Annotated in this window: 50 protein-coding genes (1 of these 50 only partly in view); 14 read left to right on the plus strand and 36 right to left on the minus strand. The window is 52.2% G+C overall.

Annotation, left to right across the window (positions count from 1 at the left end; genetic code table 11):
• Positions 1 to 75: 75 nt before the first annotated feature.
• From GEI7105_RS38190 to GEI7105_RS0103870, 3 genes are all read right to left on the minus strand, one after another.
• Entirely contained in the window at positions 76 to 213 is a 138-nt protein-coding gene (locus tag GEI7105_RS38190; RefSeq protein ID WP_158413153.1) for a hypothetical protein, read from the minus strand.
• Positions 214 to 301: 88 nt separating this feature from the next.
• A complete protein-coding gene (locus tag GEI7105_RS0103865) occupies positions 302 to 1,816 on the minus strand; it encodes a M16 family metallopeptidase (RefSeq protein WP_017659171.1) in 1,515 nt (504 codons plus the stop codon).
• 63 nt (positions 1,817 to 1,879) lie between these two features.
• The gene (locus GEI7105_RS0103870) at positions 1,880 to 3,445 is read right to left on the minus strand and encodes a M16 family metallopeptidase (RefSeq protein WP_017659172.1); all 1,566 of its coding nucleotides are present in this window, start codon (positions 3,443 to 3,445) and stop codon (positions 1,880 to 1,882) included.
• Positions 3,446 to 3,601: 156 nt separating this feature from the next.
• On the opposite strand from GEI7105_RS0103870, the gene GEI7105_RS0103875 reads away from it, so the two are divergent.
• Positions 3,602 to 4,225: a TetR/AcrR family transcriptional regulator gene (locus tag GEI7105_RS0103875; protein WP_017659173.1), complete on the plus strand. Its 624-nt coding sequence runs from the start codon at positions 3,602 to 3,604 to the stop codon at positions 4,223 to 4,225.
• 125 nt (positions 4,226 to 4,350) lie between these two features.
• Here GEI7105_RS0103875 and GEI7105_RS0103880 read toward each other — a convergent pair whose 3' ends face one another.
• From GEI7105_RS0103880 to ribE, 9 genes are all read right to left on the minus strand, one after another.
• Positions 4,351 to 5,517: an NAD(P)/FAD-dependent oxidoreductase gene (locus GEI7105_RS0103880; RefSeq protein ID WP_017659174.1), complete on the minus strand. Its 1,167-nt coding sequence runs from the start codon at positions 5,515 to 5,517 to the stop codon at positions 4,351 to 4,353.
• Positions 5,518 to 5,590: 73 nt separating this feature from the next.
• A complete protein-coding gene (locus GEI7105_RS0103885; protein ID WP_017659175.1) occupies positions 5,591 to 5,947 on the minus strand; it encodes a rhodanese-like domain-containing protein in 357 nt (118 codons plus the stop codon).
• Between the two features lie 295 nt (positions 5,948 to 6,242).
• Positions 6,243 to 6,848, minus strand: a complete 606-nt coding sequence (locus tag GEI7105_RS0103890; protein WP_017659176.1) for a 4Fe-4S single cluster domain-containing protein — start codon at positions 6,846 to 6,848, stop codon at positions 6,243 to 6,245.
• A gap of 441 nt (positions 6,849 to 7,289) precedes the next feature.
• Entirely contained in the window at positions 7,290 to 8,387 is a 1,098-nt protein-coding gene (psbA, locus tag GEI7105_RS0103895; protein WP_026097409.1) for a photosystem II reaction center subunit D1, read from the minus strand.
• Between the two features lie 585 nt (positions 8,388 to 8,972).
• The gene (psbA, locus tag GEI7105_RS0103905) at positions 8,973 to 10,052 is read right to left on the minus strand and encodes a photosystem II reaction center subunit D1 (RefSeq protein ID WP_017659179.1); all 1,080 of its coding nucleotides are present in this window, start codon (positions 10,050 to 10,052) and stop codon (positions 8,973 to 8,975) included.
• A gap of 189 nt (positions 10,053 to 10,241) precedes the next feature.
• Positions 10,242 to 10,970: a hypothetical protein gene (locus GEI7105_RS33085; RefSeq protein ID WP_017659180.1), complete on the minus strand. Its 729-nt coding sequence runs from the start codon at positions 10,968 to 10,970 to the stop codon at positions 10,242 to 10,244.
• 336 nt (positions 10,971 to 11,306) lie between these two features.
• Positions 11,307 to 12,254: a lysylphosphatidylglycerol synthase transmembrane domain-containing protein gene (locus GEI7105_RS0103915; RefSeq protein WP_017659181.1), complete on the minus strand. Its 948-nt coding sequence runs from the start codon at positions 12,252 to 12,254 to the stop codon at positions 11,307 to 11,309.
• 108 nt (positions 12,255 to 12,362) lie between these two features.
• On the minus strand, positions 12,363 to 12,860 hold the full coding sequence (locus GEI7105_RS0103920; RefSeq protein ID WP_017659182.1) for a hypothetical protein: 498 nt from the start codon (positions 12,858 to 12,860) through the stop codon (positions 12,363 to 12,365).
• 60 nt (positions 12,861 to 12,920) lie between these two features.
• Positions 12,921 to 13,622, minus strand: coding sequence for a riboflavin synthase (ribE, locus tag GEI7105_RS0103925; protein ID WP_017659183.1), 702 nt, complete (start codon positions 13,620 to 13,622; stop codon positions 12,921 to 12,923).
• 234 nt (positions 13,623 to 13,856) lie between these two features.
• On the opposite strand from ribE, the gene GEI7105_RS0103930 reads away from it, so the two are divergent.
• Entirely contained in the window at positions 13,857 to 14,366 is a 510-nt protein-coding gene (locus GEI7105_RS0103930) for a bifunctional nuclease family protein (RefSeq protein ID WP_026097410.1), read from the plus strand.
• Between the two features lie 105 nt (positions 14,367 to 14,471).
• Entirely contained in the window at positions 14,472 to 15,602 is a 1,131-nt protein-coding gene (locus tag GEI7105_RS0103935) for an aldo/keto reductase (RefSeq protein ID WP_017659185.1), read from the plus strand.
• Positions 15,603 to 15,786: 184 nt separating this feature from the next.
• Here the strand turns inward: GEI7105_RS0103935 and GEI7105_RS0103940 are convergent, their stop codons facing one another.
• The 3 genes from GEI7105_RS0103940 to GEI7105_RS40315 all read right to left on the minus strand — a co-directional run bounded on the left by GEI7105_RS0103940 (position 15,787) and on the right by GEI7105_RS40315 (position 19,024).
• Entirely contained in the window at positions 15,787 to 17,889 is a 2,103-nt protein-coding gene (locus GEI7105_RS0103940; RefSeq protein ID WP_017659186.1) for an NACHT domain-containing protein, read from the minus strand.
• Between the two features lie 201 nt (positions 17,890 to 18,090).
• Positions 18,091 to 18,873 carry a carbohydrate ABC transporter permease gene (locus GEI7105_RS0103945; protein ID WP_017659187.1) on the minus strand — a complete coding sequence of 261 codons (783 nt, stop codon included), beginning with the start codon at positions 18,871 to 18,873 and terminating at the stop codon, positions 18,091 to 18,093.
• Between the two features lie 28 nt (positions 18,874 to 18,901).
• A complete protein-coding gene (locus GEI7105_RS40315) occupies positions 18,902 to 19,024 on the minus strand; it encodes a hypothetical protein (protein ID WP_017659188.1) in 123 nt (40 codons plus the stop codon).
• 333 nt (positions 19,025 to 19,357) lie between these two features.
• Here GEI7105_RS40315 and GEI7105_RS0103950 point away from each other — a divergent pair, with 333 nt between their 5' ends.
• From GEI7105_RS0103950 to pgsA, 5 genes are all read left to right on the plus strand, one after another.
• Positions 19,358 to 20,056, plus strand: a complete 699-nt coding sequence (locus GEI7105_RS0103950; protein WP_017659189.1) for an aldehyde oxygenase (deformylating) — start codon at positions 19,358 to 19,360, stop codon at positions 20,054 to 20,056.
• A 196-nt stretch (positions 20,057 to 20,252) separates the two neighbouring features.
• The gene (locus GEI7105_RS0103955; RefSeq protein ID WP_017659190.1) at positions 20,253 to 21,284 is read left to right on the plus strand and encodes a long-chain acyl-[acyl-carrier-protein] reductase; all 1,032 of its coding nucleotides are present in this window, start codon (positions 20,253 to 20,255) and stop codon (positions 21,282 to 21,284) included.
• 57 nt (positions 21,285 to 21,341) lie between these two features.
• Entirely contained in the window at positions 21,342 to 22,301 is a 960-nt protein-coding gene (accA, locus tag GEI7105_RS0103960; protein WP_017659191.1) for an acetyl-CoA carboxylase carboxyl transferase subunit alpha, read from the plus strand.
• Positions 22,302 to 22,438: 137 nt separating this feature from the next.
• Positions 22,439 to 22,657, plus strand: coding sequence for a hypothetical protein (locus GEI7105_RS0103970; RefSeq protein ID WP_026097412.1), 219 nt, complete (start codon positions 22,439 to 22,441; stop codon positions 22,655 to 22,657).
• 247 nt (positions 22,658 to 22,904) lie between these two features.
• Complete coding sequence (gene pgsA / locus GEI7105_RS0103980) at positions 22,905 to 23,420, plus strand: CDP-diacylglycerol--glycerol-3-phosphate 3-phosphatidyltransferase (protein ID WP_026097413.1); 516 nt, start codon at positions 22,905 to 22,907, stop codon at positions 23,418 to 23,420.
• A gap of 6 nt (positions 23,421 to 23,426) precedes the next feature.
• Here pgsA and GEI7105_RS0103985 read toward each other — a convergent pair whose 3' ends face one another.
• On the minus strand, positions 23,427 to 25,364 hold the full coding sequence (locus GEI7105_RS0103985; protein ID WP_017659196.1) for a heavy metal translocating P-type ATPase: 1,938 nt from the start codon (positions 25,362 to 25,364) through the stop codon (positions 23,427 to 23,429).
• Between the two features lie 120 nt (positions 25,365 to 25,484).
• Between GEI7105_RS0103985 and GEI7105_RS0103990 the strand changes: the two genes are divergently transcribed.
• Entirely contained in the window at positions 25,485 to 26,600 is a 1,116-nt protein-coding gene (locus GEI7105_RS0103990; RefSeq protein WP_017659197.1) for a precorrin-8X methylmutase, read from the plus strand.
• Positions 26,601 to 26,646: 46 nt separating this feature from the next.
• On the opposite strand, the gene GEI7105_RS36655 is transcribed toward GEI7105_RS0103990, so the two are convergent.
• The 9 genes from GEI7105_RS36655 to GEI7105_RS28950 form a co-directional block, all read right to left on the minus strand.
• Positions 26,647 to 26,928 (minus strand): hypothetical protein, encoded by a 282-nt coding sequence (locus tag GEI7105_RS36655; RefSeq protein WP_144053657.1) that lies wholly within the window; start codon positions 26,926 to 26,928, stop codon positions 26,647 to 26,649.
• A gap of 229 nt (positions 26,929 to 27,157) precedes the next feature.
• Positions 27,158 to 29,575: a peroxidase family protein gene (locus GEI7105_RS28945; RefSeq protein ID WP_017659199.1), complete on the minus strand. Its 2,418-nt coding sequence runs from the start codon at positions 29,573 to 29,575 to the stop codon at positions 27,158 to 27,160.
• An 8-nt stretch (positions 29,576 to 29,583) separates the two neighbouring features.
• Positions 29,584 to 30,948 carry a hypothetical protein gene (locus GEI7105_RS0104005; protein WP_035492429.1) on the minus strand — a complete coding sequence of 455 codons (1,365 nt, stop codon included), beginning with the start codon at positions 30,946 to 30,948 and terminating at the stop codon, positions 29,584 to 29,586.
• 149 nt (positions 30,949 to 31,097) lie between these two features.
• The gene (locus GEI7105_RS0104010) at positions 31,098 to 31,301 is read right to left on the minus strand and encodes an antitoxin AF2212-like protein (protein WP_017659202.1); all 204 of its coding nucleotides are present in this window, start codon (positions 31,299 to 31,301) and stop codon (positions 31,098 to 31,100) included.
• A gap of 327 nt (positions 31,302 to 31,628) precedes the next feature.
• A complete protein-coding gene (locus GEI7105_RS0104015; protein ID WP_017659203.1) occupies positions 31,629 to 33,173 on the minus strand; it encodes a glycosyltransferase family 39 protein in 1,545 nt (514 codons plus the stop codon).
• Positions 33,160 to 34,674, minus strand: a complete 1,515-nt coding sequence (locus GEI7105_RS0104020) for a glycosyltransferase family 39 protein (RefSeq protein WP_158413154.1) — start codon at positions 34,672 to 34,674, stop codon at positions 33,160 to 33,162. The genes GEI7105_RS0104015 and GEI7105_RS0104020 overlap by 14 nt, the downstream gene beginning before the upstream one ends.
• Positions 34,675 to 34,776: 102 nt before the next feature.
• Positions 34,777 to 36,333 carry a glycosyltransferase family 39 protein gene (locus GEI7105_RS0104025; protein WP_035492672.1) on the minus strand — a complete coding sequence of 519 codons (1,557 nt, stop codon included), beginning with the start codon at positions 36,331 to 36,333 and terminating at the stop codon, positions 34,777 to 34,779.
• Positions 36,334 to 36,344: 11 nt separating this feature from the next.
• The gene (locus tag GEI7105_RS0104030; protein ID WP_017659206.1) at positions 36,345 to 38,135 is read right to left on the minus strand and encodes a hypothetical protein; all 1,791 of its coding nucleotides are present in this window, start codon (positions 38,133 to 38,135) and stop codon (positions 36,345 to 36,347) included.
• 3 nt (positions 38,136 to 38,138) lie between these two features.
• On the minus strand, positions 38,139 to 40,037 hold the full coding sequence (locus GEI7105_RS28950; RefSeq protein ID WP_017659207.1) for a hypothetical protein: 1,899 nt from the start codon (positions 40,035 to 40,037) through the stop codon (positions 38,139 to 38,141).
• Between the two features lie 230 nt (positions 40,038 to 40,267).
• Between GEI7105_RS28950 and GEI7105_RS38195 the strand changes: the two genes are divergently transcribed.
• Positions 40,268 to 42,337, plus strand: coding sequence for an ArnT family glycosyltransferase (locus GEI7105_RS38195; protein WP_017659209.1), 2,070 nt, complete (start codon positions 40,268 to 40,270; stop codon positions 42,335 to 42,337).
• Positions 42,338 to 42,413: 76 nt separating this feature from the next.
• Here the strand turns inward: GEI7105_RS38195 and GEI7105_RS0104050 are convergent, their stop codons facing one another.
• Entirely contained in the window at positions 42,414 to 43,370 is a 957-nt protein-coding gene (locus GEI7105_RS0104050) for an RNA polymerase sigma factor, RpoD/SigA family (protein WP_026097418.1), read from the minus strand.
• Between the two features lie 274 nt (positions 43,371 to 43,644).
• Here GEI7105_RS0104050 and GEI7105_RS40320 point away from each other — a divergent pair, with 274 nt between their 5' ends.
• Positions 43,645 to 43,767, plus strand: coding sequence for a hypothetical protein (locus GEI7105_RS40320; protein WP_281166970.1), 123 nt, complete (start codon positions 43,645 to 43,647; stop codon positions 43,765 to 43,767).
• A gap of 122 nt (positions 43,768 to 43,889) precedes the next feature.
• On the opposite strand, the gene GEI7105_RS0104055 is transcribed toward GEI7105_RS40320, so the two are convergent.
• Positions 43,890 to 44,972 carry an EAL domain-containing protein gene (locus GEI7105_RS0104055; protein WP_035492430.1) on the minus strand — a complete coding sequence of 361 codons (1,083 nt, stop codon included), beginning with the start codon at positions 44,970 to 44,972 and terminating at the stop codon, positions 43,890 to 43,892.
• Entirely contained in the window at positions 44,969 to 46,147 is a 1,179-nt protein-coding gene (locus GEI7105_RS0104060; RefSeq protein ID WP_158413155.1) for a response regulator, read from the minus strand. The genes GEI7105_RS0104055 and GEI7105_RS0104060 overlap by 4 nt, the downstream gene beginning before the upstream one ends.
• Before the next feature lie 330 nt (positions 46,148 to 46,477).
• On the opposite strand from GEI7105_RS0104060, the gene GEI7105_RS0104065 reads away from it, so the two are divergent.
• On the plus strand, positions 46,478 to 49,792 hold the full coding sequence (locus tag GEI7105_RS0104065) for a PAS domain S-box protein (RefSeq protein WP_017659213.1): 3,315 nt from the start codon (positions 46,478 to 46,480) through the stop codon (positions 49,790 to 49,792).
• 222 nt (positions 49,793 to 50,014) lie between these two features.
• Here GEI7105_RS0104065 and iscB read toward each other — a convergent pair whose 3' ends face one another.
• The gene (gene iscB, locus GEI7105_RS0104075; RefSeq protein ID WP_017659214.1) at positions 50,015 to 51,286 is read right to left on the minus strand and encodes an RNA-guided endonuclease IscB; all 1,272 of its coding nucleotides are present in this window, start codon (positions 51,284 to 51,286) and stop codon (positions 50,015 to 50,017) included.
• A gap of 869 nt (positions 51,287 to 52,155) precedes the next feature.
• Between iscB and GEI7105_RS0104085 the strand changes: the two genes are divergently transcribed.
• Positions 52,156 to 52,836 (plus strand): ATP-binding response regulator, encoded by a 681-nt coding sequence (locus GEI7105_RS0104085; RefSeq protein ID WP_017659216.1) that lies wholly within the window; start codon positions 52,156 to 52,158, stop codon positions 52,834 to 52,836.
• Here the strand turns inward: GEI7105_RS0104085 and menD are convergent.
• The 7 genes from menD to GEI7105_RS0104115 all read right to left on the minus strand — a co-directional run bounded on the left by menD (position 52,833) and on the right by GEI7105_RS0104115 (position 57,213).
• Positions 52,833 to 54,584 (minus strand): 2-succinyl-5-enolpyruvyl-6-hydroxy-3-cyclohexene-1-carboxylic-acid synthase, encoded by a 1,752-nt coding sequence (gene menD / locus GEI7105_RS0104090; RefSeq protein ID WP_017659217.1) that lies wholly within the window; start codon positions 54,582 to 54,584, stop codon positions 52,833 to 52,835. The genes GEI7105_RS0104085 and menD overlap by 4 nt on opposite strands.
• 18 nt (positions 54,585 to 54,602) lie before the next feature.
• Positions 54,603 to 54,833 carry a hypothetical protein gene (locus tag GEI7105_RS36660; RefSeq protein ID WP_144053659.1) on the minus strand — a complete coding sequence of 77 codons (231 nt, stop codon included), beginning with the start codon at positions 54,831 to 54,833 and terminating at the stop codon, positions 54,603 to 54,605.
• On the minus strand, positions 54,782 to 55,651 hold the full coding sequence (locus GEI7105_RS0104095) for a M56 family metallopeptidase (protein ID WP_017659218.1): 870 nt from the start codon (positions 55,649 to 55,651) through the stop codon (positions 54,782 to 54,784). The genes GEI7105_RS36660 and GEI7105_RS0104095 overlap by 52 nt, the downstream gene beginning before the upstream one ends.
• Complete coding sequence (locus GEI7105_RS0104100) at positions 55,651 to 56,073, minus strand: BlaI/MecI/CopY family transcriptional regulator (RefSeq protein ID WP_017659219.1); 423 nt, start codon at positions 56,071 to 56,073, stop codon at positions 55,651 to 55,653. The genes GEI7105_RS0104095 and GEI7105_RS0104100 overlap by 1 nt, the downstream gene beginning before the upstream one ends.
• 134 nt (positions 56,074 to 56,207) lie before the next feature.
• Positions 56,208 to 56,498 (minus strand): hypothetical protein, encoded by a 291-nt coding sequence (locus tag GEI7105_RS0104105; RefSeq protein WP_017659220.1) that lies wholly within the window; start codon positions 56,496 to 56,498, stop codon positions 56,208 to 56,210.
• 193 nt (positions 56,499 to 56,691) lie between these two features.
• Positions 56,692 to 56,865, minus strand: a complete 174-nt coding sequence (locus tag GEI7105_RS28960) for a CAB/ELIP/HLIP family chlorophyll-binding protein (protein WP_144053660.1) — start codon at positions 56,863 to 56,865, stop codon at positions 56,692 to 56,694.
• Between the two features lie 111 nt (positions 56,866 to 56,976).
• Positions 56,977 to 57,213 carry a TOBE domain-containing protein gene (locus tag GEI7105_RS0104115; RefSeq protein WP_017659222.1) on the minus strand — a complete coding sequence of 79 codons (237 nt, stop codon included), beginning with the start codon at positions 57,211 to 57,213 and terminating at the stop codon, positions 56,977 to 56,979.
• Positions 57,214 to 57,283: 70 nt separating this feature from the next.
• Here GEI7105_RS0104115 and ald point away from each other — a divergent pair, with 70 nt between their 5' ends.
• A protein-coding gene (gene ald, locus GEI7105_RS0104120) for an alanine dehydrogenase (RefSeq protein WP_017659223.1) crosses the window boundary here: on the plus strand, positions 57,284 to 57,671 show its 5' end (the start). The gene runs 701 nt beyond the window's last position; 388 of the gene's 1,089 nt are visible here — the first part of the coding sequence; its start codon is at positions 57,284 to 57,286; its stop codon lies off the right edge, out of view.

Below are 57,671 nucleotides of genomic sequence, written 5' to 3' on the forward strand. Positions count from 1 at the left end.
GGGGATGGTTGGGGGGATAGAGGGACTTGTCGGGTTGGGCAAAACCAGTGTTTGAGTCCTCGACTCCGCTCGGACTCAACGCTGAGCGAAGTCGAAGCGAGCGAAGTCGAAGCGAGCGAAGTCGAAGCGAGCGAAGTCGAAGCGAGCGAAGTCGAAGCGTTGAAATTCCGATTCCGTATAAGACGCAGTCTTCGCAGCTCTCGGAGCATTCAAAGATTCGGATTCCGTATTACATCCATTGAGATGCACCCCGAACCCCGATATCCCTCAGATACCGGGGTTTTGGGACACTCAACTCTGTTCAACTGGGTTCGGGAATCGTCACGTCGATCGCCGTTACTTCGGTATTGGGACTCAAACTCGATAGCGGCGGCTCGATCGCCTCGGAAGTCCCCACCACTAACGTTACCAATTTGTCGGGTTCGAGATAGTCTCGCGCCACCCGTTGCACGTCTTCAACCGTTGTCTTGCGAACGCCGTCTTGATACTGATAGAGGAAATCCAACGGATAGTCGTAATAGTCGTATCGCACCAGTCGCGACAGGGTTTGAGAGGGATCGGCGAAGTTAAAGACGAAGGAGTTCAACGTCGAATCTTTCGCAATCTGTAACTCTTCTTCTTCGATCGGTTCGGTACGAACGCGATCGATCTCGGCGCGAACGGCTTGAATAAACGGAACGGTTGCATCCGATCGCGTTTGTCCCCCCGCCACGAACACGCCGGGATAGTCGTATTGAGCGCCCCAATACGCATAGACAGAATAGGCTAACCCTTGGCGCGATCGCACTTCGTTAAACAAGCGTCCGCCAAACCCGCTCAACACGTTGTTCATCACCCCCAAAATCGGGTAGTCGGGACTACTACGCACGCCGCCGAGATGTCCGATTTCAATGTAACTTTGGGTCAACTGGGGGCGATCGACGAAAAACACGCCGCTCTCGCGAGCTTGCGACACGTTGGGTAATTCGGGAAGCGGTGCGGACGCGGGTTTCCAATCCTCCAATTTCTGCGAAATCAACGTTTTTACCGCTTCGCTGTCGAAATCTCCGACGATTCCGAGAATCGTGCGATCGGGGACGAAAAACTGCTCGTAAAACGACTGGATATCCTCGCGAGCGATGTTCTCGAGAGTCTCGTATTCGGCGGTTCTGGCGTAGGGACTGGTTTCGCCGTAAATCAGTTTCTGAAATTCGCGATCGGCGATACTTCCCGGCTCGTCGTTGCGCCGCGCGATATTCCCCCGCATCTGATTCTTCGCCACTTCGATCTTGTCTTCAGCAAAGGCGGGTTGGCGCAATACCTCCACAAATAAATCGAATACGTCCCCGAAGTCTTCGCTGAGGGCGCTAAAACTCACGCTTCCCGCAGTCGAACCAATGGACGATTCTACTGACGCGGCGTTCTGTTCCAGAATGCGGTTCAACTCGTCGGCGGGGTGGTTCTGGGTTCCTCCGGCGCGGATGACGTTTCCCGTCAAATTCGCCAACCCCACTTTATCGGACGGCTCGAACCGACTTCCCGTCTGAATCAGGGCGTTTCCCGAAATTAAGGGAAGTTCGCGATCTTCAATCAGATACACCGTCAAACCGTTGTCGAGTTGGAAACGGGTGTAGTCGGGAAGTTGTAATTCCCGAAGCGGCGGAAATTCCAGTTCGGTGTAATGTCTCGGCGTCGCGGCGACGGAGGCGGCGGGATGAAACAGGGTGCTGACGACGAACCCTACGGCGAACAACATCGTCCAGTAGGGACGTAGGTGTTTTGTCCAGAGAGTGCGCCATAAATTGCGTCCTCTCCCCATTGTTTTTCGTTTGCTCATGTCGATCTCGTGTGTATCTTGACTCGGACTGCTTGCGGAGCGAGTCTCAATTCTTGGGAAACCTTAACCGTCGATGGGTAACAGTTTTCCGATGGTGCGGTTTTCGGGAACGAAGGTTTCTCGCGCGACGCGCAAAATATCCTCCGCCGTCACCGCTTCGATTTGTTCGATTTGACGGAACAGGTTGCGCCAGTCTCCGGTTTTCACTTGGTACTCGACGAGCAAACTCGCCATACCGGAGTTGGAATCGAGCGATCGCAGCAGTCCCGCTTTGGCTTGGGTTTTGACGCGATCGAGATCGGCGTCGGAAACGGGTTCGCGCGTCAGTTTTTGAATTTCAGCTTGCAACGCCGCTTGCACTTCTTCGACACCGTGTCCCGGTGCTGTCAAGGCGTAAAACAGCATCAAATTGGGAAATTTATCCCCCGGAAAGCCGTTAAAGCCTTGAGCGGCGAGGGCGATTTGCTGGTCTTCGACGAGGGATTGATACAGCCGCGAGGTGCGTCCGTTGCTGAGGATGGCGCTTATCATCTCGTAGGTGGCGTTGTCGGGATGGTTCACCGAAGGACGGTGGTAGCCTTCGAGATACCAGGGTTCGCTCTGGAAGCGGACTTCTACGGAGCGCAGTTCGGTTTGCGGCGGCTCGACGACGGTGACTTGCGGCGGTGCGGGTTTGGGTTCGTATCGCCCGAAATAGGCTCGGGCGAGTTCTTTGACGCGATCGGGATCGACATCTCCGACGACGGCGGCGGTGAGGTTACTCGGGACGTAGTAGGTTTGGAAAAATTCGTCTACGTCTTGGCGCGTCAGGTTTTCTAAGTCTTCGACGGAGCCGATGACGGGTTGTTGGTAGGGGTGAACCTGAAACGCCGTGTCGAGGAATTCTTCAATCAGTTTTCCGATCGGGGAATTGTCGGTTCGCAGACGCCGTTCTTCGAGAATCACTTGCTGTTCTTTGTAAAATTCTCGAAATACGGGTTCGAGGAACCGCTCGGACTCGAGAGACATCCACAGTTCGAGTTTGTTGGAGGGGAAACTGTAGAAATATCGCGTGGCGTCGGCGGAGGTGGTGGCGTTGAGGCCGACTCCTCCCGATCGCTCGACGATCTGTCCGAATTCGTTTTGAATCACGTATTCGGAGGCTTCTGTTTGGACGCGATCGAATTGGGCTTGCAGTTCTTCGACTTTCGTAAGATTGTTTTCAGATTTGGCCGCTTCGATTTGTTGGTGTAAATCGTCGAGGCGATCGAGCAGCGGACGCTCTTTCTGATAGTTCGTCGTTCCGATTTTTTGGGTGCCTTTAAAGGCTAAATGTTCTAAGAAGTGCGCGATGCCCGTTTGCCCCGGAACTTCGTTGACACCGCCGACATCGGCGTAGGTGATAAACGAGACGATGGGAGCTTCGTGGCGCTCGAGAACGATAAATTTCATCCCGTTATCGAGGGTGAATTCGGTCGCGCGTTCGAGCGTGCGATCGAGATAGGGTTGAATCGACGCCGCCCGAGCTGTAGTCGGCGCAACGCTTAAGGTTCCGAAAAGTAGCGCCAGACACGCGAATGCGACGAGCGATCGCCCGATTTGACGACCGCAGATTTTCAGGTTTTGAAGATAGGATGGGATCGAATACATAACATGATGATTCCGAACGCGATCGAAGTTGGATCTCTGATTTTGGAGATCTATAACTTCCTATGACAATCTGTGAATCTTTTGCCGAGGAACCGACAATTTAATTCACAATACTGTTAAAAGGCACACTGACAATTGCATAGTTTTGTGAAGATAATGAAGACGATACACGCGACGCGAACCCCCGAATCCGAAACCCGCACGCGCATTCTCGCCTCTGCACGACGATTGTTCGCCCGCCAAGGATTTGAAGGGACGACAACCCGCGCCCTCGCCCGTGCGGCCGGTGTAGCGGAAGGCACGCTCTTTAGACATTTTGACAATAAAAAGGCAATTTTGGTGGAAGTGGCGACTCAAGGCTGGATCGAACTGTTAACGGATTTGTTGACGGAACTGAGCGAAATGGGCAGTTACAAGGCGGTTTCGCAAGTTATCCAGCGCCGCCTCCTTCACCTGCGTAAGAACGCCGATCTGATGCGCGTATGCTTCCTCGAAGCTCAGTTTCACCCGGAACTGCGCGAACGTATTCAAAAGGACTCGATCGAAAAAATGACGGACGTAGCGGAAGCCTTCATACAAACGGCGATCGATCGCGGCATTTATCGTCCGATGAACCCGAGATTAGTAGCAAAAGTCTTCCTCGGAATGTTTGCGATTTCTGGCTTTAGCTACGAAACCCTGATGGGCGAAAATCCTTCACCGCAAGCGATGAAGGACATGGCTGAAGGACTGGCCGATATTTTCCTCAACGGCGTTCTCACCAGAGATATCGAGGACTAGGGCGAGACAACTGTGGTTTGCAAACAGACTTTTCAGGCCGAGCGTTCGAGGCGGGGCAAACTTAGAAGCTTGCCCCGACTGGATTTTCCGCCTTCACGTCAATTTCCTTGTCCCCTTGTCTGCAATCACATCAAACGCGGCACTTTGTTCTCTTTGTTGAGTTTGTAATACTTCTCCCAAGCCAGTTTCGCCCATCTAGCCCAAGCCCCTCGAGGCGCGATCGCTTTCTCGTCGTCGCGATAGACGAACACGGCTTCGTCGCCTAAATCCATTACGCACAAAATATGCATCTCTTCTCGAAACGACGCTCGGGGAAACTGTTCGCGGGTCTGTCTCGCGATGTTTTCCGCCGCCGTCCGCGCCATCAGTTCCGCCAAGTGTCCCTGACGCGCCCGCCAAGCGGGCCCCTCGAAAAAGGAACTGTCACCGATAGCATAGCAATTCTCGAGATCTTTGACTTGGGCGGTATCGCTGACGGGAACGAAACCCGCTTCGGTCAGGGGTAAATCGGAATTTTTCAAGACTGGATTTCCCGTCATTCCCGGTGTAAACACGGTTAAATCGCTCTGGATTTCAGTGCCGTCTTCAAACACCACCCCCTCGGCGGTGAATTCGGTAATTTTGCGACCGGTTATCGTGCGGATGTTGCGTTTTTCAAACAGTTTGGCAATTTGAGCTAACCCTTTTTCGCCGAGACGTTTTCCAGGTTTGGGAGAGGGAGTGAAAAAGATTAACTCGAAGCGATCGCGCAAGCCTTTTTGACGTAAATAGGTGTCGAAGTTGAAGGTCACTTCAAACATCGGACCGCCGCGCACCGCCGTCGAATCTTTGGGATTGCCGCTAAAGCCACAGGCGATCGTTCCGTAACCGCGATCGACTAATTTCAAAAACTTCTCTTGAATGTCGATGCCGTCTTGGGGAGAACGACACACCGTCCGCGTGTGTTCGATGCCTTTGGGTTTGAGTTTGGAACCGCCCAAGGCAATGACGAGATAGTCGTACTCGCGTTTTTGGTCGGTGATTACATATTGTTGCGCGGTATTGACTTCTCTGATTTCTTCGTGTATAAAATTGAATCCGTGAATCTCTGCCAGTTGGGGAAGCGGCAAGCTGAGGTCTTCCACGGTTCGATGTCCCACCGTTAGCCAAATTGAAGCGGGATAGACGTAGAGAAAGTCTCGGTTGGAAATCAAGTCGATTTGCGCTTGACCCTTGAGACGTTGACTGAGGTTGATGGCGGCTTCGACGCCACCCATGCCTCCGCCGAGAACGAGGATTTTGGGCTGAGTCATTATACTTATTGAGAATTTACGTCAAGAAAAAAGTAAAAAAATATAGGGGTCTGTGGAGACGCCTGTTTGATGCCTATTTGATGGTTTTCCACCACTCCACCATTCCGCCAGAGAGGTTGTAAACCTGGCTGAAGCCCTGTTTCTCCAGGTGTTGCGCTGCAATGGGACTGCGGTGTGCCGTCAGACAAACGATGGCGATGGGTTCGTCTTTGGGGAGCGATCGAAACCACTCGGGCCACATCCACTTCCGCAAGAGGGGAATCGACCCCAACAACACTCTCGGAAGGCTGAGATTTCGGGCATTAGGGGCGTGTCCGGCAGCGTATTCGAGCTGCGATCGCACGTCGATGAGTGTGGGAGGATGGGGGAGGCTGACAAACGCCTGTGGGGTGATGTCCGTTACCGTTTCTGCACGAGTAGCGGTGGTCATCGCTAGAACCTCCTGTTATTCAAGTTGTTGGCAAAATTGGGAAAAGTCAGAGCAGACAAACTGGGTTGGGAAACACGCGATCGTTATCGAATCTGTCTGCTCTGACAAGACTGTACGGGTAGTAACGCTCTACGTGCGATCGGCACGATGGCTCCCTCACAAAATTCACTATATAACTTTTTAGTCAAATATGCAAGTATTTTTGAGCAACTAGCGATCGAGGTTTTCAGGATTAGCGATCGCCAATCCCGAGAAACCCAGCCTCGAAATGTAAGACTGAGTTTCCCAAACTGATTTAATCGTCACCAATGCCCATCGCCCCACGAAATCCGGTAATAATTCGGGTTCCGTCTTTGAGGACGTGAATTTCCATCTGGTCGCTCGCCCAATCGAGGCGATTCTGAAACTCAGGATTGAGAACCCGAACCCGTTGATTTCGGGACGACACCAACGATGTGGGGTCGTTAATGGCCTGAGATTCTACATAAGGACCGTCAATGAGAATATCGAGCTGTTCGAGTAACGCGATCGCTCCCGGTGGTGCCTTATCCCCGGACAACTCGTCCAAAGTAAAGCCGCTAAAGGACATCACATTCAATCCTTTCGCTTTCACTCGTCTAGCCAACTCCGCCAATGCGGGAGCTTGCCAAAAGGGTTCGCCGCCGGAAAAGGTGACGCCTTCGTTATTGGAGTTACTCGTAATTCTCTCGGCCAGTTCTTCGATAGACACCACCTGATTGGGTTCAAAAGACCAAGAGCTGGGATTAAAGCAACCGGGACATTCCCGCAAACAGCCCTGAGCCCAAACCACTGCCCGTTTTCCCGGGCCGTTAACTTCGGACTCGTCTACGTAGCCCATAATATTCAGATGTCCGGCCGGAATTTTTATTTCCTGAACCATTTTTTCCCCTCCTTCTCAATAGTGGGTGGTGTACATTGGCGGTGCGTGACCGATCGATCGGTCTCACGATCGACACCCTATTTTTTCAAGTCACGCACCCTACGAAACTGCCCTCTGCACTCTAGACCGATCGACACGCACCCTTGTCTGTGGGTGGTGTACGTTGGCGGTGCGCCTCTTTCAGGGAAGAGTTAAGAGTGTAAAGTGAACAGTTAAAGAGGAATTCACACTCTACACTCTGCACTCTGCACTCTACACTGATAAACTCGCACCCTTGTATGTTGGCGGTGTACGTTGGCGGTGCGTGACCGATCGATCGGTCTCACGATCGACACCCCATTTTTCAAGTCACGCACCCTACGAAACTCTTCACTGAAAAAAGGGGGGAATTCAATCCCCCCTCCAAAAAACCAGATCGAACAATTGCAGTGGTTGCAGCGATTAGCCGCCGATATTCGGTGCGTGAGACATCGAAATCGGTTGGGCGTCACCGGAAGCCAACGTCCACGGGAAGTTGTGAGCGTTGGGGGCGTGCATCACTTGGATGCCCAGGTTTGCCCGGTTGATCAGGTCGGCATCGGTGCGGATGACGCGACCTTGAGCGTCTAATACGGACTGGTTGAAGTTAAAGCCGTTGAGGTTGAACGCCATGGTTCCAACTGCTAGAGCTGCGAACCAAATGCCGATGACGGGGAACGCACCGAGGATAAAGTGGACGGAACGGCTGTTCCGCATGGCCAAGCTCGGCAGAGTCAAGCGTCCCCAGAAGCCAGCGTGTCCGACAATCAGGTTATAGGTGGCTTCTTGTTGTCCGAATTTGTAGCCTTCGTTTGTCGATTCGAGTTCGGTGGTTTCCCGAACCAGGGAAGAGGTCACGAGAGAGCCGTGCAGGGCGCTCAGTAACGCGCCGCCAAACACGCCGATGACACCGAGCATATGCAGCGGGTGCATCATGATGTTGTGTTCGGCTTGGAAGGACATCATGAAGTGGAACGTGCCGGAAATGCCCAAGGGTAAGGCTTCGGAGAAGCTACCTTGACCGACGGGATACACGAGTAGGACGGCAGTTGCTGCCGCAGCCGGAGCGGAGAAGGCAACGGCAATCCACGGACGCATTCCCAAGCGATAGCTCAGTTCCCACAGCCGTCCGAGGTACGCCCAAATTGCGATGAGGGCGTGGAAGACGATGAGCTGGTACGGTCCGCCGTTGTAAAGCCATTCTTCGATGGAACCGGCGTCCCAAATGGGATAGAAGTGCAGGCCGATGGCGGCGGAGGTGGGAACGACGGCGGCGGAAATGAAGTTGTTACCGCCGAGAATGGAGCCGATGACGGGTTCGCGGATACCTTCCATGTCCACTGGAGGGGCGGCGAGGAAGGCTAAGACGAATGCTGTGGCAGCAGCGAGGGCTGTCGGGATTAGTAAGACGCCGAACCAACCGATATAGATCCGGTTTTCGGTGCTGGTAATCCACGCGCAGAGTCGATCCCATACTGCCCAGAGATCGCCCTCTCGATGTTGGCGAATATTAGTAGCCATGATTCCAAATACCTCATGGAAAAAATACACAGGTATCGGATCGAATTTGGAAAACAATAAACAACGATCGCCCTTTCAGATGTGTGGGAAGGGGACGGTCGAGCGCCTAGGCTCGGACAAACGATCGCTTACAGAGAGAGAATAAGGTCGAAAAAAGATTGAAGCAATTGTAAACTGTCGCTTGTGGCGCTCTGAGTTCGATTCGATACCCGTTTCGATCGAGATGTTGCGAAGCGCCTAGATTTGCCTGGAATTGCTCGATTTTAAAGCGCGATCGCAAACTCGTAAGAAAATAAATTCAACGATCTCGATACTGTAATTTATTCTATGAAGTTCTTTTGAAAATGTCAATTCGTTTGACTTGGATTTTATATCAAAAACAATAGATTTTCGTAAACTATGTTTAAGAAATAATTCTGTATTTTACGCAGTAGTCAGTATTATCGATGTTCGTAAAAAAAACATAAAGAAAACTCCATCCCGACCGAAGAGGGATGGAGTTGAATCGAACCGATTTCAGACCGATCTTAGGAACGATCGAGCTTGTCAGAGACGCAAGTTTGCGTCGATCGACAAGATTTAACTTTAGGCGTTGACTTCAGGAGCGCTCAGCGCAATGGGTGCAGCGTCAGTAGAAGCCAAATCCATAGGAAATTGGTGAGCGTTGCGTTCGTGCATCACTTCGATACCCAGGTTTGCACGGTTGATGACGTCAGCCCAGGTGTTAATGACGCGACCTTGACTGTCGAGAACGGACTGGTTGAAGTTGAAGCCGTTCAAGTTGAACGCCATAGTACTCAGACCCAGCGATGTAAACCAAATACCGACCACCGGCCAAGCAGCCAGGAAGAAGTGCAGCGAGCGGCTGTTGTTGAAAGAAGCGTATTGGAAAATCAGACGACCGAAGTAACCGTGAGCGGCAACCAGGTTGTAGGTTTCTTCCTCTTGACCGAATTTATAGCCTTGGTTTTGAGACTCGTATTCAGTGGTTTCGCGCACCAGAGAGCTGGTGACGAGAGAACCGTGCATGGCGGAGAACAGCGCACCGCCGAAGACACCAGCCACACCGAGCATATGGAACGGGTGCATCAGGATGTTGTGTTCGGCTTGGAACACGATCATGAAGTTGAAGGTTCCCGAGATGCCCAGCATCAGACCGTCAGAAAACGATCCTTGACCGATGGGGTAAATCAGCAGAACGGCAGTGGCAGCAGCCACGGGAGCAGAAAACGCTACGGGAATCCAAGGACGCATCCCCAGGCGGTAGGACAGTTCCCACTCGCGACCCATGTAGGCGTAAATTGCAATTAGGAAGTGCAGGACGATGAGTTGGTACGGCCCGCCGTTATAGAGCCATTCGTCCAAGCTGGCAGCTTCCCAAAGGGGGTATAAGTGCAAGCCGATTGCGGCGGAGGTCGGAATGACCGTTGCGGAGATAATGTTGTTGCCGTACAGCAGCGAGCCAGAAATGGGTTCGCGAATGCCGTCGAGATCGACAGGAGGTGCGGCAACGAAAGCCAAGATAAAGACAATTGCGGCTGTTAGAGCGGTGGGGATGAGAAGAACGCCAAACCAGCCCACGTACAGGCGGTTTTCGGTACTCGTTACCCAACTGCAGAAACGCTCCCACAGATTGTATTGATGTTGCGTTGTTGTGGTGGTCATAAAAAAACCTCGTTAGGGTTCTGACAACAGACTCACGATTAAAGTTCGATGGTGTTGACATTGAACTCGAGGAACAATCTTATTGAACCGTATTCCTATGTAGTTGTCAACTAAATAACTATAAGGTTATTGAATAGGACGAAGCGTCTGACTTTCTCGAGAGCGATGGTTGGAGGGAGGCGGTGACTGTTAACTGTTCTCGGTGTATTCCCAGATTTCCCAGACGATCTCGCGCGATCGCACCTCTCGTCCGATGTCTTCGGCTACTTGCGAGAATTCCCAAAGTAGCCATTCTTCTGGCGTCGTACAAGGTTCGGGGATTTGTACGCGCAACTGTTCGCTGAGGCGCAATAAGGCTTTTCCAGTGGTTTGGTCGGGTTCTTTTTCCGCTAACAGGGTTTCTCCGTACCCTCGTAACCAATTCGTCCACTGTGGTATGGAGACGCGCGGCGACAAATCTGCTAAAAATGCCGAGACTTCAGGCGCGCCCTGGGTTGTGGCTTGGAGTAAGCGATCGAACATCGGTTCGTATTCGTCTGGTGAGAGCGGCGGTAAGGGGCGATCGCACAGTTGTCGTCCGTATTCTCCGGCGATTTCGCTGAGTCGGCCGCCGTGGAGTTCTGACAAACAGACGAGACGCCGTCCTAACTCGCGATTGGGAACTGGAGACGCCAGTAACCGTTTTCCGAAGCGATGCAGCCACGAGTGAAAAAAGCGATCGCACTGGCGATCGCCGATTTCTGCTAACAGGCGATCGCGCGTCCATCCCGAGGCTACACCCTCGAGAACCTGCATTAAGAGCTGTTCGTATCCCGCATCGCTCATTGGCGAGACTTCCGGTGTCGGTTTTGGCGTCGTCGGCGTTGAGAACAGACGATGCAGGAAGTTTTTAAGCCATTGCCAAAATCGTTTCCACATGGCGATCGAGCCTGATGAGAGTAGCTTTTGATAATTGATAATTTCTCATCATCTCATCATCTCTTCACCTCATCATCTCCCCCTCTGACCCTTGGGGCGGTGCGTGACGATTTTATGGGGCTAACGATTTACAACCCTATTTTTTAAGTCACGCCCCTTTGTATGTTGGCGGTGTACATTGGCGGTGCGTGACAGATCGATCGGTCTCACGATGGATACCCTATTTTTCAAGTCACGCACCTTTGTATGTTGGCGGTGTACATTGGCGGTGCGTGACAGATCGATCGGTCTCACGATGGATACCCTATTTTTCAAGTCACGCACCCTACGACGGTTTCACTGCTTTACGACGCCACGAACGTTGGCGAGATACTGACCGAAAAAGGGAAGTCCGCCGACGGCGGGGAGAAAATACCGCGAGGTACAAAGTAAGCCGAGAGCGGCTCCCGTTTGGGCGTTGAAGAAGGGTTGATAGAACAAAATCAAGGCGGCGTCGCGAGTTCCGACTCCCGCAAAGGTTAAGGGCAACAATCCCGCGAGAATGGCTAGAGGCGATAAAGCTAGGTTGGCCACAAAGGGAACGCTGGCGTTGAGGGCGAAGATAAAAAACCAGATTTGGAGTAGGTGGAGAAACCAAATAAAAATAGAGGTCAGGGCGATTTTTGTAAGTTGTTTTTTATCGCGCCAAAAGTAATCGTGCATTTCGCCCCAAGAAATATGAAGCTTTTCGAGTTTCTTTTTTAGTTTTTTGGGCGCAATTTTCTTTCCTGTCTTAAAGAAGAAATCTGCAAATTTTTTGGAGCCGAGCAATAGTAAGCCCAAGATCAATCCAATAAAAACGCCAACTGCCATGACCCAAAATAAAATATCTTGCTTGGAATAAATCGCCAATCCAAAAACGCACCAAAGCAAGAGCGATAGCATATCACAGGATTTTTCAAAAACCACCAAAGATAGAGAAAGCGATCCGCTCAAATAGCCGCGATCGCGAATAAAATACGCCTTAGCAATATCTCCCATCTTAGAAGGCAAGACCATATTTAAAACACTCGCGGCAAGGGTAAGTTTGTTGGCTTCCCAAAAACTCAATAACCCCGATCGCGGCATTAACTGTTGAAGTCGCCAACTGGTAATCGCTGTCAGCGGGACGACCATACCCAAACTAATTGCCATCCAAACGCGATCGCAGTTTTTAAAAACACCGATCAGACCTTGAAAATCGATTTTAGAATAGATAATCGCCAGAATTCCCAAACTAACGATTATTGAAATCAACCGTTTCATAGAACTTGTCCTAGAACCGAAGACAGAAACCCAACGGGTGCAGACGAACGAAACACAAGACTATTCCACAGCACTTCTCAAAAGTGCTTCCCAAAAGCTTAACCGAAGTTAGGAGTCCGCACGGACGAGCTGCAACGTGCCGCCTCCTTCATCTTTCGTGACGACGGACAGCTCCGTCTCCGACACGGTAAACTCGAATTCCGTGACGTTTCCCGATTCCGGGTTCGTCGCGTAAATCGTATTGCCTTCAACCCGATAGGTTCCTTCGAGATTGCCGATGCGAATTTCTCCGTCTTCTGTCAGTTCCCAAGACAAATCCGCACGTTGTTCGGGAGGCAGATCGGTCAAATCGATTTCTTCTCCATCCGGCGTTACGAACCGGTGGACTTCCCAGCGGCCGTACAGCTGGTCTGGAGTCGCGTTATCCGTAGCTTGCGATCGCTCGTTGCCGTCTTCTGCGGAGGTTGCGTTCTCCATCGACTGCGACGTTATCGTGGCAGAATCAGAGCGGTTCTCAGAATTCGAGTTTCCAGATGTCTGACATCCCGTCAACGCACCCGAGGCGAAGACGAGGGCGAGAACGCCTAAGCGGAGACTCAACCTCATAATTGCGGTGATAATAGTAGTATCGATAGCCAATTCGCTGCCTGCGATTCTAACACTCGATTACAGATAGCCGTGTTCGGATAAAAATTCGGGGGAAATTGCCTCCAACTGGCGATCTCGTCCGTTCGGTGTAGGTTTCCCGTGGTGCAGAAACTTCTCGACGTACTTGCCGAGAACGTCGCCTTCGAGGTTGACCCAACTGCCCGGTTGTAATTCCCGTAAGTTGGTTTCGGCGTAAGTGTGGGGAATCACGGCGACAGTAAACCAATTGCTGTCGTCGTCACAATCAGCCACCGTCAAACTGATGCCGTTCACGGCGATGCTACCCTTGGGGACGATGTAGCGAGCGATGCGATCGCGCCACTGGCGTTCTAACGACGGTGGAGCTGTAAACGTCATCTCCCAAGAATTATCCATCAGCACCGACGACTGCAAACACCCGATCCCGTCCACGTGGCCGGTCACGAAATGTCCGCCGAGTTTGCTGCCGACGCGTAACGAGCCTTCGAGGTTGACCGAGGCGGGAGTGGGACTCGGGCGTCCGAGAGTACTGCGGGTCAGGGTTTCCGGCGACACCGACGCCACGAACCCCTGCGCTAAGATCGTCTCGACCGTCAAACAAATGCCATCGACGGCAACGCTATCCCCCACGGCTAAATCCCGCGCGATCGCCTCGTAATTAGCGCAGCGATAGCGAATGCGTGCGTAACCGTCAGAGAGAGATTCGAGCGTTCCGAGAGCTTGGACGAGTCCGGTAAACACGGCGACTTCCTAAATCAAAAGGTGAACGAAACCCGAAGACGAGATGGAGTTAATGCCCGCCTCCGAAGCAATTTTAGCGTCCGAACGCAATGGCGGGACTCGTCAACTTTCTTAACCCGAAAGAGCCAGCGATCGAGGTGAATCCCATCGAAGATCGAGGCATACTAAATCTCAGGGATGGCATTCGCGCTCTCCCTGTTCCCCCCCAACCGTATCGAACGAGAGGCTGAATCGATGATTGAGATGAATGTTGCTGGAATAGCCTTAGATGCAGCAACGCGAAGCCCGATCGTGTTGTTGCGAGACGCCGACGAGCGCCGCGCCATCCCGATCTATATCTCCCAAGATCAGGCTAGGTCGATTATCAGTGCTATGGAGAACCATACTCCGCCCCGTCCCATGACGCACGATCTCCTGGTGAACCTGTTGGGAGAATGGAATCTAAAACTCGATCGCGTTATCGTTCACGCCTTAGAAGACAATACCTTTTACGCCGTTTTACAAATGTCCCAGGGGCAGAAGAAAAAAGAAATCGATGCCCGTCCTAGCGACGCGATCGCCATTGCTTTGAGAACGGGGACGCCCATTTGGGTGATGGAGGAAGTGGTGGCCGATGCGTCGATTCCGGTCGATCGCGAAGCCGACGAAGCCGAACGTCAAGCGTTCCGAGAATTTTTGAACGATCTCAGTCCCCAAGAACTGATCGAGCGATCGGGGAAAGGGGGAGAGGCTCAGTACGATTGAGCGGGACACGGATGTCGAATTGAGATCGCACTCTCTCGAGGCGCGAGATCCCGTGAAGAATTGTCGAGTTTGGCGGGGCGAGTCCCTTAGCATAGTTTCGATCGCATGAAATATCGTCGATTCGGTCGCACGAACTTAAAATTGTCAGTGTTTTCCCTCGGGACGATGCGTTACCTCGCCTCGGAGGACAACGCCGTGCAAACGGTTCGCGAGGCAGTCCGTCAGGGCATCAACCACATCGAAACTGCGCGGAGTTACGGAAAAAGCGAGCAGTATCTCGGGGCTGCCCTGAAAGCTGGAGTCGGCGTTCCCCGCCATCAGCTCTATCTCACGACGAAAGTTTTACCCAATGCCGATCGAACCGCGACGGCTCGCGAAATCGACGAATCCTTGAGGCGAGCGGACATCGACTACATCGACAACCTGGCGATTCACGGGATTAACACCTGGCAACATCTCGAATGGGTTAAAGCCGCAGACGGGTGTATGGCGGCGGTACGAGAGGCGATCGACGCCGGAAAAGTCCGTCACGTGGGATTTTCAACTCACGGTTCTCTCGAGCTGATTCTGGCGACGATGGAAACGGGGGCGTTCGACTTCGTCAATCTTCACTATTACCTATTGTTTCAACGTCACGCCCCGGCGATCGAACGGGCCAGTCAGCTCGATATGGGCGTGTTTATTATTTCTCCGGTGGATAAAGGCGGGCGACTGTACGCCCCTTCGGAACGACTGCGACGGTTATGTCAGCCGTTTTCACCTTTGGCGTTGAACTATCGTTTTCTACTGAGCGATCGCCGGGTGACGACGTTGAGTTTGGGAGCGGCCAATCCCAGCGAACTCGAGGACGCTTTAGAGATGTGCGATCGAACCGATCCCCTCACCGACGAAGAACGCACCGTTCTCGAGCGTCTCGACACTCAACAGACAGAGGTTTTAGGGAGCGATCGCTGTCGTCAGTGTTACCAATGTCTCCCCTGTCCTGAAGAGATTCAAATTCCTGAAGTTCTACGGTTGCGAAATCTCGCCGTGGCTTACGAGATGACCGAGTTCGGAAAATATCGCTATCGTATGTTTGAAAACGCCGGTCACTGGTTCCCCGGACGTAAAGCGAATCGCTGTACGGACTGCGGCGATTGTCTCCCCCGCTGTCCCGAACATCTCGAGATTCCCCGACTGCTTCGCGATACTCACGATCGACTTTATACCCGTGAAGGACGACGGCTTTGGGATTGAAGAGGGGGTGCATCTCAAAAATGTAAATTCATCGAATTGGGCGCACTCAATTTCCAGATCCCCGGCATCTTGGAGATGCCGGGGATCTTATACCGGAAGTGCTAATCGGGAATTTTGCCACCCCAAACTGATGTTTTTGCACTCATTGAGATGCACCCTGAAGAGGGAACAGGGAACGGGTTTTTCAGGTGGTTTTGTTGGGTTGGGCAAATCGATCTCGTAACAGGGGATGGAGAAAGCGATAGCGATCGCCGATTTTCTGGAGAAAACCCCGTTCGCTACAGTAACGGAGAAATTTACGGGAGTTTTTGGGACTGCGGCGGAAAAGCCAAAGGGTGACGCCCGTTGAAAACTGTTCGATCTCACTCGATAAGCCACCGGCAAAGGTCGCGACAAAAATGCCAAATATAACAAGCGGCGAGATGTGCGTAAATCTTTGTGAGACTTCGGCGATTTCGTTAAAACGATCGATCGCCACTAAAATAATCAGGCTAATGGGGACAAAGATTAAAGCTGAGAGAAAAGCTTTAAAGATCGATCGATAAATCTTTCGTTTTTCTATTTTTGACTCTAAAAAAGGACTCATTGTATCTGAAAATATTCCGCCAAATATTCCGCCAAATATTACAAATGGAACTCCGGATATGATGAGTAGAGGAAATCCGGCAAGCCATAATATTCCCATGCCGATACCACCAAATGTCAGCCGGTAAGTGACTCCGAAGGTAAATCCTCCAATCGCCCCTCCGATTATTCTTTTAAATAAATGACTGTAATCGTAAGTTTTAGAAAGTTGTCTTGTTGTCATAATTCTTGAAATTTGTGAAACGATAATTCCAAAAACTGCACCCAACATCAGAGCGGTGTTTGAGGAGATGATTATCACAAAAATTGAAGCAAACAGAATCACGTAAAAGACTGTAAAACTCATGGCTTCGAGCCATCGATCGAAGAGTGCAAAAAGCGATCCTGTTATGAAACCTGTCACGAAACCAACGAGCAAACCAATTGTGAGTCCGACGAGCGTTCCCACGAGCGTTCCCACGAGCGTTCCCACGATAACACTCCAAAATTGGGAGAACGGTAATTGTCCAATTAGCCCGACAAATCCCCCTACGCTCGATCCTCCAAGGATACCGCCAAAAAGTCCGAATAGGACTCCATAATACAGACTAAAAATCATTCTGTTTGTGAATTTTTGGCAGCCGCCTCCGAGTAAATGGGGTTGTAGGTTTTCAAGGGAAAATTGAGCTTGATGGTGTTGGATCGATTTCTGAGCCAACCATCTCAACCACCGTTTTATCCGTCGATCGCTGTGATAGGGTTTTCGTTTGGGTTTCGTTCTGGATGAGGGGTTTTCTCCTCGATAGAGACGGTTTAATTGGGTCTCGATATAGAGGTCGAGTAACAGGGTGGCTCGAGCATCGGTGTCTTCGAGGTTCTGCCAGAATTGTGAGGGTAAATTATCGCGGTTTAAGATGAGGAGGTTTAGCCAGAGCGGCTGTCGAATTAATTCGACGGCGGTGTCGAGTCGATCGCCCTCGAGTCGAACGATTTCCCAGAGCCATTCACAGTCAAATTGGCGTAAATAGCTTTGGATTTGTTCGTCGGTTAAAGGGTTTAGAATGACCGCGACGTTGATGTACTTGTCAGTTTGGAAAAGTGGGAAGTCTTCAGGATGGGAACAGAGAACGAACGGCGTTTCGTTGGATTGAGTTGAAAACTCCTCGATCGAGGATTGAAAGGCTTCGCGATTGGATGCTTTGAGTTCGTCTAATCCGTCGAAAAGTGGGAGGAGTCGCCGGTTTGCAAGCCATTTTTTCGTGATATCCGATCGAACGCCGTACTTTTGTTTTAAATTGGCGACGAGCCAGTCTGAGATATTTTGAAATTCGGGAGTCCACTCGGAGACATCGAGCAAGACGGGAACGGGAGCGGTGGCGTTTTCTTCTCCTCGCTGAAGCAGGGATCGGGCGAGTTGGAGTAAGAGGGTGGTTTTTCCTGCACCTGGAGGCCCTAGGATTGATAAATGTCCGTCAATTGAAGATCGATCGAAAATTTCAACGATGTCGGTTTCTTCTGAAACCGGTTGACTCGAGTGGTTGGGACGTTGAATTTCGAGATTCCAAGGAAGTTGTCGAGAATCGGAGGTTTCGCGTTCGAGGGTAAGACGCGGGTGGAGCGACTGCGCCAATCGTTGTGTGACTTCGTTTTTGACGCTGTTGAGGAGTCTTGTTTCAGTTCGATCGCGCGAGTGGGGACGCGGATTTAAAGGACTGTTTGACATGGAATTCAGCGACTTTCCCCCCGTTTGACAAGTGGTTCGATCGTTCGGTTGGGTTAGGTTGTAATTTAAATTAAAATTATAGCAACTTCATGTAAAAGGTTGCCCTTTAGAGTTAGAAAATGTTATTTTAGAGTGTAATATTTGTTGTATAAGTCAAAGAGTCTTGCCACACGAATCGACTCGGTCTTCCCCGTTCCCGCTTTACTGTTTGACGCCAGTGGTAGCGATACCGCGCACGAATTGGCGTTGTCCGAGGAGAAAGAGGATTAGAACGGGAATCGTGGCGATCGCCACGGCGGCCATGAGCAGCGGCCAGTCGTTGGTAAATTGTTCTTGAAACTCCGCCAGGGCTAACTGTACCGTTCTCAATTCCGGGCGAGTCGTGAAAACGAGCGGCTTGAACAAATCGTTCCATTCCCCGATAAAGGCAAACAGTCCCAACGCCACTAACGCCGGACGAGACAGGGGAAGCATAACGTGCCAAAGAATCTGCCAGCGATTTGCCCCATCGAGGGCGGCGGCTTCTTCCAATTCCACCGGAACGGTTACGAAATACTGTCGCATCAAGAAAATCCCGAAGCCGTTCACGGCGGTCGGTAAAATCAACGCCCCGTAAGTATTGAGGAGATGTCCCCATTTCAGCACGAGGAAGACGGGAACCACCAGGAGTTGAAACGGAATCGCCAGAGTCGCCACCACCACCGTTAGCAAGCCGCGACGCCCCCAAAAGCGCAAGCGAGCCAGGGCGTAGCCAGCTAAGGCAGAGGTTATCGCTTGGAAGGCGGTAACGACCAGAGCCACCAAGGTCGAGTTGGCAAACGCTCGCAGAAAGCGACCCCGTTGCCAAGCCTGGCGGTAGTTGTCTAGAGACCACAATCCGTTGAGATCGAGACTCAACACCGAACCCGACGGGGCAAAGGAGGCACGCAAGACAATTAGGAGAGGAAACAGGACGATCGCCGCGCCAACGATTAGAAAAAGCAAGGATAAGCCTCGCGATCGATTAAGGAAGTCAATCTTCGAGGTGGTCGGTGATTTTGGCGAAGGCGCGATCGAGGCGGTTGCAGGAGGCTTCGGAGATCGATCGGGCATCGTATTCTCTTAGGAGACTTACAATATCGGTGCGATCGGGCAATTTCGGATCTGGTCAAGTTCCGGTTAAACCCTGTAAAGTAAACATAAGTTGTTTTAACAAAAATGTTACAGGAACGCTTCTCCTGGGTCGAACAAAACTCAGATGGAGTGTCGAGCGGGGTTTTCACCCCCTGACCTGAAACATCCCAGTCCGAGACGGCATTCCGGAATTGACGCGCGATCGGTAATGCAAACTCCCAAACCGTCGGGCAACAGATAAAATTTTAAACGGACGCCCTATAGCGATTCGGGAATGCCACCAGCCCAACTTCGAGCTATACCTTTTTGTATAGTTCTGCCCCCCACCATCTAAGGATGAGGAGATAGGAAACATATGCCGCAGTTAGAAGCTACCCCTACCATCGATTACCAAAGCGACACCTACAAAGACGCTTACAGCCGGATTAACGCCATCGTGATCGAAGGGGAGAACGAAGCCTACGATAACTTTGTTAAGTTAGCTGAAATGCTGCCGGAGAACAAGGACGAACTGATCTCTCTGGCAAAAATGGAACGCCGTCACGCTAAAGGATTCCAAGCCTGTGGGCGCAACCTGGAAGTGACACCGGATATGGACTTCGCTCGCGAGTTCTTCTCCAAACTGCACGGTAATTTTGAAAAAGCGGCTGAAGAGGACGATATTGTCACCTGTTTGGTCATTCAAGCGCTCATCATTGAATGCTTTGCGATCTCGGCTTACAACATTTACATTCCCGTTGCCGACGACTTCGCCCGTAAAATTACCGAAGGTGTGGTGAAGGACGAATACACCCACTTGAATTACGGCGAAGAGTGGCTCAAGGCAAATTTCGATGACGTTAAAGAACGCATCGAAACAGCCAACCGCGAAAACTTGCCTTTGGTTTGGAAGATGCTCAACCAAGTCGAGAACGACGCTCGCGTCCTCAACATGGAGAAAGAAGAACTCATCGAAGATTTCACGATCGCCTACGGTGAAGCCCTCGCTAACGTCGGCTTCAACACTCGCGAGACGGTACGGATGCTCACTCACGGTTTGCGGAGTGCGGCTTAAGTCGTTGCGCCTAACTGTTCTCAAGCGAACTTAGCGAGAACGTTTCCATCGCCCGTTTTCGAGCCGAAAGCGGGCGATATCTTGCGAAAAAGATTGAGAAGCATTCTCTCGTATAATAATGTAAAGGTTTATGAACCTGTACTTGTTACCGCATACCGTCTTGCAACCTGAAAGACAGGTTGCCTAAAATCTGCCCATGTTTGGTTTAATCGGTCACCTTACCAATCTAGAACAAGCTCAAACCGTCGCGCGGGATTTGGGATACTCCGGACTCGCCGACCAGGATTTAGAGTTTTGGTGTTCTGCTCCACCGCAAACCGTCGATAACATTACCGTGACGAGCGTGACGGGTCAAACGATCGAAGGTCGCTATGTCGAATCCTGCTTTTTGCCGGAAATGCTGGCGAACCGTCGTATCAAAGCCGCGACGCGAAAAATCGTCAACGCGATGGCTCACGCGCAAAAAATCGGACTCGATATCACGGCGCTCGGCGGATTTTCCTCGATTGTGTTCGAGAATTTCAATTTGAATCAAATTCAGCGGATTCGCAACATCACGCTTGATTTCAAGCGTTTTACGACGGGAAACACGCATACGGCTTACATTATCTGCCGTCAAGTCGAACAAGCTGCCCCGAAACTCGGCATCGAACTGTCGAAAGCGACGGTGGCGGTGGTCGGTGCGACGGGAGACATCGGAAGTGCGGTCTGTCGGTGGCTCAACACGAAAACAGATGTCGCCGACATGATTTTAGTGGCTCGCGATCGCGCTCGGCTGCAAGCGTTGCAAGAAGAACTCGGTCGCGGTAAGGTCATGGGATTGGAGGAGGCTCTACCCCATGCTGACATCGTGGTTTGGGTGGCCAGTTTGCCCAAAGGCATCGAGATCGACTTCGACAGCCTCAAAAAACCCTGTCTGACGATCGACGGGGGCTATCCCAAAAACCTCGACTCGAAACTCAAGCATCCCGGTGTCTACGTCCTCAAAGGCGGCATTGTCGAACATTCTCTCGACATTGACTGGCGGATTATGAAGCTGGTTAACATGGACGTACCGACCCGGCAAATGTTTGCTTGTTTTGCCGAGTCGATGCTGCTGGAATTCGAGAAGTGGTACACCAACTTCTCTTGGGGACGAAACCAGATCTCGGTCGAAAAAATGCAGGCGATCGGTGACGTTTCGATCAAACACGGGTTTAAACCGCTTCTGTCTATTGTAGAGAGCTAGAAGCAATATCGGACAACCCAGCCACTTCCGTTTACTTTTCATTTGCTTGTCCAACCTATGCTGTTAGACTTCGAGAAACCCCTCGTCGAGCTGGAAAAACGAATTCAACAAATCCGAGACATCGCCGACGAAACTCACGTGGATGTCTCGGAGGAAATTCGCCAACTCGAAGAGCGGGCGACGCAACTGCGCCAAGAGATTTTTAGTAGTTTGTCTCCGGCGCAACGGTTGCAACTGGCACGTCATCCCCGACGGCCGAGTACCCTCGATTACATTCAAGCGATCGGCGACGAGTGGATCGAGTTACACGGCGATCGCGGCGGGTCTGACGATCCGGCTCTCGTAGGCGGCATCGCGCGGTTGGACGGAATACCGGTGGTGATGCTGGGACACCAGAAAGGACGCGATACGAAAGATAACGTCGCACGAAATTTCGGCATGGCATCTCCGGGCGGTTACCGCAAAGCAATGCGGTTGATGGAACACGCGAACCGTTTTGGGATGCCAATCCTCACGTTTATCGACACGCCGGGGGCTTGGGCGGGTATTGAAGCCGAACACCTCGGCCAAGGCGAGGCCATTGCTTACAATTTACGGGAAATGTTCGGCCTCGACGTACCGATCGTTTGTACGGTGATCGGTGAAGGGGGTTCGGGTGGTGCGTTGGGCATCGGTGTCGGCGATCGCCTGCTGATGTTCGAACACGCGGTATATACGGTGGCGACACCGGAAGCTTGCGCGGCGATTTTGTGGAAAGATGCCTCGAAAAGCTCTCAAGCTGCCGAAGCCCTCAAAATTACCGCTCGGGATCTCAAGGAGTTAGGCATTCTCGATCGCCTGCTTAGCGAACCCGTTGGCGGCGTTCACAATCAACCCGTCGAAGCGACGGAAATTTTGAAAACGGCGTTGATCGAGGAACTTCGCCATCTCTGTGGCTTGACGCCGGAACAACGACGGACACTTCGATACGAGAAATTTCGCCGTATCGGTGTTTTTTTAGAGGGCGAACCGGATTGAGCGGTTGAACTCGGGGAACTTGTGATTTCGATCGCTCGAAATCTCGATCGCGATCGCCCGACCGTCGCGAGATCGATCGCTCGGTGAGGGGTCAAAATCGGTCATACTGGAAATACCGAATTTTGCGCCTAAAACTGATGGTTCCGGAAATACAACTCATTCCAGGGGCGATTTCGCAAATTCTCGTCTCAGTTCGGGATACGGGGGTTCTCACTCGCACGGACTGTTACGGGCTGATGGCTGCTGCTTTAGACGATTCCTTAAACGAAGACGATCGCCGTTCGGTCAATCGGCTCATGCGATCGGTTCGTCAGGGTAAAGTGAAAGTCGTCGACGATTTGTCTCCGAAGCCGTAAATGCGGTGAATCGTTAAATTCCCGCGACGTGATTCTGCGATCGATATTTGAAAGTGAATTTTTAGCTAACGGGCAACTCGTCGAGTTGTTAGAGCTTCGATCGATCTTATTCGATTCGATCGACCCGATAAATCTTCGATGTTTTCCCGAGTAAGCTAATTCGTTTTAAAATATTAAAATATAATAAAAATACAATATAAAATATATTTTTTGTGATATAGAAATTCTGTATCGTTATTCAAATCTAATGACAGTTGCAACTTGGATTACCCTGTCTCGAATGCTGGGAATCCCGTTTTTATTGTATTTCTTATCCAATCCAAGCCAGTCCTATCGTTGGATCGGGTTGACGATATTCCTAATTGCAGCCCTCACCGATTGGCTAGATGGCTACGTGGCGCGACGCTTCAACCAAGTCAGCGATTTAGGAAAGTTCCTCGATCCCCTCGTCGATAAACTGTTAGTTTTCGCACCGTTTTTAATCTTAATTGAATGGGGAACCGTTCCCGCTTGGGGTGTATTTTTAATCTTAGCCCGCGAACTGACGATCGCCGGTTGGCGTGTCAGCCAAACTAGCATTTCCGGGGCAAACTGGTGGGGAAAGGCGAAAACCGTCAGTCAAATCTCGGCGATCGCCCTTCTCCTCGCCCCATTATCAGAACCCTGGACAACAGCCGGACTCGTCACCTTTTGGCTGTCCGTTGTTTTAACCTTAATATCCGGCGCAATTTACCTAATTCCCTCGAAACCCGCAGAAAACTAAACATCTTTAACCGTTATCCCGTCTGAGGAGTCGCAAACCGTTGAGCGTGACCAATAACGTCGAGCCTTCGTGACCGAGAACCCCCACCGGAAGCGTGATTTCGCCGAAAAAGTTCGCCACCATCAACACGGCGATCGACGTCAAAGCCAACGTAATATTTTGTCGGATAATCCGTTGCGATTTCTGCCCAATGTAAATCGCTTGCTCTAACTTCTCCAAGCGATCGGCCATCAACACAATATCCGCCGTCTCCAAGGCGATATCGCTTCCTGCACCTCCCATCGCCACGCCAGCCGAGGCTTGCGCCAACGCCGGAGCGTCGTTGACACCATCTCCCACCATCACCACCGTTCGATACTGTCGCTGTAGCTTTCGGACCACATCGACCTTATCCTCGGGAAGTAAATCCGCATAAATCGCGTTAACGCCGACTGCTTGCGCCACCGTTTGCGCCGTGGCCGCGTTATCTCCCGTGAGCATGGCGGTAAACGCAACACCCCGCCGCTGGAGAACCTTCAACAAGTCGGCGGCGTGGGGACGAACGCGATCGACCACAGCCATTAAGCCTAGGATTTGCCGATCGCGCACCACCCAAATTACCGTTTTCCCCTGAGTTTCGAGATGCTGGCTTTGGGTGGTTAAAGACGGCTCGATGTCGCTGAACTCCGCCAGCGCAAAGCTTCCTTTCCCCAACTTCACCGGTTTTCCTTCGAGAGAACCGACGATTCCTTGTCCCACTTCCGCTCGTACCTCGATCGCCGATAATAACGGAATTTCTTCAGCGCGTGCCGCTTGCAAGATCGCTTGACTGAGGGGATGCTCGGAATAGGCTTCGAGAGAGGCTGCAATTTGCAACACTTCCGCTTTTTCGACGTTGGCGGCGGGAACGATATCGCTGACCTGTAACTGACCCGTGGTGAGGGTTCCGGTTTTATCAAAGGCGATCGCGCGGACTTTTCCAATGGTTTCTAACTGCGCTCCGTCTTTAAACAAAATCCCCTGTCGCGCACCGCGAGCGATTCCCGAGAGTAACGTTGGCATCACAGACGCCATCAACGCGCAGGGAGAGGCCACCACCAGAAAAATCAACATTCGGTAAATCGTGGTTTCCCAATCCCACCCCAACACGAGCGGCGGTAACGTTCCGAGGGCGATCGCGCTGAAGACGATAACGCGAGCGTAACCCCGCTCGAACCGCTCTAAAAACTGTTGAGACGGCGGTTGAGTGGTTTTCGCCTGCTCGACTAATTGAATCACGCGCTGAATCAAACTGCTTTCGGGGGACTTGTGCAGTTCCACCGTTAACGCACCGCGACCGTTAATCGTTCCGGCGAACACCTCGTCTCCGAGGGTTTTTTCCACAGGCATCGACTCCCCCGTAATGGGAGTTTGATTGATGGTACTGCTGCCTTCTCGAACGATGCCGTCCGTGGGGAACAGTTCGCCGGGTTTGACACGAATGCGATCGCCGATTTGTAGGGTTTGGGTGGGAACGGTTCGTTCTTCGTGACCTTGTAAAAGTCTCGCCGTATCTGGCGTCAGTTCCATGAGACTGCGAATATTGCGCTCGGTTCGGTGCATGGCGATACTTTCGAGAGCGCCGCTGACCGCGAAAATTAGAATTAAGACCGCACCATCGACGAGTAAGTAATAGTCTTGCTGCCAAAAGCCTAAAATGGCGGCGCCCAACGCTGCCACGATCATCAGTAAGTCTACGTCCAACTCGCGCTCTTCCCACAGGGTTTCGAGTCCCTCGCGCGCCGAGTCGTACCCGCCGATGGTGTAAGCTGCCAGCAACGTCCACACGCCAAACCCCAGCCAACTTCCGTTGAGTGCGAGCCAACCGACGAGGGTGAGTAGCGCACAAATCGCAGCGGCGATCGCCTCGGGATAGGTTTTCATCCAATGCTGGAGTTTACTGGGCAACACAGACCGACGAATCATCGACACAACCTTTATGTTTCAGTCTGCGTATGGTAAACCTTGACATTAATGTCAAAGTCAAGAGAAGTTTGGGAAAACCATCGAGAGAAAACGAGGCGTCAACTCCCTTGTTTGTCGAAAATGCTGACGATTAAAGAACTCACTCAAGCGGTCGGATGTGGTACGACGCCGCGTATGGTGCGCCACTATCATCAAATCGGTTTGTTACCTCAACCGATGCGGTCTGCGAGTAATTATCGCTTGTACGATGAGGCGGACGTGCGACGTTTGCAGCGTATTGTGGCACTGAAGCAACAGGGGTTTCAACTGACGCACATCAAGCAAATTTTGGAAACTCAGCCTGAATCGACTCAAACCGATTCGTTGATGCAGCAGTTACAGAAGCAGTATCAAACGGTTTTGCAGCAATTGGTGAAGTGGCGACAAACGGCGATCGCGCTTGAGGGGTTACTCGGACGAGATAGTTCTTGTCAATCGACGCAAGCGGAAGCGTTGGCTCAACTTCAGTTGTTGGAAGTCGAAGCGCAAACGGCGCAATCTTTAAGTGAGGAACTTTGGCAATATTTGGATGTTGGGGTTTCGAGTCATCCTGAGAATTTTCAGGAGGCGTTACAGCGGTTGTTACCGGATTTGTCGGAGCGATCGCCGATTGAAGTCGATGTCTTGTCTCACCTGGTTTTAGCTTGTGGAGACGTGAGTTTGGCGGCGTTTATGCGTTTGAGTCCCGATGCGATCGCGGCGGCGAGAAACGCGCTGTCAACGGGGTGTACGGTAATGGCGGACGTTCCGGCGGTGGTTGCGACCCTCGATCGCACTCGTTTGACGCATTTAGGCTGTCAGTGGCGATCGCTGGTGGAGAATCCCCATATTGACAGTGCGGAAGACGCCGAACAACAGTTTTGGTGCGATCGCCAGTTGAAGCAAAGACTTCGGGAGTCGATCGACGGTACGATTTGGGTGGTGGGTTATGCACCGTCGGTGTTGTTGGAAATTTGCGATGCGATCGAGGCGCAAGTGGGACGACCCGCTCTCGTTATTGGATTACCGATTGGTTTCAGTCACGCGCCTGCGGCGAAACGGCGGTTGATGCAGTTATCGGTACCGTTTGTGACCAGTGAAAGTACGTTTGGCGGGGGATTGCTGGCGGCGATCGCGCTCAATAGATTGGCGGCGTCTTTGATTGAAAAACCAGATTGTCATTGCTATCTTCAGAAAACAAAATCTGACGTTCCGTAGAAACCTTATTTGCAAACGGTTGTCGCGCGATCGCCTAGATGTAGGTTTAGAAAGGAAAATTCGCCGATTCAAAAATCTGACTGAGCCATGCAATCGCACGGTCTTTAAAAAAGACTGCGAGCAAGCCACACGCAATCGGAACAGCAATGGCTACCGCGAGTCTCCAGGTTTCGACTGCTGCTAAACTGCCATAGGTCATGTCTACAGATAGCGAGAGGTAAGCAAAGATAAGAATACCGCTCAAACTAGCGCCCAGCAAGAAGTTCTTCACTGGATTAGAATTTTGTTTTTGGGTCACTTCAGGGTCTGATGATTTTTGAGAAGGCATTGACTGAACTCCTAGGTTATTTTTTTCTTAAGTTTAGGTCGATCTTACCAAGGTGTTGCCTGAAAAAAACTCAATAGATGTTTTTTAAGTTGACGAAATGCTTTCGCTTAATTCAAGGTCGAACTATCAAAAAGCAAAGGGTAGCTTAGATGGAGCAAACGCGAAACCCAACAGAAGCTAAATTACCTCGATCGATTTACGATTTTGAGATGCACCCCTAAATTTGAATTTATACAACATGAAAATCTGCTTCAGAAAGCGTCAAACCCGGTTGTAGGGTGGCGAACTGTCCGCCGAAATCGAAGCCGATGTCCGGACCGTCAGGATTGTAGAATAACGCGCCGGTAGTGCGATCGAACACGATCGCAGCCTCTGAACTATCTGCATTTTCTTCGACCGTTTCGACTGAAATCGTTCCGTCCGAATAGGGTAAAACAAAACTTTTCGCTGAAAGCGCGATCGCATCTTCACCGCTGACAAAATCCGTAATTTCGTCGATTCCCAATTCCGAAAATCTCACCCCATCCCGTCCGAATTCAAACGTATCCGATCCCGCACCGCCGATGAGCGTATCGCTGTCGCAATCGCCGTTGAGACGGTCGTTTCCCTCACCTCCCGACAGGCGATCGAAGGCTTTTCCTCCCATCAAAATGTCGTTTCCTAACTCGCCTTCGAGAACGTCGTTTCCTTCATTTCCGGCGATCGCATCGTCACCCGCCGCAGCGTACATCTCGTCATCGCCAGCCATTCCTAACATCGAATCCGCTCCCACACCACCGTTCATGGCTTCGGGGTCGCTTTTTCCCACCTTCATTAAGAAAAATGGATTGTCTTGAACGTCGTCAATGTCGGTGTTTCGTTGGAGAATATCGGAAAACGACGTATCGCGAATCGCGGCGATTTCTTCTGCTGTAAAAAATCCGCCTTCCTCCAAAGTGCGATCGAACCAAAAGCGATCGGCGTTGCGAATCCGCTCGAACTGCTCCCGAAAAATCGCGCCTTGCGTCGGACCGAAACTCGACCCCGGAACCGGATCTTCAATCAACAACCCAATCCAAGGATCGATATCCTCAACCGTTCCGTAAACCGATTCTAAGGCTGCTTGTAATTCCGGGTCGGAGGTAATTTCCGCGAAACTCGTTACCGGACGAATTCCCAATTCCGGGTACTGTTCTGACAAGGTTCTCCGAAGCTGATTGTAATCCGCCACGCCGCGATCGCGTCCCCGTTGCAGATTCGCAGACACCAAATCGAACCCCACCGCACCCAAGGGAATCGGAATCGCTCCAATAAAATTCGGGAGCGCGTTTCGCAAATCGTCAGCCACCCTCGTATCCACATCTTGCGAGAACTTCGAGGCTAAGCCGCGAAAAATCACATCTAAATCGCTTCCTTCCGTCACGTCGGGAGCGTCGAAATTGCGGAAAAAGCTGATATGTCCGCGAGGATCGACTTCGCCGTTTTCGTCGAGACGCCAAATCGTCGGACTGACGAGGGTATGACCGATACGGAACGACGCCGTAACGAAAGCATTGCTCGTTTGAGGATTGAGGCTGTCGTCGTATCCAGTATAAGGACGAAGCGAATTCGGGTTATTTTCCCCCAGCAACGTCGGAAGCCACTGATTGAGAACGACATTTTGATATTGAGCGATATTGAGTTGTCTGGCTCGTTGAAACAGTTGTTCGTCCGTCCAGTTCGGGTGAAGTTCTCCCAGTTCATCCGCGAGGCGGTTGTGATTTCTCAGCCACAGAGTATGTTGCGAGGCGAGGCTGTTATTTTCGCTGACTCGTTCGTCCCCCGCTGCGAATCCCACTCCTTGAAACGCTCCCGGTTGGGAAATCGGTTTTCCCTCTCGGGTGGGACTGGGACTGTTGACAGGAAGCAAATCGCCGGTTTCCGTGGGAGTCACCCGCAGTTGTCCGCCAGAGAGCGATCGCAATTCCCGCGCAATTTCCACGTTCGACCCGTACACTGTCGAAAGGTCGAGCCATCCGGTAATCCGGTTGACTCCCGTTCCGGGGATCTCGTTAACGCCAGTTCCGGGAGCCAAGGCGTCTCGCTCGAAGGAAAACTGGTTGTTGGGACGCGCACCGGGAGTATTTTCGCCGAAATCGGGATCGTCGAGGGGAATATCGATGGGGAAGGAGAGGTCGCGGTTGGAGTCGGTTTCCTCAAAGCCTTCGAGAGCTAAATCCAAATCGTGGTTGACGAACTGTCCGAAACTCCAGGTTAAATCGGTGGTGTAGCGACGGTTAGGAAGGCTTTGTCCGTCTTGGTCGGCCAGTACGTTACTAATAATACGGGGACTGGGGCGATCGGGGGGATCGAGTTCCAGAAACGGCGCGTTAATGGCAGGATCGGTATTGGGGACAACTGTACGACCGAGCGCAGTCAGGCGATCGACCTCTTCTTGAGTGTAAATGGGAATCGGTCGGCGGTTCCCCACCCCCGCAGGCGCAGCTTCGCCGTCTTCGTATTCTGGCGGAAACTGACGTAAAAACGGCTCTCCCGAAGCTCCGTAAGCCGTCCGTTCTGGCGTCAGGTTGTTGCGCGTTCCGTCGTAAGTGCGAATTTCGAGGAGTGGGTCGTCGGTGGTTCCGTCTGCGAAGGGGTCTCGTTGAAGTAAGGTCGTCTCGCCGCTCATGCGTCCTCCTAGGTGCGATGTTGGTTAAACAGACGACGCAACCGTTCGAGTGTTTCGGCGGGAGTTTCTCCGGTATTTTGGCGGTGGCGTTCCCAGAATTTTTTCCACCAGTCTTCCGGTTCTTCATGAGACCCCGGATAATCCGTCAGACGCTGGCTTCTGTCGTCTACGACGAGACTTCCCACGTAATCCGCATCAACGTAAATGCGGGTAATTTGTTCGTGAATGTCGGCGATGTCTTCTTCGGAGACGACACCGTTGTCGGTGGCTTTGTAAAACTGGACGGTGACGCGAATTGGGAAATCTGGGTCGCGTTCGATCGCCAGTCCGTCGATTTCCGTGAACGGCCCTTCAATTTCTCCATGGCCGATGACCGCATCTTCGACGTTACTGGTTGAAAGGTCCTCGAAGTCAACGGACATGTCTATACCGAACCCCCCTCGCATCGGTTGTTTCTGTTTGAGGGGAACTTGAATCACCATCACCATGTTTAACCCCGACTCTCCGGCGGCTTCGGTGGTGGGTATCTCGGCGTCGGAGTCGTCCGGTTCGGGAGATTCGGCTTGAAAGTCGCTCGATCGCTGGCCGGTAAGACTGGCGCGATCGCCGTTTTGGTTGAAAAACAGCCGTTGTCCCCAAGTTTGACCGGCTTCAAACGCATCGCGGGTATTGTCGATAATGGTGACGCTGGTTCCTTCGCGGGTGGCGAGAATCGTGAGGACGGCGGGGTCGCCTTCGTAAGATTGGTAATTGAAGAGGACGGGGTTGAATTGCGCTTTGTCCCCTTGAGGAATGGGGAGAAAACAGGCTTGTGCGCTGACGAGAACGTGGGTGTCCCGTTTGACGAGAAGGGAAGTGTTATCGCCGTCCCAGGAATTGGGGTCGTGGAGATAGTCTCGCAGGTTGTCGAGAACGTCAGCGAGGGGAACCCGGCGCAAGTCTTCGCCGTTTTCGTTTCCCACGAGAAGGGAGAAGCGATCGATGGGGATGTCGGCGGTAAAGTCGCTAAAGTTAGGGTAGCGGATGACGGGCATCAGGTGCAGTTCGTACTCGTCGCTGCGGGGGTTGTGCTGTTGCACCTGAATCGTCAAATCGCTGATGTTGGGGCCGACAGCGGAGTTGTCGTAGCGTCCGGTGTCTTCCCACATGACGTTGACGATGTCTAAGCCGTATTCGCTGGCGATCGCTCGTGCGTCGCGGTCGCGTACCATCGAGGTGGTGCGATCGAGGACTTGGCGATAGCGATCGTAAGTGTTAAGAACTTCGTCGGTGGCGTCGTTCATGGTGGAAGTGTCCGGGGATTCCGCCGCCAGAATCGGCGAGGCTAGGGTGAGGGAGGCTGCAAACAGCAGCGCAATGGAGAGGTTGCCCATAATTGGAGTCGAAAATAGGGGGAATATATCCTCTTTTTGCTCCTAATTTAGCCTCGCTCCGGACGGGAGTATTCAATTTTTTATAATTTTTAATAGTTGTTTGAATTTCGAGTGAAATCTCGTGAAACTCAATCCTTCCCCTTTGAGCTTTATCGATCGATATTTTTTGCCCAATCTGAAGGCCCTTCTAAATTGAGAGATTCTACAACATCGAAAAAAGATATTTCGTCGTTAGATTGAATCGGCTTTTCTGTTTCTAGTTCTAGTTCTAGTTCGACGGTTGTATTCGGTTCGAGTTCGATGGGTTCTACAGGACGTAACACTTCTCCATCAAAAATTGCTTTGATTTTCATCGTGATTTTAGGCTTATTGTTTTTTTGGGTCTTCGGGACTTGTGGTGTAATTTGTTATTTTGAATGCGAAATTGGGCGCATTGCCATGACGCCCCTACAGTAAGGGTCTTACTTATCATAAAATTAGCTTATCACCTTAAACCCAGAAGACCCTTTTTTTTGGAAAATCATTTGCTGAATTGTTGTATTCCCCGTTAATTCGGTGCGTTACGGCGGAGCTTTCATGGACTTGTTTTTTTAAACTTTTTAGCCGCCGTAACGCACCCTACTCCTCTCTGTATTCTCTGTGTCTCTGTGGTGATGTTACTCCCTACAAGTTTTATATTTTCAGCGAAGTACCTGCCATAATTTTAGCTCGTCTTTTCGATTTTCGACAAGCTCGAGTTGCGTGTTCGGTAAGGCTTGTACTTGCTGCTGTAAAACAGGAGAGGGATTGAATAAAAAGACAGAACGATTGTCGGGAAAATCAGGAAGTCTCTCTTCTCGGAAAAGCTGAAATTGGGTTTCGGGTTTGACGCGATAACTGAAGGTGAGAACTTTTACGGGATCTTCTGTGGTAATTAACAGCGGATTGGGAGCTAAATTAATATTGTCAGCGGCGGGAATGTAAAATCTGGCTTTGTCGTCGCTTTTATTCCAGGTGACTTCTTTTTGAAGGTCGATCGCTCCCATAATTGTTCCGACTGTCAGAAACAAAACAAAGACAACGCGCCAGGTTTTCTGTTGCCACAGCTTGACGGAATTAAACTTAGTTGAAAATAAATAGGCAACCGCAATCTGGATTCCCGTATAAGAGGCGAATAAGTAACGCAATCCCGCCGAACGTCGAGAACCCCATAGAATATCAGGTATCACTAAAAATATAGCATTAGTTGCCACAATTGTCAAGACCAACAACCAAGTTTTTCGCGGCATTTCTTGGATTAAAATATAAAGGGCGTAGAGAACGAACAGGACTAAAATAAAGTTGATATCGCCGAGGTTAGCGTTGAAGAAGACGCGGTTGAGGTTGCGAAACCAACGGTAGACTAAAAAGGAGAATTCAACGCTCGATTCGCCTTCTTCAATGGCTTCGCTGGTTCGGGCGGTTTTGGTAACGATAATCCAAATCCAAGGAGAAAATAGCAACCAGCCGAAAATGCTGGAAACGAGATAGGAAATTACAGTTTTGCTGCGTTGAATTCCTTCGGTGGCAAAAACGTAAATTCCGTGAGCGATCGCCACTAATGCAAAGAGTAAGTGAGAATATAAACCGAGGGCGATGCTGAAAGCGTAAATTCCCCAGTTTTTGACAGTAAAACTGCGGAGCGATCGCACTAACATTCCACTCGAAAACAGTGTCGCCAACACCCACAAACTATACTGTCTCGCTTCGTGGGCGTATAAAATGTGTAACGGAGAAATGGCGACTAACGCTGTTGCAACCCAAGCCACGCGGGAATCGGCGAAGAGTTCTCGACACAGCCAGAAGGCGCAGGGAATCGCCAACAAACTAAACACCGCCGAGAGACTCCGCGTCACCGCCACGGAATCGGGAAACCACTGCATCCAAAACTGTACCCAAAACCGCGCTGAGAGGTAATATAACGGTGGATGTTCGGGATGGTGGGCGAGGGCGGAAAGGGTATCGGAAACCGTTCTGTTTTGCGGATAGTGATAATGTTGAAGTTGGCTGAATTCGAGGATTTCTCCGGTGTAGCTGGTTTCGATAACTTCTTCTTCGGTATATCCCGAAATTCGCATGGAAGTCCGAACTTCGTCACCCCAGTAAAATTTCAAGCCTAAGTTGGTGACGCGATAGAAAATTCCGAGAACGATGACGGCGATGCAGAGTAGTTTTAAACTGAAGTTGAGAGATTTAGGGAGTTTCATCGTTAGCGGTAAAGTCGTACAACAGAACAAAGGCACCGGGGGCGTCGTATCGATCGCGCTTTTGTCCTAAACTGTCAATGTAGCCTAAGACGCGATCGCGTTCTTCTTCTACATCGTCGATATGGGAAAAAATCAGCCAGACGCGAGAATTTCCCCGCAACGCATTTAAATCCTGAGTATAGCGTTCCCACTCTGGCGGCGAGACTTCTTTTCCATCTTCTAAGTCGTCAACGCCGACGATATAATCTCCCTCCTCATAGCCGAATTTTTCGGCGTAATATTGAAATTGATATTCTCCTCGCTGGAAGATATAAAGAACGTCTCCCGGTTGCTGGCGTTCCTTCACGTAGGCGATGACGGGGCGAATTTCTTCTCGGGTAATGGGATTGGCGAATAAGGCGGTGGTTTGGAAAAGGGGAATCCAAAACAAAACGCCAAACAGGAGAATTCCCGGTATCGCCTTCAGTTTATGGCGGGTTTTCCTCCCGACGTAGTGGATTCCCTCGGCGATGAGGAGAACGATAAACGGCGTCAGAAACAGGAGTAGGCGGTTACGAAAGGGGTATTGACGCAGATACGCCGCGAGAATCGTCGCCAGGAGAGGGGAAGCGAGGAAGGCGAGAGTTTGGCGGTTGCGGCGAAAGAGGGAAAACACGCCGATGAAAAACACCACCATCGCTATCCAAATGTAATCTTCTCGAATTCCCAGGGGATTCTCGAAGAGTTTCCACCATTTTTCGGCTAACCAGTTAATATCGGTAAGTTCTGAAGGAAATGCACTCCGCCAGGATTCTTTGAGAGTTTCGTTGTTGCTCAACGATTGGATAGAGAGGAAGTAAAAGCCGAGAAAGCTAATCCCCCAAGTTGTAAAAACGGTTAGGAGTTTCGGGAGTTTCTCAAAATTGCGGTTTCGCCAGACTTTGATGAGGGAAAATAGGGCGAATCCTCCCGCGACGAGAACCGCCGGATGGGAAAACCAAATCATAACCGCCCCAATAAGGCTGTAGGTTAAAATATTTTTGAAGTTTAAGTCGCGTTTGAGTAAATCCTGTGTCAGTAACGCCAGAATTAAGGTGACGGCGACATCGCTGGAATATTGTTTTAACTCGGTGATGTAGTACACCAAATATTCTAAAGTGGCGAAAAACGCCAACGCTATCGGAACGCCGTAATTTTTTAAACAGCGTTTGGCTAAGTCGTAAAATAGGAAAATTGACGCGATTCCGCAGAGAAAGGGAAACAGCCTCAAGGCGTATTCGTGATTTCCCAATAGCTGTATCGATAGTTTTTCTATCCAGAGAAATCCAATGGGTGCGCCTTGGTTGTAATCGAGAGGTTCGAGAAGTTCGAGATAGCTGCGATCGACGATATTTAACGCTAATACCGATTCATCCGCCCAGAGCGATCGCTTCGCCATATACTGAATACAGTGTAAAGCGATCGCATATATAATTACGATCCACGATAGCGTTTTCGGCGATGTTATTTTATGTTTATTCACAAACAGCATTTCCTTCAACTCCCCGATTTGAGATCGAGTCAACTTTAGAATTTAAAACCGATGGGTTGTGGGGTTTCACCAACCCAACTCAAATCACAGCTATTAACTATCAACTCTAAACAGCCATCCTTGATAAGCTCGTTCGATCGTGGCGTTATATCGCTGTGCGATCGCCCCTTGTAAGGCGTCTGACGGGCGATATAAAAACACCGGAGAATAGCCCTCGGGAATTTCGGGAACTTGAGAAGGTTTCAAAATCTGAATATCGACATCTGGCGGAAGTAAGTGACTCAACGATAACAATTGTCCGGGGTTGTCGTCGCTAATTACCAACGGGCGATCGCTTTGGGCTATAATTTCAGCGATCGCGGGGTTGTAGCGGCTTTTGGCGTAACTTTTGTTCCACCAAACGGGAACCTGAGAACTCACCGCACAGGATACAAATCCACAGAAAAATAGGAACAAAATGGCGTATTTCCAGCGGCGGTGTTGTCGCACTCCCCGCCACAGCGTCGAAAGTTTGGTTCCGAAGAGATACGTCACCGCTAACTGAATTCCGATGACGCAAGGAACCACATAGCGAAGATTGTTCGATCGCCTTCCTCCAAACAGGATATCGGGAACCAATAACGCCGTTCCCGTAACTCCCATTAAAAGGACAACAAACAGCCAGGTTTTCGGCGGTGTCGATCGCACCAAAACCACAATAGAATACAAAACCAGAAAGATCGCCAAATACAGCAACGGATTGAGGGGGCTGGTTCCCTGGTTCACGTCTATAAAAATTCGACTGAGGTTCAATCCCCAAATTAAATGCAGGTTATCCCGAGGCGACATCGTACTTTGAGTGTTTTTCACAAAATACGATATATTTTGAACGACGACGTACAGCCAAGGCGAAAATAAAATAATTCCTAAAAGCGACGCCAATCCGTAAGCAATTAAATTTTTGAAATTTTTAAATCCCTGCGTCAACGCCACGTACAACCCGTGAGAAACAGAGACGAACGCCGCAAAGGGATGAGCGTACAAATTCAAAGCCACGGTAACGCCGTACAGCAACCACATCGGCGTTGCTAATCGATATTTCGACTCTCGAACCGCCCGTAATAAAATAACACTCGATAGTAAAATCGCGACCGTCCACAAACTATATTCTCGGGCTTCCTGAGAATACAGCACGTGAAATGGAGAAATTGCGAAAATCGCAACTCCCAACCCGGACATCAGCGGCTGAGAAAACAACTCGCAGCATAGCCAGTACATTAACGGAATCGCCAAAATTCCCAAAATTACCGAAAGGCTGCGAATTGCAATTACAGAATTTCCGAAAACTTGCAGCCAAAACCGAGCGAGGATATAATATAAAGGAGAATGTTCGGGATGCCGAGCTAAGGCGTCGATCGAATCCGATAAATCTCGCGTCTCGTTCGGATACTGATAGGTATCTCTAAGACGTTCGATACTCGTAATTTCCCCGTTCGCCGCTTCACGAACGAACTCCGCCTGTGTATATCCAGCGACGCGAAGAGAAGTCATGGTTTCGTCGTACCAGTAGACTTTTCCATCGAGGTTGTAGAGTCGGAAAAACACCCCGCAAATTACCACAAACGCGATCGCCCGCTGTAGCCAAACCAAGGAAAACTTTCGATACGCCATACCGACGAAACTCACTTCAGTTCAGCTTTCACGATACAGGATTTCGCGACCACCGCTAAATTTTCGGTTCGATCTTCATTGTAAAAACGTCCGCAAGTTTCGAGGAATCCTTGTAAAGCGGGGGTTTCTCCAGCGAGAAGCCGTCGGCGAACCTCGTCGGTTTCCTGGGGATACGATCGCCGCCATCGCGACTCGAGGAGATATTCCGGGGAAAAGGCGTCGGCGTCAATGAGGAAAAAATCGATGTCGTGGGCTTCCACAAACTGCCTCAACTCTGTTTCATCTGGAGTATAGTGAGCTTCTAGCAGAGCGATCGCCCGTTGTCGCAGTAAATTGTAATAGCCTCGGTGGAACGGAATCGCGTATTCGTAACCCACGAAGATCGATCGCTGGGCGAAGCTGGGGAGATTGTTGGCTTCCGGCGACAGAGACGCGATGAGAGTATCCTTCGGTTGCTGCTGGAAAAACTCGTAAAGTTGAGGATGGGAACCGACGATATAGTTGGTTTTCGGGTAATTTCCCAGAGAAAACGGATACGCCGCCAGATATCCGAAAATCGCCATAGTCACCGCCACGGCGACACCTCCTCTGAATCTCTGAGATGACGGTTTCGCCCAACCCCACAGACTTTCAAGAATCCAGACGATCGCAATTCCGGCGGCGATCGAGAGGGCGATTCGCAAACTATGCTGCGTGTAGCGACTGGGGAGATGCAGCCGAAACGCCAGCAGGTGGGCGAGGAAGAACCACATCAAACTCGAAATCACCAACGCCGACACTATATATATATGGTGTAAATGGGATTTGAGGGGCGATCGCCCTCGCAGCCACAGCGGTAGCAGCAACCCCAAACAGAGTAACGGCGGATCGAGGGCGGGTTGTAATCCGGTTCGGCTTCCACTCAGCCAAAACCGCCCCCAGTCTTTCGCGAAATAGGCGGTTCTCCCTCCCGGCTGGAATTCGGGGAGATGGCGGGCTTCAACCAGGGAAAACGCCGAACCGAAATCGGAACTTTTCAAGGCGTAGGGAAGCAGAATCGCCCCGCAGAGGGCGAGGGCGAGGAGATTTTCCACTGGGGGGAGGTGTTTGAAAAGGTTTCCCCCGAAAAATACCGAATCCTCTCCGCCAGCGTTTCCCCTCTGAGACGGAGAACCCGGAAACGATAGATTTTGCAGAGGGTTTCGCGGAAACAGTAGCAACACCCCCGCCGCCACGAGAAGGTATTGCGGGTAAAAATAGCCTACTCCCAACAGCGACAGCAGCATCGAGGGGGTTTTTCGCCGCATCAGAAAATAGAGAAACGCCAAAAACAGGGGGTTGAGAAACGCCCTCGCCGACGCCGAGGCGAGATCGTCTCGCATCCAGAGATTTTGAATCAACAAAACGCTGCTGAAAAACGCCGCCGAAGGAATCGGGAAAATTTCCAACATCAGCCCAAAGGCGAACCCCGTCGCCAACACCGCCAGGGGAAAGGGAATTATTTTCGCCACGTCGAGGGGATCGATTCCCAGTTGGGCGAAGATCCAGTAAAACCCCTGATAGCCCAGGGGGGCGACGGATTGAAAATAATCGGCGATCGCATCCTTGGGAAACAGCCCGGAATCGAGAAACCGTCGCATCCAAAACAGATGTTGTCGCCCGTCGTCGGAAACCAGATACTCGTGAGACAGGGCTTGCGAGACTACCGGAAGGCTGTAAAAACTACTCGCCGCCAAACTCAGGGCGAACCAAAACCCAGTAACGAACCGGGGAATTTGGGAAATGGGGCGGGTGAGGAAGGTTTGGAGATGTGCGATCGCCATTCTCTATTGGGCTGATAGGAGACAAGACGCCGATAATACCTGATGTTCGGGCGTCTCGAACACTTTACAAGCTGGAACCCAGGCGGCGAGGGCGGGGGGAATGCCACTTTCGAGACGGGCGATAAGTTGGGGATCTCGGATAAACTGGCGTCGCCAGCGACTCCCCCATTGGCGATCGCTGAGATAGTCGGGGGAAAAGGCGTTTCTGTCTAACAGCCAAAAGTCAAGGTTGTAGTCGCTAATGGCTTGTTTGACGGGTTCGAGGGTGGGGCTGTATTGTGCCTCGAAGACGGCAACGGCTCGATCGCGAAACTGTTGGTAATAGCCGTAATGGTAGGGAATGGCGTACTCATGTCCGACGAGGATCGATCGCTGGGCGAAAGTGGGAAGGTTATCGGCTTCTTTGGCGGTGGACGCGATGAGAATATCTTTCGGTTGTTGCTGGAAGAATTCGTAAAGTTGCGGGGCTTCGCCTTCGACGAGACTGTAAGTTTTGGGGAAGCGATCGAGGAATACTGGAAAAATGACGATCGCCAGAATTAAAAGCAACGCCAACCCCGCTTTCAACCGCCGTCGCCGACGACAACGCCAAGCCGCATCGAGGAGTGTCGTCGCCGAAATTCCCGCCGCAAAAGACAGTAACATAATCAGCGTATGTTCGCTGTAACGGCTGGGAAGGTGAAGTTTGAAAAGTAGGGCGTGGGCGATAAAAAATAGGGCGATCGAGGGTATCGAAATTTGAAAAAATAGCTTGGCGTTAGCGGTGAGTTGTTGCAGTAAGGGAAAGCGATCGCGTCGATACCACAAAATCGGTAACAGCATTCCAACCCACAGCGTCAACGCCGTTCTTTGCGGCAAAAAACCGCTGCGATTTCTCAACAGCCAAAATTCAAAAGGATCGGAGTGAAAGAAATAAATCCGTCCGCCTTTTAGAAATTCAGGGAGTTGTTTAGCAAGTTCGGCATTGACGACAGGGGCGTATTCGTTGGTTTTTAAGGCATAACTTGCCAGCATCGCCACGATGACAGCAATATTCACTAAATGAAATCTCGAAGTCCAATTCAAACGCCAACGGTTACCTTGATTTTCAGAATCTAAAATACTGGCGTTTTGGGGCTGCTTGCCATTGTTGTTATTTTCGTGATTTTCTAGGTGACTTTCTAAATTACTTTCTAAGTCAATCGAACCCGATTTTTTTGAAAAAACTTCTTTTATAGAATTTATAGAATCCGAAATATCTCGAAAGCGAACCCATCCCAACCCATCTAAAATTAAAATTCCGAGTTCGACGAGTAAAAATTGTGGGTAAAACAACCCCGTTAAAATCACAAAAACGATAGAAAGTATCGTATTTTTCTTATTGTAATAGAATAAAAAACCCAAAAAAATCGGATATAAAAAGGCTCGGGGCGTCCCCGAAATCAAATCGTCCTTACACCATAACGTCTGATTGAGAACGAGCGTCGATAAAAACCCCCCAAAAGGAATCGGGAAAATTTGTAGAAATACCCCATAGCCGTAAGCCGTCAAAATACCACCGAGGAACACCGGAAGTACCTTATTAAACACAAACGGATCGAGTCCGAAACTCGCCGCCAAACGGTATAGCGAAGCGTATCCTACCGGAGAAACCGACTGAAAATAATCCGCGATCGCATCGTTGGGAAACAAATCCCCATCGAGAAACCGGCGCATCCAAAACACATGTTGACGGGCATCGTCTTGAACGATATAGTCTCCATCGAACGACGCCGGAAGCACGGCGATCGCGTACACTATCGCACAGACGACACTAGCAATTCCCCAAAACCGCTCGTTCGCGAAACTGCGCGAAATGAGGCTCGATTGCGAGCGTTTATCTTGCGTTGTAAAAAGAGATTGACGCACAGAGCTGCCCCACATGGTACAACAGAAATTTGGTGTTCTCGTCCTTCACGATTCCCCAGAGAAGAGCGAAAAGATAACCGCAAAGCGCGATCGCAAACAATTCTACATATCGAATAGCAAAGCCAGGTCTTTGTCAAGAGACGTTTTCCATCCTTTTGACTCCCCTCAACCGTAGAATTGTCGTGGCATTCCCCCAATTCAAACGTCTTTTTATCGGTGTACGATTCTCAGGAAAAAAATAATCGATGTTGCCCGAAACTCGCCGCCCGAACTCCACTAACGCCGATCGATCGCCTCTCTATCTCCTGTTCGCCATCTTTCTCATCGCCGTTGTGCTGCGAGTTTGGGCGATTACCGTTCCCCTCAACGTCGATGAAATCTCCTGGCTGCGACGGGGGGCGACGTTCGTTCGGGAACTCCTCGCCGCCGATCTCGATAGTACCTACGAACGCCACCATCCCGGCGTAACGAATATGTGGCTGACGGGGTGGGCGATGGCACTCAACTGTACTTTACAACAGGCATTTCCCCAGTGGTTCGGCTTACCAGAACCCTTCACCGACTTCGAGAAATGCCTTCGCTACGAATATTACAGCATCAGTTGGTTCGTGCTGCCCCGTCTAGTGCAAGCCCTCGTCACCGCCGCGACAATGGTGGGAATAACCGTCTTGCTGCGGCGACTGTTTGGAAACGCGATCGCCCTTCTCTCCATCGGCTTACTGCTATTCGAGCCGTTTTTTCTGGGGTATCAACGGTTTTTGTCAACCGATGCCCTAATGATAAATTTCGCCGCCCTCAGCGTCTTCTGGGGGCTGCTATATTTACGTTTGCCCCCCGATACCACCCCCATCGGATTGCCCCGATCGCCGCAAAAACTCACCTGGCTGCTGGCCTCGGGAATGTCGATGGGACTCGCCACCGCCGGAAAAATCACAATTCTCTTCGTCCTTCCCGGCTTCGTCGCCGCCCTCATCGCCATCGAAATGGGATGGGCGAAAGCCTCCTTTGCCCCTCGAGGATGGCAACAGCGATCGCTTGAAATCGCCCTTTGGACCGTCGCCCTCGTCGCCACAGTGGTTTTACTCTGGCCGATGTTGTGGGTCGAACCCTGGGAAACCCTCCAGCGGCTTTACGAAGATTTAGTCGACGAATCCGCCCGCGGCCACTTTTTCTTCCTGGGCGAAACCACCGACGAAGTGGGATTGCTGTTTTATCCCCTGGCGATGCTGTATCGCCTCTCTCCCCTATTTCAAGTGGGACTCGTCGCCGGAATCCTCCGCCTCGCCGTTCCCAAATGGCGGAAACAGACCCCCTACGTCCCCGAACTGACGATATTACTGGGGTTGTCGGCGTCGATGTTGGCGGTGTTTTCCGTCTTTTCCAACAAACTCGATCGCTACCCCCTCCCCACCTATCCCTGGTTAGTCGTGGTGGCCGCCGTCGGATGGTGGGCGATCGCCCAAAGCCTCAAACCCCTAAAATCCGCAAAAGTCTTCATCCCAGGACTTCTCGCCGTCCAAGCGGCGATGTTACTTCCCTACGCCCCCGATTACGTCACCTACTATAACCCCCTCTTCGGCGGACTCTCAGCGGCCGAAGACATCTTCACCATCGGACAAGGAGAAGGCTTAGAACGGGCGGCGTGGTGGCTCAACCAACAACCCCAAGCCGAACGAACGCGCGTCGCCAGTTGGTATCGGACAGTATTTCGGGCGTATTTCCGAGGCGAAGTGGTGAAAATCGATCGCTCCCGCGATACCGACACCGCCCCCGAATGGACGCAAACCAACCGCGTCGTATTGTACGTCAACCAAGTCCAGCGAGAGGTTCCCAGTCCAGACATGGTGAATTATTTTCGCCGCCAAACCCCACTTCACACCGTCAACTTACAGGGAATCGAGTACGCCTGGATCTATCCCGGGCCGGTTCCCACCCCTACCGACTTAGAACGATCGATTTTCCTCAATCGTCCCCTCGGAAACAACACCGTCTTGTTAGGAACCGAAGCGTTACCCGAGGCGATCGCCCCCGGTCAGACCCTCGAAATTTCAGTATTTTGGCAATTTCCCGCCCAACCGCCGCCAAATCCCACCATCCAACTAACCTTCGGCGACGTTCGAGAGACAAAACCCCTCCTCGGCGGATTTTGGTTTCCTCGCCAAATCGCCCCCAACAGCATCTTACGGGACGTGCGCGTTCTCCAGATTCCCGAAACCCTCTCTCCGGGCCGCCATCCCCTCACCCTCACCCTCATTGAAAACGGGCGACCTGTGGGATCGCCCGTGATTTTGGGGGAAATTGAGGTAACGAGATAATTAGAGGGGGAGAGAGGGAGAGGGGGAGAGGGGGAGAGGGGAAGACAATTCCCCGTTATCGATTGTCAATTGTCCCCTAGCTGGCCAAATACTCGCCCATATCCGCCTTGCGTTTGCGGAGTTTCGTGAGGGATTCCCGTTCGATTTGACGAACTCGTTCCCGGCTGATCTTAAGGCGATCGCCAATTTTCGCCAGCGTCATGGCTTTACCGTCCCGCAAACCGAAGCGTAACGCCAAGACTTCCCGCTGTTGGGGCGTTAAATCCGCCATCAGGGTTTCGAGGTCGCTGCGAAGAGAAGATTGAACCGCAAAATCTTCCGGCGAGGGGCCGTCATCTTGCAGCAAATCCGCCAGTTCCGTATCTTGATTGTCGCCCACCCGCAAATCGAGAGAGAGCGGTTGACGGGCCCGTTCGAGGTATTCTCGAATTTGTTTGGGGGTCAGGCTCATTTCGTCGGCGATTTCAGCGACCGTCGCCGCCCGTCCTAACTGTTGCGTCAGTTGGCGTTGAACCTTTTTGATTTTGTTGAGTTTTTCCGTAATGTGAATCGGCAGACGAATCGTGCGGCCTTTCTCAGCGATCGCTCGGGTAATCGCTTGACGAATCCACCAGTAGGCATAGGTGGAAAAGCGATAGCCTTTCGTGGGATCGAATTTTTCGACCCCACGCTGCATCCCGATCGTGCCTTCTTGAATTAAATCGAGCAAATCGACGTTTCGTTTGATATATTTTTTAGCGACAGACACCACGAGCCGCAGGTTGGCTTCGACCATCTTGCGCTTGGCGAGTTCGCCAGAGGCGATCGCTTTTTGCAGAGCCGCTTCAGACAGGTCGGCCGCTTCAGCCCACTCCGGCAATGTCGGCTCTCGATCGAGTCGTTCTGCAAGTTGGTCTTTCGTTACCTGTAGTGCCGTCAGTCGCTGAACCTGCTTCCCGTAGAGAATTTCTTCCTCATGGGTCAGTAGAGGAACCCGACCGATTTCGCGCAGGTAGGTGCGAACCAAGTCTGTAGAGGTCTGAGCAGTCTTCATAACGCAGGTTTCGAGGGATGAATGACGACGGACTTCTTGTTGGGCGCGATTCGATGACGACGTAGACTGTCTTAACCGACACTCTCCATCAACAGCTATAGAAGCCGATGTGGAAGTCGCCCTTCGCTCCGAGAGCTAGATAAGGCGATCTCGGTCGCCATACTGTCGCGCGATAGGTGCAACAGATGCGCCTGTACTGTGGACAACTCACCGCGTGTTAACAATTGTAACATTCTTTAAAATTTAGCAACCTCGTGGGGTCGGCTCGGGAACGGTGGGTCTAGACGCTGAAGTCGCCCTAGAGACCGAACGGACAGTTCGCCGAGGACGCGCCATCGTTCGGCTTTCGATGGCACGTCCTCAACCTGTCGCTTTAAGTCCCTTACTCTCAGGTTAGCGAGAATTTCCCGAGCTGATTGCAACCTGGACGACAAAAAATCCCTAAAACTGCCAGAAATTTACCATCACCCCATCACTGGCGACTGGCGACTGGCGACTGTAAAAGCTCCCGTTCCTGCGTTAACGTATCGTCCGTTGGGGGCGTCCCAATACGAAACCTTGTCCGAAGTCGATGCCTAACTGACGGCAATCGTCGAGATCTACAGCGGTTTCTAAGTGTTTGGCGATCGTGGCGATTCCCAACTCGTCGGCGGTGTCGATGCTACGAGCGAGGCGATCGAAAACCTCACGATCGCGGCGTCCTTGTCGAATGCGCTCTCCTTCAAATTTTATGGCGTTAGGATAGATCTCTCGCAAGGGACAATTGAGGGACAAATCCCCGCGAAAATCGTCGATTGAAATCCCAAAGCCCCACTCTCGTAACTGCGAGATAGCGTTGCGAACTCGCTCGGGCTGGTGTAACAACTCCGCCTCAGAAAACTCGAAAAAGAGGTTCGTCGTCGGTAAGTTCAATTCCTGGGTGAGTGTATAAGTATCGGCGAGAAACTGCGGTTGACGTACCAACGTTACCGGAGAAACATTAATAAAAAAGGTTTGGTGTGGGGGAAACTTCGCGATCGTCGGGAGACACAGCGTTCGAACTAAATCGTCGAATTGTGGAGTCAATCCCGTCACCATTGCCGCGTCGAGGAGTTGACGACCGTTCAAACAGGTTCCCGTTATCGATGTAGCTCGGGCGAAACATTCGTGTCCGACGATCTCGCCGACTTCTAAATCGAAAATCGGTTGATAGTTAAAGAATAGCGATTTTTGCTCGAGAAGAGATGGAAACCAATCGTAAGGATTGTCAGCCCGAAACATACTTAGCGGTTGAGCGTTGAGAAATTCAAACAGTAGATTGCTTGCTTGAAACGAACGATCGGTCACGATATATTGCGAAGATTCTCGATTGGGGAGAGGAATTCGTTCGAGCTTCTCGGCGATCGTCGCAGTGGTCGCGCGATCGAGTTCCCGGTAAAGAAACTGTGGGGCGATGGGAACCGGACGGAAATTATGCTGAACCAGCAAGCTTCGCGTCAACACACTATCGGGGAGAACAATGAGTTTGTACGCAATGGAGGAGGTCATAGGAATTCCTTTGGCCGAGAGCTGGATGTCGATCTCGGTGGGCGAGCGAGTGGGAACTTGAAACTGAAACATCATGCAAACTCGAATTGAGAATTGAGGGGAGACGTAAACTGGGACGAAATCGGATTCAATGCGACATCGTTCGATTCGGAAAGGTACTCGAAGAGTATTTTGAGAACGGTAGTTTTGCAGACGGGTTTGGTGAGGAAGTCCGAAGCCCCAACCCAACGAGCGCGTAGGCGATCGACCACTCCGTCTTTGCTCGTTAAAATCACGATGGGCATCGACTCGAGTGCCGACACGCGACGCAATTGGGTGCAGACTTCGTACCCGTTGGCGACGGGCATCACCAGATCGAGAAAGAGCAAGTCCGGTGGTTGTTCGATGATGGCCGGAACGGCTTCGACGGCGTCTTGAAAGCCCTGAAAGCGATATCCGGCTTTAGAGACGATGCTCTCGAGACTGTTGCGAACGGTGAGGCTATCGTCCAAACAGGCGATCTTCGGCACTCGGACGGGCGATTTTTCCCGGAGGGGAACGTCTTTAAGGGTTTTCCAGCTTAGAATGTTCTGTTCGAGGAAGTGGTGCAGCAGGCGAGTGACGACGGACATTGACGAATCGAGGCGAACCAGTAGATCCCAAACCGTATGGCGTCCGTCGAACGCTTCGAGGAGGTTGAGGAAGGCCGAACCAGAAGCATGACCGTCACGAGCGAGACGCGGAGCGCGATTGGCATCTGGCGGGCGCAGTCCCAAGCTGTACCACTGTTGAGATAACGCCCGCACGTCTCGCAACAGTTGTTTGAGTTCTAACGCCGACAGCGACAGGGGAACGAAGAGGGTGGGGCGATCGAGGGTTCGATCTTGCCAGCGATACGTCGTATCGGTGACGCCCTGGAGCGAAAACAAAACTTCTCGGGCGTTCGCGTACAGAATACTTTTGGCTTGCGATATGGTGATGCGATCGCCGACGATCGCCTCTTGCAAGCATTGATATTCCCATACCTCCTCGCGATCGGACGGTGCGAATAACGTCTCGGGAGCGTCGGGACAATACCGTTCGAGGGCGCGATACCAGCGTCGGACGCGATGAACCGGATCGATCGCATAAGCAAGACGACCGCTCTCGAAATATAAATCCCAACAACGACGGCCGCGAGAAACCGACAATTTCCCTGTTTTTTGCGCTTGATAAATTCTCGCGATCGCTTCGACTAAGCGTTGCTTTTTAAATGGTCGAACTGGAGACATCACCATACCTCGAACTTGCTCCAAACTCCGGTACGCCCCTCAAATTTGGGGGATCTCAACGTGAAATACCGATCTCGTTTGAAGAAAATCAATTTTTTTGAAGAAACATCTTGACTTTTTGAAAACTATGTTAGAGTTTAAAAAAAGCTTTTATGTTTCTCCCGTATATCTATCAGTCTATTCCCAAAAAAATAGTTTGAAAATTGTCGAGATCGCGGATTTTTTTATCAGTAATTCCTAGGTTGCCGGCCTACGTGAAACTACGCAAACCCAAAATCGTCTCGACCTTCGCCCCGTCTCGAACCGTCCTCCTCCGATAAGCGACTTATTATGTTCGATCGCGCGATTCGCCAAGCCATCGATCGCCATCCCCAAACCTTGACCCCGGAAACTCCGGTGTCAGACGCGATCGCCCGACTCTCCCAAAACTGCAAAACCACGGTCTTTATCTGCGATCGCCGCCGTCTCGTCGGAGCCTTCGGCGAAACCCAACTGCTGCATCTAGTTAAAAACCCCGACTTCGATCGAACCCAACCCGTCGGCGAGGTCATGGTGCAGACGTTTCCCCGCATCCGAGAGTCCCAACCTCCCGAATGGGACACCCTCAGCCGCTGGTTCGAGAACACGCCCTTACAAGCCCTACCCGTTCTCGACAACCGCGATCGCCTCGTCGGAAGCCTCCCCCAACGCGCCCTACTGCGAGAAGCCGCCGACTTCCGACACCACGTCGCCAAACTGCAAAAGCGGATCGATCGAGAAACCGCCGAACAAGAACTCCTCCAAGAAAAACTCGCCACCAGTTACTCCCAACTGCGAACGATTCTGTCGGCGATGCAGGACATCGTCCTCGAAATCGACCTCGACGGAGATCGCCTCGAAGTGGGACTTCCCAGCCCCGATCCCGTCGATCCCGACGTCAGCCTGTGGATCGATCGCACCATTTCCTGCTTCTTTGAAGACGGCTACGCCGACGACTTCCTCCAACAAATCCGGCAAGCCCTTCAAACCCGGCAAACCGTCCGCTTCGAGTACAGCCTTCCCGACGGCGAATCTCCCCTATGGTTTGAAGCCCGCATCTCCCCCATTGCCCAAACCTCCGTCGTCTGGGTCGCCCGCAACGCCAACCCCAACCCCCGCAACGATCGCGCCGTTCTCTGGGTCGCCCGAGACATCACCGCCCGCAAACAAGCCGAAGACGCCATCAAAACCCTAGCCAGCGAACTCGAGCGTCGCGTCGAAGCCCGTACCGCCCAACTCCGCAGCACCAACGAAATCCTCCGGGCTGAAATTCGCAAACGCCAACAAACCCAACAAGACCTCCAACACACCAACGATCGCATGAGAGCCGTCCTCGACGCCATTCCTGGCTTCGTATCTTGGATCGGCTCCGACGGACGCTACCAAGGCGTCAACCGCCACCTCGCCACCGCCTACGGCCTCGACCCCGAAGACTTTGTCAGCCGAGACGTGGGATTCCAAGGCAGCAACGCCCAATTTTCCGAATTCGTGCGGCAGTTCCTCGACAGCGACGGCCGAACCGCCGGCCGCGTCATCGACACCCCCATCGGCGAGACCCTGCGTCAGTACCTCGTCGTCGCCCAAAAATACGATCGCGGCCGCGCCGCCGTCACCGTCGGCATCGACATCACCGAGCGCAAACAGTTTGAAATCGCCCTACAAAAACAACAGCGTCTCGTCCAGCAAATCGCCGACGCCACCCCAGACGTTCTCTACGTCTACGACCTCCTCGCCGAGCGCAACGTCTACGTCAACCGACAAGTCACCCAACTGCTCGGCTATACCCCCGAACGCATTCAAGCCATGTCCTCGCAATTCCTCTCGCTCGTCGTTCATCCCGACGACATCTACAGTCTGAGCGAACAGCGAGAACGCTTTGCCGAACTGGCCGAAGACGACGTCTCAGAGCGCGAGTTTCGCGTGCGGGGAGCCGACGGCGACTGGCGTTGGATTCACAGTCGCGAAACCATCCTCACGCGCACCGCCGATGGGACTCCCGAGCAAATTGTCGGCATCGCCCAAGACGTGACCGTTCGCAAACAGGCCGAAGAAGCCTTACGCCAGCTCAACCAAGAACTCGAAGCCAAAGTGGCCGAACGGACGGTCGCCCTGCAACGGAGCGAAGCCAAATTTCGATCGCTGTTCGAGCAGATGGCCGTCGGCGTCGCCCAAGTAGACTTACAGGGACACTGGCAGTTCGTCAACCAAAAGCTCTGCGACATTCTCGGCTACAGTGCCGAAGAACTCGGACGAACGGGGTGTTTGGAGATGACGCACCCAGAAGACCTCGAGATAACGCGACAGTGTCTCCACAACCTGCTGAGCGATCGCGTCAATACCTGCGCCCTCGAAAAACGTTACCAAAAGTCCGACGGGTCTCTCGTATGGACGAACGTGACGATCTCCGTCGTACGGGATACCTCCGAGACAGAATACGGCTCGCTACCCAGCGTCGATCCTTACTTCGTCGCCGTCGTGCAAGATATCAGCGATCGCAAACAAGCCGAAGCCGCTCTCAAACAGCAAACCGAAATCTTGCAAACCATCGTCGATCGCATTCCCGTCGCCATTTGCTTCCTAGGCTCCGACGAAACCCCCCAACTCGTCAATCGCTGCTTTGAAGAAACCCTCGGCTGGTCTTTACAGGAAGTTCGAACCATCAACCTGTTTGCCGCCTGTTATCCCAACCCCGACGATCGACAACAAGTTCTCGACTACGTCCGTGCTGCCGCTCCCGGATGGCAGGATTTCACCGTTTGCCGTCGCGACGGCCACCCACTCGAAATGTCCTGGGCTAACGTCCGCCTATCTGACGGAACCACCATCGGCTTCGGTCAAGACGTCACCGAACGCAAACGCGCCGAAACCGAAGTCATCAAAGCCATCGAAAAAGAACGAGAACTCATCGATCTCAAATCTCGCTTCGTCTCCATGACCTCTCACGAATTCCGAACCCCTTTAGCGGTGATTCAGTCCTCGGCGCAACTGCTGCACCGGTACGAGTGGAGTCGCGAAGAACAACTCGAACAACTCGATCAAATTCAGTCGGCCGTCCGTCACATGACCGAACTGCTCGACGACGTTCTCACCTTTGCCAAGAGCGAAGCCGGAACCCTCAACTTCAACCCCTCAGAAGTCGAACTCACAGAATTCTGTCAGCGTCTGACAACGCAACTGAGTAACAGCATCGGTCGCGATCGCGCCTTCGCCAAAGAACTTCCCCATCAACCCCTATGGATTCGCGCCGACGAAAAGCTCCTGCGACAAATTTTGTCTAACTTACTCTCCAACGCCCTCAAATACTCACCGCCAGAAGCTCCCGTGCGCTTTGCCCTGTGGGAGTGCGACGGTCAGATCGTCTTCGAGATCGAAGATCGCGGTATCGGAATTCCGCCAGAAGACTTACCCCGTCTGTTCGAGTCGTTCCACCGCGCCAAAAACGTCGGGACGATTCCCGGTACGGGGTTGGGATTGGCGATCGTCAAGCGATGTGTCGATTTGCACGGCGGGACGATCGAAGTCGATAGCGAATCGGGACGGGGAACTCAGGTGACGGTCGTGCTTCCCACCACGACGGACGAAGAGACCCTTGCGAATCGATCGCGAACCGCAAGCGGCGAGCCGTGAAGACCGTTGGCAGGTCACAGGTTTTTCCTCGTCCCCTCGTTTCCCGGTCGTCTCCTCACTGCCCGATTTCAGCGATCGCCCTGACTTTAAGTTTCTTAAACTTACAGGAACTCGACGTCAAAGACTGAAAAGTTTCACGCAGACCTCTCGGGAGCGTGGAAGCCCCGTGTCTTTAGACCGGGGAGGAAACGCGACACGGGGACTTTAGTCCCCGTAAGTCTTTCAGGCATAGGCGTAACCATCCTTTCTGTGAATTGGTTTGCAGTATTTGTGGCTGATGCCTGCCACTCTTCCAGACGCGGTGGTAATATCAAAACTGCCAGAAGCACGGCAGAGAACCCGTCCTACATAGGAGCCGATTTTCTTCCCGGTCATGACTGTGGCAGTGACGATATCGCCTGTCTGAAAGCCTTTATGAATTTGAACTCGGGAGCGGTGGCGAGTAGGAAACCCATATTTATCCGTCCCGCACATCTGTCGAGTACCATGTCCTTTGGCTGCAATTAGTAACGGCTTTGATGTGAGGATTTCGAGTGATTCGATTTTCCCGACACACGCTGCATCAAGCCAGTGAGCCTTGGGCAATTCCCATCGAGTCCGATTAAACTTGGTTTGTCCCCCCGTGCCTGTCGCCACAGGCAAGCCTGTCTGTTTCAGAGCAGTCAACAATGCCCATCGGGTTGAATTAACCGCTGCTGCATCTTTAAGCGGTGATTTTGCCTGCCTGAGAATACGACTCAGTAAATCAGGCTTGCCCGATAAAAAGTCTCGAATGTCCTGATTGCCTTTGGATTGATTGCATGAGTGGCAAGCTAGGGTCAGGTTGGAAACCCGGTCGGTTCCCCCTTTAGACTTGGGGTGAATATGCTCGACTTCAAGCGCTACATTTTTAGCTCCACAGTAAGCACATTTCTGATTCCATTTCTCTAATAAATATTCCCTGACTTCATAGCCTGGCAATTCCCCTTGCTGGTACTCAATGCCCGATATCTCAGGGTTCTGCATGAGTTGCAGGTCGAACCTTACTAGCTCTTGGGAAATGTGGGCAATTGGGGCAAGCCGGCGAAAGCGGTTAACCCATGTCATTGTGGTATCTATCCGATGCTGCAAGCTGGGAGCTAACCAACCATTGGGACGAGTTCGATTTAAGAACCGAGCCTGCCGATAGCGAGTCTTGCGGTTTCGTCTAGAACGTCGGAGTTGACGACGAGACAGCAATGCATCCTTAATTTGTTGGCTCCGGTGCTGCAACTCGGCGCCAAAGATGATTCGATCCCCTTGCTTCAGGGCAATTCCAGTGACTTGAGAACCTGGATCTAATTTGATTTCGATAGGTTCAGGATTAGCATCAACCTCCTTTTTTAAGATGAGGGTGAATGGGTAGCGTCGAAATACAGATGCTTTCCCCGCTTTGAGCAGTGACCGTGCTACCCCTGGCTTGCAGGGTGTAAGCGGCTTGCGGTTGGCATCTAAAACGAAAACATGGTTAGACATTGTTGCGTCTCTTCTGATTGCTCGTAACGTTGGCTTCGCCAATGTTCAGAGTCGGTACTCTCCAAATCGCACTGTCTTAACCCCTTAAAACTGTTTAACGATTCGGTTCTAGAGCCTAGAACTAGCACGCATTCCAGGGTAGGAACTTTAACTCTTGCTCGCTCACGTAGCCAGTTAAGGCGATAGCTGGTCAGCTACCTGAAGGGGAGGCACGAAGCCCCCGTGCTTCAGCCGGGGGTGCTGACAATGCTACAATACAACTGCTTTAGCGCGATGGCAGTGTTAAAGTTATGTGGGTGAAGTACCCGACGCTGATGCTTCGCATACAGCACGGGCTTCCAGTTTCACAGGCCAGCGCCGCCACGCCCGCGAACCCAGTTTTGGTCTTCGTTCTCTCGGATGCAAGCTCCGAGAGCTGCGAAGACTGCGTCTTACCCAGCCTCCGAAGGTTTGGCTTGCCGCAAGCGACAGCCCTGACTCCCGTAACGCATCGCGTTACCCTGGCAGCAACCCGTCTTCCACAGGTCGATATTTGTTGCTTGTCTCAAGCACGGACTTACGGATACCGTGAACGTTGAAGGAAACAGCTTCCCCGAGCTGCCGATCTATCTGCGGCAAGAGTCCAAGCTCTACTTTGAAGTTAGCCTGTCTGTTCGATACGGTCGGGCGGTTCGTTGACCATCTCGACGCTTCGACTTCGCTCAGCGTTGAGTCCGAGCGGAGTCGAGGACTCGATTATACCTTGCCGCTCGGCTATCCCGGCCGCCGCCGACCGTTCGGCTGGGCTCACGGCCGAAGCCTTCATCTGCAGCGCGGGGCTTCCCGCCGAGGGAGCTAAAATAGCTACGATCGACGTTTTGAAACGAGCGATGAAAAAAGTTCTAGTTATCGAAGACGAACAAATTTTACGAAAAAATATCCTCAAAATCCTTAAAGCAGAGGGTTTTGAGTCGCTCGGTGCCGCAGATGGCTACGAAGGAATCGATTTGGCTCGCTCTGAGAATCCCGACTTAATCGTTTGCGATATCATGATGCCCGAACTCGACGGCTACGGTGTTTTAAAAACCCTCCAAGCCGACCGCGAAACGGCAATGATTCCGTTTATTTTTCTCACCGCGAAAACCGATCGCGCCGATATGCGACAAGGGATCGAACTCGGAGCAGACGATTACCTCGTCAAACCCTTCGATGCCGACGAACTGCTGCGGGCGATCGAAACGCGGTTTAAAAAGCAAGACTTGCTCCTCGATCGCATGGCGTCTCTCTCCGACGAACTGACGCGACTGCAACAGTTTCTCAACGCGAAAGACGGATTGATGGAAAACCTCGATCGCGAACTGCGTCGTCCCATGTCCAATATCAAAGTGGCGTTGACGATGTTGCAGAACAAAAATACCCCCGAAGCCCGCGATCGCTACCTACAAATTCTCGAAGAGGAATTTTCCCGCGAAATTTCCCTACTCAACCAAGTTTCGGAAATGCAAAAACTCCTCACGCCCGAAAACGTGAATTTACTCTGTCAGTTCAACCTGTTACAAGGGCGGTCTTAACCCTTAACGATGTTTTGGGAAACGTTCTCGAACAGCCGCTGTCGCCAGGCAGCATCGACTTTGCGATCGGTTTTCAGTTCTAACAGGCGAACTCCCGTCTTGGGGAGTTGTTTTAGGCTGCGCTTCAAGTGTTGCCACGACGCGATCGCCTCATATTCGACCCCGTACGCGCGACACAGCGACGGGACGTCCACAGACTGCGGCGTGGCGAAAAACGCCTCGAACGGTGGCTCGAACTGAGAAATCGGCAACATCTCGAAAATACCACCACCGTGATTGTTCGCTAACACCACTGTCAAACTGCTCCGAAACTGCTGCCGCAACAAAAAGCCGTTAGCATCGTGGAACAGCGCCAGATCTCCAGTTAACAATACAGTAGGAGCCTCCCACGCGACCCCGAACGCTGTCGAGAGCGTCCCGTCGATGCCGTTCGCCCCGCGATTGCACCACACCCGCACGCGACGGTCGCTCGGTTGCCAAAACCACTCCAAATCTCGCACGGGCATACTGTTAGCCACGAACAGCCCCGTCGCCGGAGGCAAGATCTCAGAGAGCGTCCAAACTAACTTCGGTTCCACGAGATCGTCGGTATGGCCGAAAGTGTCATCGATCTGCTGGCGTACCTGACGATCGGCCTCGCACCACTGTCGGCAAAACTCCGACGCCCCCGGCGGCACCACGGGATCGGGAATCGGCAACCGTTCGATCGCCACCCGTAAAACCCTCGTGTTTCCGTGGAGCGGATCGGGATTGCGATCGCTCGGGTCTAACACCCACACCTGCGGCCGAACCGCCGCCAACCACTCCCGCAATACCTTACTCGTGGGCAAATCTCCCACTTGTACCACCACCTCGGGAACCAACCGTTTCGCCATCGATTCGTCTCGTAGCATCAGGTCGTAGGTCGAAACGAGATGGGGATTGAGAGAGGCATAGTTTCGCAGCGGCGAGAGTCCCTCGGCCAACACCGGAAATCCCAACGTTTTTGCCAAATGCGCCACCGCTTGACAGTAGGCTTTATCCTCGACGGGTTGGGCGACCCCCGCCACGATCAGCCCGCGATCGCACTTGAACCAAGCCGAAAACGCGCGATCGAGATCCGCAGCCGACGCCAGAGAAAACGTCGCCTCCGAAGGAATCGACCCTTCAAAAAAGCTGTCGGGAAACTGCCGGGCGAACGCCTGGGCGTCCGGTTCGCGAATCGGAGGTAACGGCTCGCGAAACGGACAGTTGAGGTGAACCGCACCCGCCACGGGAAACCGCGTGCGTTCGAGAGCGTAAGCGATCGTCTGGCGCAGATAGTACAACTGCGATAAATCGAGTTCCGGCAGTGCCAACTCCGTCTGCCAAGTGGGATAGTTGCCGTACAGTTTGAGTTGGTCGATCGCTTGTCCGGCATGACAGTGGCGCAGTTCCGGCGGGCGATCGGCTGTCAACACCAACAACGGTACGCGGCTTTCTCGCGCCTCGATGACGGCCGGGTAGAAATTCGCTCCCGCCGTTCCCGAGGTACACACCAACGCCGTCGCCCGTCCCGTGCGCTTGGCCAGTCCGAGGGCGAAAAACGCCGCCGATCGCTCGTCGAGAACGGGAACGGCTTCGATGTCGGGATGGATGGCAAACGCCATCGTGAGGGGCGTCGAACGAGACCCAGGGCAGACTACCGCCGTCGTCAGTCCCAGTTTGGCAAGGGTTTCGACGGCGACGGACGCCCAAATCGTGTTGCGGTTGCGAAAATCAACGGTCATGGATATGGATAGCGACAATCAAGAAACGGGCGATCGCAACGTTCCCAACCCTTCGGCAGTGTCGCACGCGGCGATCGCTCGAAGGTTCCGAACGCTCGGTCGGGGTTCTCCTGGCGACCGACTCTCGCGATCGGGTGGGGAGGCCCGGCGTTGCCTAACGACTTCGACCTCGAGCGTGGCGAACGTTAAAGGTGCGGTTAATAATGAAATGGGACGACCGACATCGGCACGAGCGCCAATGCCAACCACTGACACAAACAGGGCTGCCAGTTGGGGATTGGCGGGGCGTCTTCCAACAGGGCTTCGATCCGTTCCTCTAAGCGACTGCGAGGGGCATCGCAACTCAAGGCAGCCCGCACGTCCGAGCGATCGCCGAAAGGGATAGAGGGCATCGACTGAAACGGCACTTTAGCAACGGTCAACAGCGATTCTGCCAGTAACAACCCGTCTACCTGTTGTGCCGCCCAGCGATCGGCTCGAATTTCTCGCAGGAGCAGCAACTCATCCCAAATCGCTTCTGTTTTTGGCAACCACAGGGTCGATCGCTTCAACCAACCCAGCCAAAAAAACCAGAACGTATCGCGATAGTACAGATGGGCTCGTTCGTGGGCGAGAACCGCCTTCAAACGCGGCTCGTCTAAGCGATCGAGCAATCCTCGAGCGACGGCCAGCTCCGGTCGCCAAAAGCCTACCACCGCACTAAAGGGAATATCTTCCTCGAATACGCGACAGGGGTAGTCTAGAATTTGCCGTTGTGGATAGCGTCGCAGCGATCGTTGCGATCGCCACGCACTGACGCCACACCCAACCAGCCGCGCCCCTGCCACCGCCAGAAAACTCGCCGAGATTCCGTAACTCAGTTCGGCGGTTCCCGACCACGCCATGTTACCCCCCATTCCCATACAGACTACCGCTAACGCCGTGGTCACCAGTAACAGGGGAGGAAACACCAATTGAGCCAGCGCCGCATACCAGCGATCGCGGTATCCCGAGCGTTCGAGGCGATCGTAACAGCAGCGAAAGGCCAAGCTCCCGAAAAGGGCAGCCAGAACCATCAGCAGGTGCATCAGGCGTCCGCCTCCCGCCCCTGACGCATTACTCGAACGCGTTCGGTGATGGCTTCGAGGCGATCGAGACTGTCTCCGTCGAGGCTGTCGGCAAAGGCCGCTACCACGTCGGGATTGCTAATGTCGAGAAAGCGTTGCAGGCGATCGTGGGATTGCAGCATTTGGGCTTCGTTCCGCGATAGCACTGGCGTCCATCGGAACGCGCGATCGCGTTTGTCGCATTCGAGCCAGCCTTTCTTCGTCAACCGACGCAGTACCGTCGTCACCGAAGCGTAAGCCAGTTCGCGATCGGGGTCGGATAAGAGGCGATCGCGCACCTCTTTAACTGTCGCCGAACCTAGGGCGTACAGCGTTTCTAACACCTCGGCTTCGAGGGGGCCGAGAGACAGTTGTTTCGGACGTCGATCGGGCAGTGGAACCATGTTCGGTGAAGCGTGCAGAATATCCAGTATAGAGCGAACTCTCGGGGCGTACCGTTGTCATCGCCTCGAGCGCAATTCTCAGTTCGCCGATCTCATTATCTCACTCTATCGTCATCTCTTCATCTTACGAGATCTTACGAGCGGCGGCGCGAGGTGCTAGTCAAGTGAGGGAGCGGTCGAGCCGAACGACTCGGGGGAAGATAGTATTCAGCCGCCGTTTCGGGTTGTCGGTCTCGTCGGCGCTGAATTTGCCACCAGCGCAGGGCGACGGCGACGCCGATGGTTCCCATCCCGAAGGCTAACAGCGACCCGCTTCCGCCCAAACCACCGAGAGCTGCGTCTACAGCCCCCACCGTTAGGACGAAGCTAGAAATGGGTTCTTTGCGATAAATCGATTTGACAATTCGATGCCAAGCAGCATTCATGAGGTTGTTCCTACTTAACGGACCGAAGCCGAGCGATCGCGGTTTCGTGCGTTTCTCCGACCGTTCGCTACCACAAAACGAGGAGAAAACGACCCGAAAAACGCCCGGCCGAGATGCCGTTTCGGTTACAGTGGGGCGAACGTCGAGGGAAGGCGATCGGGGCAGGCGCGAAACCTTCCCCCCGATCTCGATCTTAGATCAAGCCCAACCAAGCAAGTAAACCTTGACCGGACAGATATTCGATCGCCAGTGCAGCCACGAATCCCACCATGGCCGCGCGACCGTTGAGACGTTCGGCGTACTTGTTGAATCCGAATTTCGGTTCGCTGAGGTTGGGCGTGACAGAAGGTTCTGGAGGTTGGCTCATACCGGTTAAACGATGACGACAAGCGATTAGAACGCAATCGACTTCCATCTTAACGGACGGGTGCGATCGCGGCGGTGGTGTGCGCGACGTTTCGAGGCAGGGGCTTGGGTCTCAAGTACGGTCGTCACCGCGATCGAATTCTTTGACCACCATCACTTCAGTCGCTTTAATCAACACGGTCACCTCGTCGCCAAGTTTGAGTTGCAGTCGTTCGGCCGAGCGACGCGTAATCACCGCATCGACCAAATTGTCTCCGACTCGTACCGTGACATGAGCCAAAATATCTCCGTACTCAATTTCTGTCACCCGCCCCCGCAATTGGTTCCGTCCGCTAATTTGTGCTGTCATCTTTCTGTCATCTCGATTTAGGATTTTCTTTAAAATTAAGGCAACAATCTAGTTTAGTGAATACAAATTGATGGAAATTGGCGTTCCCAAGGAAATCAAAGACCGAGAATTTCGAGTGGGGTTGAGTCCGCAAAGCGTTCGCGTCTTACACGAACGCGGACACGACGTCTTTGTTGAAACGGGGGCAGGACTCGGCTCGGGATTTACGGACGAAGACTATCTCAAAGCCGGAGCAGAAATTGTCTCGTCTGCTGTTGCTGCCTGGGATCGCGAGATGGTGGTGAAAGTCAAAGAGCCGCTTCGGGACGAATACCAATTTTTAGCGAGCGATCGCATCCTGTTTACCTACCTACACCTGGCAGCCGATCGCTCGCTGACAGAAGCCCTCGTTAAATCGGGAACGTTGGCGATCGCCTATGAAACGGTACGGTTATCCGACGGCAAACTTCCCCTTCTCA

The sequence above is a fragment of the Baaleninema simplex PCC 7105 genome (genome assembly GCF_000332355.1).
Lineage (GTDB): Bacteria > Cyanobacteriota > Cyanobacteriia > Cyanobacteriales > Geitlerinemataceae > Baaleninema > Baaleninema simplex.

Bases quoted from the DNA above. Each gene is read 5' to 3' on its own strand.
- psbA (WP_017659179.1), bottom strand. From the start codon at position 10,052: ATGACCACCACAACAACGCAACATCAATACAATCTGTGGGAGCGTTTC.
- GEI7105_RS0104055 (WP_035492430.1), bottom strand. From the start codon at position 44,972: ATGATGTTTCAGTTTCAAGTTCCCACTCGCTCGCCCACCGAGATCGAC.
- psbA (WP_026097409.1), bottom strand. From the start codon at position 8,387: ATGGCTACTAATATTCGCCAACATCGAGAGGGCGATCTCTGGGCAGTA.
- iscB (WP_017659214.1), bottom strand. From the start codon at position 51,286: ATGTCTAACCATGTTTTCGTTTTAGATGCCAACCGCAAGCCGCTTACA.
- GEI7105_RS0104025 (WP_035492672.1), bottom strand. From the start codon at position 36,333: ATGGCGTATCGAAAGTTTTCCTTGGTTTGGCTACAGCGGGCGATCGCG.
- GEI7105_RS0103870 (WP_017659172.1), bottom strand. From the start codon at position 3,445: ATGTATTCGATCCCATCCTATCTTCAAAACCTGAAAATCTGCGGTCGT.
- GEI7105_RS0104065 (WP_017659213.1), top strand. From the start codon at position 46,478: ATGTTCGATCGCGCGATTCGCCAAGCCATCGATCGCCATCCCCAAACC.
- GEI7105_RS0104085 (WP_017659216.1), top strand. From the start codon at position 52,156: ATGAAAAAAGTTCTAGTTATCGAAGACGAACAAATTTTACGAAAAAAT.
- accA (WP_017659191.1), top strand. From the start codon at position 21,342: ATGCTGTTAGACTTCGAGAAACCCCTCGTCGAGCTGGAAAAACGAATT.
- GEI7105_RS0104060 (WP_158413155.1), bottom strand. From the start codon at position 46,147: ATGTCTCCAGTTCGACCATTTAAAAAGCAACGCTTAGTCGAAGCGATC.
- GEI7105_RS0104010 (WP_017659202.1), bottom strand. From the start codon at position 31,301: ATGAAAATCAAAGCAATTTTTGATGGAGAAGTGTTACGTCCTGTAGAA.
- GEI7105_RS0104015 (WP_017659203.1), bottom strand. From the start codon at position 33,173: ATGAAACTCCCTAAATCTCTCAACTTCAGTTTAAAACTACTCTGCATC.
- pgsA (WP_026097413.1), top strand. From the start codon at position 22,905: ATGACAGTTGCAACTTGGATTACCCTGTCTCGAATGCTGGGAATCCCG.
- GEI7105_RS0103920 (WP_017659182.1), bottom strand. From the start codon at position 12,860: ATGAGGTTGAGTCTCCGCTTAGGCGTTCTCGCCCTCGTCTTCGCCTCG.
- GEI7105_RS0103865 (WP_017659171.1), bottom strand. From the start codon at position 1,816: ATGAGCAAACGAAAAACAATGGGGAGAGGACGCAATTTATGGCGCACT.
- GEI7105_RS28945 (WP_017659199.1), bottom strand. From the start codon at position 29,575: ATGAGCGGCGAGACGACCTTACTTCAACGAGACCCCTTCGCAGACGGA.
- GEI7105_RS38195 (WP_017659209.1), top strand. From the start codon at position 40,268: ATGTTGCCCGAAACTCGCCGCCCGAACTCCACTAACGCCGATCGATCG.
- GEI7105_RS28950 (WP_017659207.1), bottom strand. From the start codon at position 40,037: ATGTGGGGCAGCTCTGTGCGTCAATCTCTTTTTACAACGCAAGATAAA.
- GEI7105_RS0103875 (WP_017659173.1), top strand. From the start codon at position 3,602: ATGAAGACGATACACGCGACGCGAACCCCCGAATCCGAAACCCGCACG.
- GEI7105_RS0103930 (WP_026097410.1), top strand. From the start codon at position 13,857: ATGATTGAGATGAATGTTGCTGGAATAGCCTTAGATGCAGCAACGCGA.
- GEI7105_RS0104105 (WP_017659220.1), bottom strand. From the start codon at position 56,498: ATGAATGCTGCTTGGCATCGAATTGTCAAATCGATTTATCGCAAAGAA.
- GEI7105_RS0103880 (WP_017659174.1), bottom strand. From the start codon at position 5,517: ATGACTCAGCCCAAAATCCTCGTTCTCGGCGGAGGCATGGGTGGCGTC.
- GEI7105_RS28960 (WP_144053660.1), bottom strand. From the start codon at position 56,865: ATGAGCCAACCTCCAGAACCTTCTGTCACGCCCAACCTCAGCGAACCG.
- GEI7105_RS0104005 (WP_035492429.1), bottom strand. From the start codon at position 30,948: ATGGGCAACCTCTCCATTGCGCTGCTGTTTGCAGCCTCCCTCACCCTA.
- GEI7105_RS0103890 (WP_017659176.1), bottom strand. From the start codon at position 6,848: ATGGTTCAGGAAATAAAAATTCCGGCCGGACATCTGAATATTATGGGC.
- GEI7105_RS0103935 (WP_017659185.1), top strand. From the start codon at position 14,472: ATGAAATATCGTCGATTCGGTCGCACGAACTTAAAATTGTCAGTGTTT.
- GEI7105_RS0103950 (WP_017659189.1), top strand. From the start codon at position 19,358: ATGCCGCAGTTAGAAGCTACCCCTACCATCGATTACCAAAGCGACACC.
- GEI7105_RS0103970 (WP_026097412.1), top strand. From the start codon at position 22,439: ATGGTTCCGGAAATACAACTCATTCCAGGGGCGATTTCGCAAATTCTC.
- GEI7105_RS0103955 (WP_017659190.1), top strand. From the start codon at position 20,253: ATGTTTGGTTTAATCGGTCACCTTACCAATCTAGAACAAGCTCAAACC.
- GEI7105_RS0103915 (WP_017659181.1), bottom strand. From the start codon at position 12,254: ATGAAACGGTTGATTTCAATAATCGTTAGTTTGGGAATTCTGGCGATT.
- menD (WP_017659217.1), bottom strand. From the start codon at position 54,584: ATGACCGTTGATTTTCGCAACCGCAACACGATTTGGGCGTCCGTCGCC.
- GEI7105_RS0104050 (WP_026097418.1), bottom strand. From the start codon at position 43,370: ATGAAGACTGCTCAGACCTCTACAGACTTGGTTCGCACCTACCTGCGC.
- GEI7105_RS0103940 (WP_017659186.1), bottom strand. From the start codon at position 17,889: ATGTCAAACAGTCCTTTAAATCCGCGTCCCCACTCGCGCGATCGAACT.
- GEI7105_RS0103985 (WP_017659196.1), bottom strand. From the start codon at position 25,364: ATGATTCGTCGGTCTGTGTTGCCCAGTAAACTCCAGCATTGGATGAAA.
- GEI7105_RS33085 (WP_017659180.1), bottom strand. From the start codon at position 10,970: ATGTGGAAACGATTTTGGCAATGGCTTAAAAACTTCCTGCATCGTCTG.
- GEI7105_RS0104030 (WP_017659206.1), bottom strand. From the start codon at position 38,135: ATGGCGATCGCACATCTCCAAACCTTCCTCACCCGCCCCATTTCCCAA.
- GEI7105_RS0104115 (WP_017659222.1), bottom strand. From the start codon at position 57,213: ATGACAGCACAAATTAGCGGACGGAACCAATTGCGGGGGCGGGTGACA.
- GEI7105_RS0104100 (WP_017659219.1), bottom strand. From the start codon at position 56,073: ATGGTTCCACTGCCCGATCGACGTCCGAAACAACTGTCTCTCGGCCCC.
- GEI7105_RS36655 (WP_144053657.1), bottom strand. From the start codon at position 26,928: ATGCCTTCTCAAAAATCATCAGACCCTGAAGTGACCCAAAAACAAAAT.
- GEI7105_RS0103885 (WP_017659175.1), bottom strand. From the start codon at position 5,947: ATGACCACCGCTACTCGTGCAGAAACGGTAACGGACATCACCCCACAG.
- GEI7105_RS0104095 (WP_017659218.1), bottom strand. From the start codon at position 55,651: ATGCACCTGCTGATGGTTCTGGCTGCCCTTTTCGGGAGCTTGGCCTTT.
- GEI7105_RS0103990 (WP_017659197.1), top strand. From the start codon at position 25,485: ATGCTGACGATTAAAGAACTCACTCAAGCGGTCGGATGTGGTACGACG.